The sequence below is a fragment of the Pandoraea pneumonica genome (genome assembly GCF_049918595.1).
Lineage (GTDB): Bacteria > Pseudomonadota > Gammaproteobacteria > Burkholderiales > Burkholderiaceae > Pandoraea > Pandoraea pneumonica_A.
Genome location: NZ_JBNCRZ010000005.1, coordinates 57,672 through 113,477, shown reverse-complemented (window position 1 = coordinate 113,477; position 55,806 = coordinate 57,672). Strand labels below are relative to the sequence as shown.

The following is a 55,806-nucleotide window of genomic DNA, read 5'->3' as shown; positions in this document are numbered from 1 at the left end:
TCGACGATCACCACACGACGTGGCAATTTGAAGCGCGCGATGCGGGTGCCGAGAAAATCGAGCACGGCCTGCGCTGTCACTTCCGCCGACGGCACCGCGACGATCGCGGCGACCGGCACCTCGCCCCAACGCTCATCGGCCACCCCGACCACCGACGCTTCGAGCACGCCCGGGCAATCCACTAGCGCATTCTCGATTTCTGCCGGATAGATGTTCTCGCCACCCGAGATGATCATGTCCTTGCTGCGGCCGACCACCTCGAAATAGCCGTCGTCGCGCTGCCGCGCAAGATCGCCGGAGCGGAACCAGCCGTCGACGAATGCCACATGCTGCGGCGCACGCCAGTACTCGCGCATGACGTTCGGCGCGCGTACGAGGATTTCACCCACCTCGCCGGGCGCGACGTCGATGCCCGAAGCATCCGCCAAACGCACGTCGACTGCGGGGCAGGCGCGGCCTACCGTACCGGGGTGTTCTCTCGCCTCACCAAAGCGGAGCGCAATCGACACCGGTCCCGTTTCGGTCGCGCCGTACACCTGACCCAGCGGAATGCCGCGCGAGTGAAACGCCTCGATGGCCGATAGCGGCACCACGGACGAACCCGCCATCACGCCGCGCAGCGACGACAGATCGGTGCCCGCCCATGACGGGTGCAATTGCACCGCACGCATGGTGGCCGGAACCATCAGCGAGAGTGTCGGGCGACGCGAGGCAACATCAGCCAGCCAGGCTGCCGGGTCGAAACGCGGATGCAAGGTGACGCTCGCTCCACATAGCAACGCAGGCAACGTCTGAATGCACAGGCCACCGACGTGGAACATCGGCAGCGTCGAGAGCACGTGATCCTCGGCACGCATGTCGTGCGCCCACCAGCTAGCCTCGGCATTGGCGAGCAATCCGGACTGCGTATGCAACGCGCCCTTCGGTTCGCCTGTCGTGCCCGATGTGTAGGCGAGCAACACGGGCGCATCGGGTTGGACGTCGGGGTACTCGACCGGCTTGATCGACGGCACGGCAATCAGCCCTTCGATGGGCGCGATGGCCGGTGGTGGGAGATCGGTGATGGCGTCTTGTTCAAGCGCGTCGCGAATCTCGCGTGCGGCGTCGCGGTGCGCCGCGTCGAACCAAAGAACGCGCACACCCGCGTGACGCACGATGGCGGCAAGCTCCGGTACGGCCAGTCGGAAGTTCAAGGGCAGGAAAATGGCCCCGGCGCGTGCACACGCGAACAGCAACGCAATCTGCAACTCGTCGTTCAGGCCGAGACACGCGATACGGTCGCCCGGTGCGATGCGCCATGTCTCGCGCAGATGGCCGCCCACACGTTCGATACGTCGCCACAACGCGGCGTAGTCAGTCTCTTCAGCTTGCTGGCCGACGCCGCAACGCAGCGCCAGCCGCTTGGGCGTGGCACGTGCGTGACGGGCGAGGGCTTCTACGAAAGGCGTCAACTTGTCCTCCGCGACAAGAGGGGTTTCAGCGGGCGCGGCTCACTCGTCGCGTTCGCCCGGTTCGTACAACGCCTCGCGGCCGATACGATCGAGACACAGCTCAGCCGTCCACGGCAGCATCAGTGCGCCGCAACGCGAGTCGCGATACATCCGCTCAAGCGGCAGCGTCTTGAGCATCGACTGGCCGCCGCAAGTGCGAATCGCCAGACGGCACATCTCGTTGGCGTTCTCCATGATCGTGTACTGCGCGGCGTATGCCCGCAGACGCGCTTCCTTGCCCGGATCGGCTCGGCCGTCCTGCAAGGCGCGCAGGAACAGCGCCCGCGTTTGTTCGAGCATGATGTGCATCTGCGCCACGGCGATCTGCTTGGTCGGATACATACGGCGCTTGACCGGCGCGCCCATGCCTTCGGCTTCGCCGCGCAGATACTTCACCGTGAAGTCGTACGCCGCCTGCGCGATCCCCATATACGTGGGCGCGAGCGTCATGAACATATGTGGCCAGCGGCTCGCTGCCTGATAGTAGACGCCGCGCGGCATCAATTGCAGTTCGTCCGGCACGAACACGTCTTTGAACAGCAGCGTACGCGAGACGGTGCCGCGCATGCCCAACGGATCCCAATCACCGGTGACTGTCACACCCGGCGCGTCGCCGGGCACGGCGATGTACATCGTGTCCTTCATCGACAGCTCGGGTTTGTCTTCGGTGCAAAGCACGCCGTAGTAATTGGCCGCGCCCGAAAGCGAGGCGAAGATTTTCCGGCCATTGATCATCCAGCCGCCATCGACCTTCGTGGCCGTCGTGCCGAACGGGGCTTTGCCTGCCGCGGCCGCGCTGCCTTCGGAGAACGGCTGCGCATACACCGCGCCGTCTTGCGTCACGCGTGCGAAATGATGTTCACGATAGCGGGCGTGTTCAGCGCGCTGCTCGTCGGTCATGTCGAGATCGTCGGCAAGAATGCCCGTCCACATCATCGAACACGTATGCATGTTGAACGTGAGCGCCGTGGCGCCGCAGTGCCGCCCCAGTTCCGCCGACACCATCATGTAGGTCGCGAAGTCCGCGCCCAAACCGCCATGCGCCTCGGGAATGCAGAGCTTGAGCAGCCCGGCGGCGCGCATGTCGTCGTAGTTCTCGAACGGGAACGTGGCTTCGCGATCCCAGCGTGCGGCACGCGGGGCAAGCGACTCGCGGCCGACCTGTTCGGCCAGCGCCAACAGACGACGTTGCTTGTCGGTGAGCGGATAGTGTTCGCCGACGATCGAAGGGGGCTGATAGGCCACGGTAGTCTCCTGGATCCTAAAGTGTTGCGAGGAAAGCGCGCACTTCGGCGTCGAACGACGTCGCATGCGTCAGATTCATCAGATGGCCCGCGCCGGGCAGGCAGACATAACGCGCAGCGCTAGGGATGGCTTCCGCCATGCGCGCCATGACCTTCGGCGGGGCATTCGTGTCGTGTTCACCGGCGATGAGCAGCACCGGCACCGCGAGCCGTGCAAGCGCTGCGCGTTGCTCGAAGCCGACAAGGGCCTGCAACGCTGCGCGATAGGCGTCGGGGGTTAGAGCCCCCATCGCGTCGACGGCGATGGCGTGAGCTTTCGCCCGCGTCGCATCGTCCGGTTCGCCGAGCATGCCGGGCACGATGGCTTCGGCCATCTCGCGCAACGTCTTACCTGCGTCGAGCGGCGCGGTGCGCTGACGTACGAATTCGCGTTGAAAGTCGCCATCCGGTTTGCCGAACGCAGGCGACGTGCCGCACAACACCAGCGCTGCGACAGCGCGCGTGAACGGTTCACCGCGTGCCATCAGTTCCTGCACCACCATGCCGCCCATGCTGTGGCCAACGAGCACGAAGCGCGAGGCGCCGGATGCGGCTAATGCGTCGAGCAAGGCGCGCAAGCTGTCGGCCAGCGCCGCCATCGTCGGCGCCGCGGGCATGGCGCTCTCGCCGTAGCCGGGCATGTCCCATGCAACGACGCGGTGGCCTTCGCGAGTGAACGTGTCGAACTGCTGCGGCCATACGTTGCGATTGCCGCCGATGCCGTGCAGCAGCACAAGCGTTAGGGGTCCCTCGCCTTCGGATCGGAAGGCAGGCACCAGCGTAGGAATGGATGTCATGCGAATTCGCCTTGCAGCAGGCCGTCGCGCACGACGACGTCGCCGTCGAGCGCAATCGTGCAGCGGCGCAGCGGCAAGTCGAAGTGCCCCAGCGTATGCCGCCCGGCCACTTCGTTCGCCCCAGTCGAATAGAGGAAGTTGCCTGCGAACGCGCGCTGCTCGGTGCCGTTGCAGTCGCGCTTGTCGTAGCAAGCGAGCGCGTCCCAGCGGGCCCGCTGGTTCAGACCGAAGCCGACATGTGACACCGCGTACGCATCGCGATCGCCCCACGCTGCGAAGTACTCGCGCATCAGATCCACATCGACGCCCTCGCCTTCGATCTCGACGACGTAATCGTCTTCCACCGTGAGCGCGATTCGGTCGCGCAGGTATTGTTTGAACGTGAGATTGATGTCGCCCGGTGCCAGCACCAGTTGGCCGTTCACGCTGTGTGCCGCCGGAAACGCTAGCGCCAAGCCACCCGGCCAATGCGCCACTTGTCCCGGTTTTGCGCACCAGCCCCAGACGCCGCCCACACGGGCGTCGCGCAAACTGATTCGCAAATCGGTACCGGCGTGCGAGGTGACGTGCATTTCTGCTGCACTGCGCAAGCGCTTGATCGCAGCACGCACTTTCGGCTCCAACGCCGGGTCGGTCGCGCAACGTTCAAGAATTTCGGGGTGTTCGTTGGAGACCATCAACACGCGCGCGCCGCCGCCCAGAATCTCGGGCAGTTCGGGGGCATGCAAGAGCCCTTCCACGGTGCAATCGACGACCAGTGTCGCCCCCTTGAGGGCCGCCACGACTGGGGCGAGTTGCCCCAGCGCGTCGCTCGCACCAGTGGAGCGCACGGGCACCGGCGCACTCACGCGCGGACTCGGTATGACCAGCCGGAAAGGCCGCGCGCCGAGTGCCTGCACGGCGAGTTCGGCTAATTCCACATTGACAGGCCGGGATTGCGTTTCGGCTACAATCGCCACCACATCACCGGGTTGTATGTCGCAGCGCCGCAAGGTCTCGGCAAATACGTCGATCCACTTATGCTCGATTCGCTCGATCAGCATATCGTCTCCTGAGCGTCTGACCCTCCCGCCCGCCAGGGGCTTTGCCCCGCGGCACGTCGTTGGCCGTCACGCGTCTTGTCGATCTGTTGTTCGTGCCATAGTATATGAATATTCATACAAATCAACCCGATCAAATTAGCCCGACGGGAGTGCAGGGACAGTGAACGCCAAACGCGCCACGGCGCCAGATTTCGACAGTGCTGCTTTTCGCCAGGCGCTCGGGCAATTTGCCACGGGCGTGACGGTCATTACTACACGCGCCGACGACGGCTCGCTCATCGGCATTACCGCCAGTTCGTTCAATTCGGTGTCGCTCACGCCGCCGCTCATCTTGTGGAGCTTGGCCACGCGTGCGGGCAGCATGCCGGTGTTTCGCGAGAATTCGCACTATGCAGTGAATGTGCTGGCCGCCGATCAACTCGATATTTGTCAGCGCTTTGCCACGATGAAGGGCGACCGTTTTGCCGGTGTGCCTTACACGCTGTCGGCGTCGGGCACGCCGGTGCTCGATGGCGCGCTCGCGTGGTTCGAGTGTCATAACCGCAGCCGTTACGACGAGGGCGACCACGTCATCTTCGTCGGGGAAGTGGAGCGCTGCGGTGTGCACGCCGATGTGGCCAATCGTATGCCGCTCGTGTTTCACGCTGGCGGCTTCCACAAGCCGCAATCGCTCGGGTAAGCGCGGCATATGAGCGCCGGGGCACCGTTCGTCGACGACTATCTGGCGTATCTGCTCGCGCGGGCGAGCACGCTGGTGTCCGACGAGTTTCATCGTGAAGTCGCGGCCGCGGGCCTTGGCGTGTCGGAGTGGCGCGTACTTGCCACGCTCTCCGACGGGCGGGCGCGCACCATCAATCAGTTGGCGGACATCGTGCTCGCCAAACAACCGACGGTGACCAAGGTCATCGACCGGCTGGAAGCGGCAGGCGACGTGGTGCGCGGTGAAAGCGCGACCGACCGGCGTCAGTCGCTCGTGACGCTCACCGATGCGGGACGCGCGCTAGTGACGCCGCTGCTCGCGAGCGCGCGACGCCACGAAGCCGGTGTGCTTGCACGCTTCGGCAGCGAACAATCCGCGCAACTCAAAGACACGCTGCGTCGTCTCATCGACGAGATGGCGCGCAACGACGCCGAGTGAGCCCGGCACGTTGAGGTTTCGCCCCGCGTTCCCAACGCCCTGGGCCGATTCCAGATCGCGCACAGCGACGTCCTAAACATCTCAGCGCAAATCGTACGAAATTCGACCTTATTCACATATCGTCGAATTTTATGCCGCCAAATTGGCAAAAATGTTTGTGCGGCCGCAAATCCGGCCACCGCCCCCTGCGAATACGCAAGCACTTGCAACGCGAATTCTTCTAAGATGCCCTGTATCGAATCTTGTATTTGAGCAAGGCCATGACCGCACCCCACAACCGCCCCACCGACGAGCGTCGCGTGTGGGACATCAGCGCCCCACTCTCGACCGACACACCTGTCTGGCCGGGCGACACCGCATTCTCGGAAGAGGCGGTGTGGCAGATCGGTCCCGGGTGCCCGGTCAACGTCGGACGGATCACCCTCTCGCCACACACCGGCGCCCACGCCGATGCCCCGCGTCACTACGACGAGGACGGTGCTTGCATCGGCGAAGTGGCGCTCGAAACGTATCTCGGGCCATGCCGCGTGATTCACTGCCTCGGCGCGTCGCCCGTGGTAACGCCGGAGATGGTTGCCACCCAGTTGAAAGATGTGCCGCCACGCGTCCTGCTGCGGACTTATGAACGCGCCCCGACCTCGCACTGGGACAGCGCGTTCTGCGCTGTCGCCCCCGAGACGATCGATTTGCTGGCATCGCATGGCGTGAAGCTCGTGGGCATCGATACCCCGTCGCTTGATCCGCAGGAAAGCAAGACGATGGATGCGCACCACCGGATTCGCGCCCATCGCATGGCCATCCTCGAAGGGCTGGTACTCGACGCGATTGCGCCCGCCGACTACGAGCTGATCGCGCTGCCGCTCAAGTTCATGCGACTTGACGCAAGCCCAGTGCGTGCGGTGTTGCGCTCGCTTTGAACGCGTCGTCTTACGTCTTTCGCACACAGCGCCTTCGGCCAACTAAGACTCGATAAGTTAACAAACACACAGAGCCGCGCGCAGCCACATCGGACTGATTTGGACTGACGCGGGCCGCACAAGAGGCATCGCCGTATCGCGGGAATACGCGGCAAACGCGCCGGTGGTGGCGACGATGACCTTGCACTTCACCAACCTTTTTTGATTTTTAACGCATTGTCTTTACTCAAGAACCGACACCATGACGTCTTCTCGCAATGACTGTTTGGCCCTCGACGCGGCCGATCCGCTTGCCCCGCTGCGCGCACAGTTCGACCTGCCGCAAGGCGTGATTTATCTCGATGGCAACTCGCTGGGGGCGCGTCCCATCGCCGCCGCCAAGCGCGCACAAGAAGTGATCACCGGCGAATGGGGCAATGGCCTGATTCGCAGCTGGAACGATGCCAACTGGTTCGCGCTGCCGCGCACGCTGGGCGATGCGATGGCGCCGATCGTCGGCGCCGGCAAGGGCGAAGTCGTGGTGACCGACACCACGTCGAGCAACCTGTTCAAGGTGATGGCCGCCGCACTTGACGCACAACGCACGCGTTCGCCGCAACGCAAGGTGGTGGTCTCCGAACGCAGCAATTTCCCGACCGATCTGTACATCGTGCAAGGCCTCACGCGCCTGCTCGACGACGGCTACTCGCTGCGTCTGATCGACTCGCCGGACGAACTGGTGGGGGCATTGGGCGATGACGTGGCCGTCGTGTTGCTCACGCACGTGAACTACCGCACCGGCGCGATGTACGACATGGCTGCGCGCACTGCCGAAATTCACGCTGCCGGTGCGCTTGCCGTGTGGGATCTGTGCCATTCGGCCGGTGCAGTGCCTGTCGATCTGAACGGTGCGAACGCCGACTACGCGGTCGGTTGCACGTACAAGTATTTGAACGGCGGCCCGGGCTCGCCTGCATTCGTGTGGGTGAACAAGCGTCATCAAGACACGTTCTGGCAACCGCTGTCGGGCTGGTGGGGTCACCGCACGCCGTTCGCCATGACGCCGGAATACACGCCGGACGACGGCATCGGCCGTTATTTGTGCGGCACGCAGCCGATCGTTTCGCTGGCGCTCGTGCAGTGCGGGCTGGACATCTTCGCGCAAACGTCGATGGACGCCCTGCGTCGCAAGTCGCTCGCGCTGACCGATCTGTTTATCAAGCTGGTGGAAGAGCGTTGCAGCGAGTTCCCGCTCAACCTCGTGACGCCGCGCAATCACGCCGACCGTGGTTCGCAGGTGAGCTTCGAGCATCCGGAAGGTTTCGCGGTGATTCAGGCGCTGATCGCCCGTGGCGTGATTGGCGACTATCGTGAGCCGCGCATCATGCGCTTCGGTATGACGCCGCTGTACACGAGCTTTGCCGACGTGTGGGATTCGGTCGAGATTCTTCGCGACGTGCTCACCACCGGTTCGTGGGACAAGCCCGAATTCCATCGCCGTGGCACGGTGACCTAAGCAGGAGCAGTAGGCATGACAAAGACATCTTCCCCCGCAAGCAACGTGCATGATCTCCCGGGCCAGGCGTCAAAAGCGCCTGATACGCCGCAGGGCGGTTGTCCGTTCGGGCATGGCGCATCCGCCGACGCACCGGCGGCGGGTAGTGCTGCTGCGACTTCGGCTGCTGCTGCCGCAGCGGCAGGCGACACCCAGTGGCATGACGCTCAGCTCGATTTCTCGAAGAGCATGAGCTACGGCGACTACTTGTCGCTCGATCCGATTCTCAATGCGCAACACCCGCGCTCGACCGATCACAACGAGATGCTGTTCATCATCCAGCATCAGACGAGCGAGCTGTGGATGAAGCTGGCGTTGTATGAGTTGCAGGCGGCGCGTACGGCCGTGCATAACGACGCGTTGCCGCCAGCATTCAAGATGCTCGCCCGTGTGTCGCGCATTCTCGAGCAACTGGTGCAGGCGTGGAGTGTGCTCGCGACGATGACGCCGTCGGAGTATTCGTCCATGCGGCCGTCGCTGGGGAGCTCATCGGGCTTCCAGTCGTATCAGTACCGCATTCTCGAGTTCATGCTGGGCAACAAGAACGCAGCGATGCTCAAGCCTCACGAGCATCGTCCGGACTTGTTCAAGCAAGTGGAAGCGGCACTGCATGCCCCGTCGTTCTACGACGAGGTGGTGCGACTGCTGGCGCGTCGGGGGTTTGCGATTGCACCAGAGCGGCTCGATCGCGATTGGACGTTGCCCACGCCGCACGACAAGAGCGTCGAGGCGGCATGGCTCGAGGTGTATCGCAATCCGTCGCAGCACTGGGAGCTGTACGAGATGGCCGAGGAACTGGTCGATCTCGAAGATGCGTTCCGTCAATGGCGCTTCCGCCACGTGACGACCGTCGAGCGCATCATCGGCTTCAAGCAGGGAACGGGCGGCACGAACGGCGCCCCTTACCTGCGCAAGATGCTAGACGTGGTGCTGTTCCCCGAGCTTTGGCACGTGCGCACGTTGCTGTAATGGGGTGGATGTTGTGATGTCGTGATGTTCGGATGCCGGTGGCTTGCCCACCGGCATTGTGTTTTCTACGGCCCGGATCGTACCGCTGTACTTCCGCACGGCGGGGACCGCTCCAGCACAGATCCGTTCGTGCGTGGTCGCCGTCAAGCCTGCCCGATCAGTCGCGCCGCCAATTGCTTCAACCGCGGGCCAATTTCATCCCGAAACACGGCGTCGGGAATCGACGACGACGGCCCGCTGCAACTGATCGCCAGCCAACGATTCTGACGCACGTCACGCAGCGGCACCGCAACGGCGTTCACGCCCTCGTGCCATTCTCGAAACGAATAACAGCAGCCTTCGCGTTTGTAGGTCTCTAGCCCCCGATCCACGCTTTTCTCCAGTGCATCCCAGCCGATATTGCGCAGGGCCGCCGGGTTGGCGTCGTAAGCGTCGTGCAGATCGGCGAGCATCATCTCGCGCTCGGTGGGTGTCATCACCGCCAGGTAGACGCGCCCCATCGAACTCGTCAGCATGGAAAGACGCGACCCGGCCGTGAGTCCAAGCGTGAGGTGCGCGGCGTCGCTGCGGATGGTTTCGAGGTACATCATGTCGAGCCCTTCACGGCAGCCGAGCGAAATCGAACATCCCATTTCCTTCGCCAGTGCGCGCATGTGCGGGCGGGCAAGCGTGAGCATATCGGTACCGTTCAAGAACGCGTAACCCAGCGCCAGTACACCGGCATCGAGCGCATATTTGCCGAGATCCACGTCGTAGCGCAGATAGCCCAACTCAGTGAGCGTGTACGCCAAACGGCTCACGGTCGCCTTGGGTAGACCGGTGCGTGCGGCGAAGTCACGGTTACCGAGCAAGGCGTCGTCGGGACCGAAGGCGCGCAGCAATTCGAGGCCCCGCGCGAGCGCCGTCACGAACTTGCGCTCATCGTGCGAGGGCGGCACCCCGTGCGCCGGTGCACCGGCAAAGGCAGACAGAGAAGTTTTGACCACAGCCATCGCGCACCCCGCGTCAAGAAATGAAGGACGGCCAGTGCACGCACTGGCCGTTGCCGAACAAAAAACTTTAGTGCTAAACTAACTTCGATTTCAGAACATTGTTCCGCATTGCGGAACTTTCGTCAAGACGTCGATTTCGCTATTCCGCAGAATCGACACAGGTCGCAAGACTGTTTTACGAGGACATCGGAGGAGATAGGTCATGGCAGGCAACGCACAGTTTCATTGGGAAGATCCGCTGCTGCTCGACGCACAGCTCACTAGCGACGAGCGCATGATTCGCGATGCCGCCGCTGCTTACTCGAACGACAAGCTCATGCCGCGTGTGCTCGAGGCATTCCGCCACGAACGCACCGACGCCGCGATCTTCCGCGAGATGGGTGAGATCGGCCTGCTCGGCCCAACCATCCCCGAGGAATACGGCGGCCCTGGCCTGAGCTATGTGGCCTACGGCCTGATCGCGCGCGAAGTGGAACGTGTCGATTCGGGTTACCGCTCGATGATGTCGGTGCAGTCGTCGCTCGTGATGGTGCCGATCTATGAATTCGGCAGCGAAGCGCAGAAGCAGAAATATCTGCCGAAGCTGGCAAGTGGCGAATGGATCGGCTGCTTCGGCCTGACCGAACCGAACCATGGCTCCGACCCCGCCGGCATGATTACGCGTGCCAAGAAGGTTGCAGGCGGCTTCGAACTGAGCGGCAGCAAGATGTGGATCACCAACTCGCCGATCGCCGACGTCTTCGTCGTGTGGGCCAAGCTCGCCGACGAGAACGGCGAAGAGAAGATTCGCGGCTTCATTCTGGAAAAGGGCTGGAAGGGTCTGTCGGCCCCCGCGATCCACGGCAAGGTGGGGCTGCGAGCGTCGATTACCGGTGAAATCGTGCTGGACCAGGTGTTCGTGCCGGAAGAAAACCTGATGCCGGGTGCTTCGGGCCTGAAGGGTCCGTTCACGTGCCTGAACTCGGCGCGTTACGGCATCGCCTGGGGTGCGCTCGGTGCTGCCGAATACTGCTGGCACACGGCGCGTCAGTACGTGCTCGATCGTCAGCAGTTCGGCCGTCCGCTCGCCGCCAATCAGCTGATTCAGAAGAAGCTCGCCGACATGCAGACGGAAATCACGTTGGGTCTGCAAGGTTGCCTGCGCCTCGGCCGCATGAAGGACGAAGGCACTGCCGCCGTCGAGATCACGTCGATCATGAAGCGCAATTCGTGCGGCAAGGCACTCGACGTGGCCCGCCTCGCTCGCGACATGCTCGGTGGCAACGGCATTTCGGATGAGTTCGGTATCGCACGCCACCTCGTGAACCTCGAAGTGGTCAACACGTACGAAGGCACGCACGATATCCACGCCTTGATTCTTGGGCGCGCGCAGACCGGCATTCAGGCGTTCTTCTGATCCGGTAGCACTACCGACAGCGCGAACCGAGCAGCATCGATCATCGCTGCGATCTCGGTTTGCGCTTGCCCCGACTTGTCGGGTACGCGTCGTTCTCAGGCCGCGTGTTGCGGGCCGTCAATCCCCCGAGCAACGGCGCGTACCCGACAAGCCTGCAATAGCCAACGCCCAAACAAAAAGCCAGCTCTCGCGAGCTGGCTTTTTTGTGTCCTCCGGCAACCAAGTCACCGGGTCCGCCTGGCCGATTACTTGTTCGGCTGCGGCGTCAGACGCAGGTACGGACGCACGGCCTTGTAGCCCTTCGGGAATTTTTCCTTGAGCACGGCTTCGTCCTTGAGCGACGGCACGATCACCACGTCTTCGCCATCTTTCCAGTTGCCCGGGGTGGCGACCGAGTAGTTGTCGGTCAGTTGCAGCGAGTCGATAACGCGCAGAATTTCGTCGAAGTTACGGCCCGTGCTCGCCGGGTACGTGATGATCAGGCGCACCTTCTTCTTCGGATCGATCACGAACAGCGAGCGCACCGTCACGGTTTCGCTAGCGTTCGGGTGGATCATGTCGTACAGCTGCGAAACCTTGCGGTCGCCGTCGGCCAGAATCGGGAAATTGACCGAGGTGTTTTGCGTTTCGTTGATGTCGCTGATCCAGCCCTTGTGCGATTCGGCGTCGTCCACCGACAAGGCGATCGCCTTGACGTTGCGCTTTTCGAACTCGCCCTTCAGTTTGGCGGTCAGACCCAGCTCAGTCGTGCACACCGGCGTGTAGTCGGCCGGATGCGAGAACAACACGCCCCAGCCATCGCCGAGGAATTCGTGAAACTTGATAGTGCCAACCGACGAATCCTGCTCGAAGTCGGGAGCGATGTCACCCAAACGCAAAGTCATTTACGGTCTCCTTGAGATCCTTCAACTGAGTGGGGTAAAGACTAAAGGATGCTAAGCTTTGCAAGAACGAATAAAAAATTGGTTGCAAATAAGTATTGGAAATATAGCGATGTAACGGCTGTTGTTTTCTGGCAACGACACGTTGAAAGCGTTACGATAAGCCCCATATCCAACCTTACCCCCTCGCATTTCCTCCCAGGGCAACGGGGTGACGACCATGTCGCAAATGCAAACCAACAAGGAGAAGTTTATGACGGATATCAAAACCGTATTGGCTGACGCCGAAGACCTGCTCAAGCAAGCCGCGAACACGACCGGCGAACGGGCCTCCGAGCTGAGCGACAAGGCACTGGCATTGCTCAAGCAAGCCAAGGAAAAGGCTTCCGACGTGCAAGTCGTCGTGGTCGAAAAGAGCAAGCAAGCCGCCCGCGTGACCGACGACTATGTACACGATCATCCGTGGCAAGCCGTGGGCATCGCCGCCGGTATCGGCGTGGTGGTCGGCCTGTTGCTCAACCGCAAGTAAGCTGTTGTCAGTTGGCATGGCGCCGGTGTTTGCCGGCGCAATTTGCACACACTGATGCTTCGCCCACTCAGCCTGAAGCGGAGCCCGCCTGACCCGCGCCTAGGCACGAAGGTTCAGGCGGCCCGCTGAGTCCAGCCCATGACCGACAATGATCGCACGACCCCGCCGCGGCCTTCGCTGCGGCGCATCGCCGGCGCGTTGCTCGAGATCGTCCAGTCGCGCATCGAACTGATCGGCATCGAACTCACCGAGGAAAAAGAGCGCCTGATGGGTGTGGCCTTCCTCGGCCTTGCCGCAATGCTCTTCGGCGTTCTCTCCCTCGTCTCGCTTACCGCTTTGGTGATCGTGGTGTTCTGGGACACGTATCGTCTCCAGGCGATGAGCGGCATTTTCATCGTGTATCTGCTGCTGGCAGCGTGGTGCGCCATTCGCGCCCGCAATATCCTGCGCGATGCCCCGATGCCGTTCGAGGCGACGCTGGCCGAGTTCGAAAAGGACCGCGACGCGCTGCGTCCGGACTGAAGGAGACCTCACGTGCCGCTAGAACCTAATCGCACCCGTCGCCAACGTCCCTCGCGGCGTTCGCGTCACGACTTGCTGGCGATTCGCAAGGAATTGGTGCTCACGCGCATCGCCGTCGAGCGCGCCGAGTTGATTCAGGTGACGCACAACACGCGCGAGCGCCTGCGTAATTTCCGCTGGGTGCGTTATCTGCTACCCGGCGGCCTATCGAAACTCACCGGCCTCGGTGGCCTTGGCGGGCTCGCTGGTTCGGGGCTCAAGCTCGGCGGACTGCTCGAACGCTATCCGCTCGTCAGTTCTGTCGCATCGATCGCGCTCACCGGCTTGTCGCATACGCCGGTCGGCCGCGTGGTGCGCCGTGGCCTCAAGTGGGGCGGCCTCGGTGTCCTGGCCTATCAAGGCCTCAAGATGTGGCAGCAATCGACGAAGGCACCGGGCGATACAACGCCTACTGCCAGCACTGCCGATAGAGGCGCCAACGCACGCGCCGACAAATCGAGCACCACCGATGGCGGCCCGCCACCGCTCATTTAGCACACACCTTCTCCACGCGCGGCCGTCCATACGCATTGACCGTGATGCAGATGCGTCGGCCGTGTCCCTCGATGGCTACGTTGCCCGATAGCCAGCCGCGCTTCTTGGTACGTAAGAAACCATTTTCAGCGAATGCCATCACCGGCCGCTCGTAGAGCCCCCAGTTCGTTTTCACCTTCACTCCCGCGGGCAATGGCGCGTAACTAGCGAGGCGGATTTCTCCCGCGTCATAGATGTCGCTGAGATTGTCGTCCACGAACGTGACCCACCCGCTATTCCAGTTGGCACCGTCGTAAGGCGCGATAGCCACCCTACGATGCCGCCCAAGGGCTTCAGCCCGCGCTGTGTTCATCGCAGCAAGAAGTGCCCTCGCCGTCATCTCGACCGACACCCGGTTGCGCACCGCCTGTATCGATGGCGCGGCCGCCACCGCAGCCATCGCCAGCACGGCCATCACGACAAGGCATTCCAGCATCGTGACGCCACGCGCCCCCATTGGGCGCTCAGTTTTCTTGCGCATCGCTGTGCCAGATCACCACTTCACGCCAATTTAATCGTCGCGATACCAATACCGGTGTCCGACTGCCGAGCGCGCCGTCGGGCACCGGCAGCGGCTTGACCTCGTAGATCGCCTGCAAGTACACATTCGTGCCCGGCAGATCCGCATACCCCACTGCACTAACACGGTACAGACGCGTCGAAGGATCGCGTTTCGCGGGGCCTGCCGAACCGTCAAATGCCTCCACGCTATAGGCGATCCGCTCAATGAAGTACTGACCACGCGAAGTCGTACGTCGCGCGTCGCGGCTGCCCCAGCGCATCGTCTGCCACCGTCGCGTGCGAGTCAGCGGCCAATCGACACGATTCTCCGGTGCCAATACGCCGTACGGACCTGCCATGTCTTCATGCGCCGTTGCGATGTCTGCCGCCTGTGCCCCCTCGGTGAGCCAGTGCTGCGCATCCGAGAGTGCATTTTCTGCGGCCGAAAACGCTCGCGCCCGATCGTTCGTAAAGGCCACGAAGCGAACCGCCAACTGGCGATGGTGCGAGCCAGATGCCGCCAACGTCATTAGCGCCGCCAGCCACATCACCATGAAGACGCCAACCACGTCGCCTCCTTACCGAAGCCACCGTCGTTACGGCGATGGGCGACGGCAGTCATCACATGGAGATGGAATTGACCGGCATTGGTCAGGCGCTTGTACGTCCTGCCGCCCGACGCCACGTCGAACACCTCGACCACACGCGGCATACTCTGCTTTCCGCCCGCTCGGGGTGCGCCGCGCAGTACAAGTGAGAAGGCCACCGCCGCCACGTTTTCCCAATCTCGTATCGCTGCTGGGATAACCGGAAGCTTCCCGCGACCACTCTTGATCGGGTCAATCCAGCGCAACGTGTCGCCGCTGCCCGTGCGAACGCCCAGCCGCACATACATGGCCTCCACGCCAGACACCAACACTTGCCCCTGCTGCAACACCGGTTGCGCCTTCGGCGCTACCTTCCCCGGTTTGCTATAGGCGCAGAACAATGAAGGAATCCCATCCTCCCCTTTCGCGACGTAGAAAACACTCCGATGGCGATCTTCCGTGTAGTAGGTCGCCCCCTCGCGTCGTCCGCCGCAGTTCTGCACCGCCCCGTTACCCTCGCCCACACCCGCACCGTGGTACTGCACTTCGATCAAGGCGCTGCCCTGCCAGCCCCGGCTGGGGCATCTATCGACGTTGCTCGCACACTCGGCACTGGCACGCAGCGACGTCCAGTCGCGCTTGCCCTGCGGCGGCGCCTTGGCCACGCCCTCCATCGGGTCCCAGTTTCGATACCCCGCCATGTGGACTGCCCGCGTGAGTTGCGTCAGGGCAAAGACGGCACGCTCCTGCACATCGAAGCGCGCCGCTTGCACTCGCCAGAGCCGCAGACCCGCGAGATAAATCGCGATAGCGGCCATCACCACCAACAGGCCCAGCGGCATCGCAAGGGTCATTTCAAGCAAAGTGAATCCGTGCGCACGCCGAGCACCGCGCCACCGTCCATCGCTGCCGACAAGTCGCCTCATGTCAGCCGCCCGTCGGATTGCACATCGTTGGCGATCAGCGGCCGCGTGAGCGACACCCCGTCGAACGACTGCCAGTACGCAAAACCCTGCGCGCCCGTCGCCAACGCCGCCACAGTCAGCACAATCTCCAGCAACGCGGCACCGCGTATTCGCGCGCGGCCGCCGGCCGCACGTCGCGACCTGGTTGCCTGCGCCAATCGCCGCAACGCACTCCTCGATGCCTCTAACAATGTCGTTGCGACCACCCTGCGAGCGTTTCCGCGAGCGCTATCGCGTTGCGTCTTGCGGTCGGAACGCCGTTTTTGATGTCTGCGATCTTGTTGCATGCTTCGATCCCTCGTCTCAAAGATAACGAGGTCATCGTCGCTTGGCGCACGCTTCGCGCCAATCGGACATCACCGCAAAACCCACCGCCCGATACGCGCCCGCACTCCTTAAACACAGCAAAAAAAACGGCGACCTAGGTCGCCGTTTCTTCACGATCGAAAACTCGATCAGCCTTGCTTGAGCGTCTCGATCAGCTCGACGTACGCCTGTTGCACGTCGTCTTTCGACTTGCCCTTGAGCATTTCCCACGCGTCGTACTTAGCGCGGCCGACGAAATCCATCGCGCCCGGGCGTGCGCCCGACACGTCGCCTTCCGTGCCTTGCTTGTACAGCGCGTAAATGCGCAGCAGCGTGAGATTGTCGGGACGTTCGGGCAGCGTCTTGGACTGGGCCACTGCCTCGTCGAAACGGGCTTGAAGATCGCTCATGGTGTCTCTCCCTGGAAAAACGGTCAGCTTATAAGTGAACCGCGCGGCGATCGGCAAAGCGAATTGGCCTTTGCGTCGACGCTCGGAGTGTTGCGAATACAACTGGGGCAAGGATAACGACGAAGCCTCGCGCAAGGTAGAGGCCAGCGTAGAACCCTGCGTCTAAACCTCTCGGGAACTACGAGCATTTTCTCGCGCGAAGTTGCAACACGCGGCAATGGCATCCACCACCGCGCGACACGAAAACCCCTCGATATCGGGCACTTTTCGAGCGCATCGTGCACGCGCCAATGAAAAACGCCCGGCAAGTTGCCGGGCGTTTCACACTACAAATCTTGCAAGCTCGCGAGACATTCGCGCGCCGAATTTACATCGGCGTTCGGTCTCGCGAAGCCATCACAACATCACGACGACGACGCCGTGGGTGCCGATGCAGCGTTCGCATTCGCCGGCACGGTACGCTCTTCCCAACCACCGCCGAGCGCCTTGTACAGCGTCACGAGGTTGGTCCAGCGTGCCAGACGCGTCGCGATCAGCGACTGCTGTGCCGTGTACAACGAGCGCTGCGAGACGAGCGCGTTCAGATAGCTGTCCACGCCGTTGCGGTAGCGCAGATCCGAGAGCTTGTAGCTCTCGTCGCTCGCCTTGACGAGCGACTCTTGCGCAGCCACCTGATCGTCGAGCGTGCCGCGTGCTGCCAGCCCGTCCGACACTTCGCGGAATGCCGTCTGAATCGACTTCTCGTACTGCGCGACGTCGATACGCTTTTGCACCTTGGCCAATTCGAGGTTGGCGATGTTTTGCCCGCCCGCGAAGATCGGCAGTGTGATGGTCGGTGCGAACGACCAGGCACCCTGCCCGCCCTTGAACAAGTTGCTCAGCGATGCGCTTGCCGTCCCCGCACTCGCGGTGAGCGAGATCGACGGGAAGAACGCCGCACGTGCTGCGCCAATATTGGCGTTGGCACCCTTGAGCGTGTGCTCGGCCGCCGTGATATCCGGACGGCGCAGCAGCAGGTCGGACGGCAACCCAGCGGGCAGATCGGCCAACAAGCCCTGCCCGTCGAGCGGACGCCCGGCCGGCAAATCGGTCGGCAACGGCTGGCCGATGAGCAGCGCCAGCGCGTTCTCGTCCTGTGCGACCTGACGCGTGTACTGCGCATAGTTCGCACGCGCCGTATCGACCGGCGTTTGCGCCTGACGCAGATCCAGCCCGGAGGCCGTACCCACATCGAAGCTGCGCTTGGTCAGGTCGTACGACGATTGCTGGCTCTTGAGCGTGTCTTGCGTCAGCTTGAGCAGTTCCTGATCGGCCAGCCACGTCAGATACGCCGAAGCGACTTCCGAGACCAGCGTGATTTGGGCTGCCTTCGCGTTGTCTTCGGTCGCGAAGTACGATTCCAACGCCTGATCCCTCAGGCTCTGGATACGACCGAACAGATCGAGTTCATACGACGTGAATCCCACGCCCACTTGATAGCTGCGGCTAATGCCCGCGCGCCCACTCGACGACAAGTCGGCCGGCGAACGCTGCACCGAGCCCTGACCTGCGACGCCGATGTTCGGCAGCAATGCCGAACGCTGGATCTGATACTGCGCACGCGCAGCATCGACGTTGAGCATCGAGACGCGCAAATCGCGGTTGTTCTCCAACGCGATCTCGATCAGCTTCTGCAAGCGCGGGTCGGTGAAGAAATCGCGCCAGCCCAGTTCGGCGGCGATGACCGCATTGCGGTCAGCCGTGCCGTTCTGGTTGGCCGCACCAGGCGTTTTGTAAGCCGGGCCCGTGGGGAACGAATTGGCAACCGGTGCCTCGGGCCGCTCATAGTGCGGCGCGAGGGTACAGCCTGCCAGGAACGCTGCCGCCAAGGCAATCGGCAATGCTTTGTGCTTCATAGGTCAGTTTCCTTCCTTGGCGGGGCCTTCGGGCGCGCCCGGTGCCTCATGACGGGCTTCCGGATGTTCCACGGTGTCCAGGTTCTCGTGTGCGAAGCGCTTGCGCACCAGCACGAAGAACACCGGCACGTAGTAGATCGCGAGGAACGTCGCCGCCAGCATACCGCCGATCACGCCGGTACCGATAGCGTGCTGCGAAGCCGAGCCAGCACCGTTCGAAATCGCGAGCGGCAGCACCCCGAGAATGAACGCCATCGACGTCATCAGAATCGGGCGCAGACGCAGTCGCACCGCTTCCATCGTCGCTTCCATCAAGGTACGGCCCTGCATTTGCAGATCCTTGGCGAATTCCACGATCAGAATCGCGTTCTTCGCCGACAGACCCACGGTCGTCAACAGACCCACCTGGAAGTACACGTCGTTCGACAAACCGCGCAGCGTCGCAGCCAGCAGTGCACCCAACACACCCAACGGCACCACCAGAATCACTGAGAACGGAATCGACCAGCTCTCATACAACGCGGCCAAGCACAAGAACACGATCAAGATCGAGATCGCATACAGCGCCGGTGCCTGCGAGCCGGAAATGCGCTCTTCGAACGACAGCCCCGTCCATTCCAGACCGATACCCGTCGGGAGATCCTTCGCGATTTCCTCAACCGCCTTCATTGCGTCACCGCTCGACTTGCCCGGCGCAGGCATGCCCTGAATTTCCACTGCCGGCACACCGTTATAGCGCTCCAGACGCGGCGAGCCGTACGTCCACTTGCCGGTGGCGAAGGCCGAGAACGGCACCATCGTCCCGCTGGCATTACGCACGAAGAGCTTGTTGATGTCCTGCGGCAGCATGCGGTCCTTCGCTTCCGCCATCACGTAGACCTTCTTCACACGACCACGGTCGATGAAGTCGTTCACGTAGGACGAACCCCACGACGCCGAGAGCGTGCCGTACACGTCGGCAATCGACAAGCCCAGCGCAGACGCCTTTTCTTCGTCGACGTCCACCTTGTACTGCGGCGTATCGTCGAGACCGTTCGGGCGCATGTTCGCGAGGTTCGGGTTCTTCGCCGCGGCAGCCAGCAACTGGTTCCGTGCCGCAATCAGCGCGTCGTGGCCGAGGCCTGCGCGATCCTGCAACTCGAAGTCGATACCGCCCGCGTTACCCAGTTCAGGCACCGACGGCGGGTTGATGGCGAAGATCATGGCGTCTTTCACGCTCGCGAAAGCCTGATACGAACGCGCAATCACTGCCTGCACCTTGAGATCCGACGCTTGACGGTCTTCCCACGGACGCAGCATCGTGAACGCCAGACCCACGTTCTGACCGCGACCGTTAAAGCCAAAGCCCGTCACCGTGAAGATCGAACGCACCGCGTCCTTCTCCTTCTCGAGGTAGTGCTTCTCGACCTGCTTCATGACTTCGAGCGTGCGCTCTTGCGTCGCACCCGGCGGCAACTGCACCAGGTTGAAGAAGTAGCCCTGATCTTCATCCGGCAAGAAGGCCGTCGGCATGCGCACGAACAGGAAGCCCACGGCAGCCACGATCACCACGTAGACGATCAGCAGCGGCGCGCTGCGCTTGAGAATGCGCTCGACCTGGCCTTGATACTTCTTCGAGCCCTTGTCGAACGTGCGGTTGAACCAGCCGAAGAAGCCGCGCTTCTCGTGCACTTCGCCCTTCTTGATCGGCTTGAGAATCGTCGCGCACATGGCCGGCGTCAGCACGATAGCCACAAGCACCGACAACGCCATGGCCGCCACGATCGTCAGCGAGAACTGGCGATAAATAGCACCGGTCGAGCCACCGAAGAACGCCATCGGCACGAACACCGCCGAAAGCACGAGCGCCACACCGACCAGCGCGCCGACGATCTGATCCATCGCCTTCTTGGTCGCTTCCTTCGGACTCAGCCCCTCTTCGGCCATCACCCGCTCGACGTTTTCCACCACCACGATGGCATCGTCAACGAGCAAACCAATCGCGAGCACCAACCCGAACATCGATAGCGTGTTGATCGAGAAGCCTGCCGCACCCATGATGCCGAACGTACCGAGCAACACGACCGGCACGGCAATCGTCGGGATGATCGTTGCCCGCAGGTTTTGCAGGAACAGATACATCACCAAGAACACGAGCACGATACCTTCGATGAGGGTCTTGATCACTTCCTCGATCGAGATCTTCACGAACGGCGTGGTGTCGTACGGATAGTCGACCTTCATGCCTGCCGGGAAGTACGGCTCCAGCTCGGTCACGGCCTGCTTGACGGCGGTCGCCGTTTGCAGCGCGTTCGCGCCGGTGGCCAGCGTAATGGCCAGACCGGCAGCGGGCTTGCCGTTGTAGCGTGCTACCACCTGATACGATTCGCCGCCGAGTTCAACCCGTGCGACATCACCCAGACGAACTTGCGAGCCGTCCTTGTTGACCTTGAGCAGAATCTTGCGGAACTGCTCCGGCGTTTGCAGACGGCTTTGCGCCGTCACCGTGGCATTGAGCTGCTGGCCCTTCACCGCCGGTGCGCCGCCCAATTCACCCGCCGAGATCTGCACGTTCTGCGCCTGAATGGCGTTCGAGACGTCGAGGACCGTCAGGTTATAACCATTGAGCTTCTGCGGATCGACCCAGACCCGCATGGCGTACTGCGAACCGAAGAGCTGCACCTGACCGACACCGTTCACACGGCTGATCGGGTCCTGCACGTTGGCGGCGATGTAGTTCGACAAGTCGATGTCGGTCAACGTGCCGTCGTCGGAATACGCACCGATCACCAGCAAGAAGTTCTTGGTCGCCTTGGCCACCTTGATACCTTGCTGTTGCACCTGCTGCGGCAGCAGCGGCGTGGCGAGTTGCAGCTTGTTCTGCACCTGCACCTGCGCGATGTCCGGGTTCGTGCCCTGCGAGAAGGTCAGCGTGATCTGTGCCGTACCCGAGCCGTCAGACGTCGACGACATGTACTCGAGGTTGTCGATACCGTTCATCTGCTGCTCGATCACCTGCGTAACCGTATCCTGCACGGTCTGCGCCGAAGCGCCCGGGTAGGTCGCGGTGATCTGCACCGAAGGCGGTGCGATGGGCGGATATTGCGAGACCGGCAGCTTCAGAATCGAAAGCGCACCGGCCAGCATGATGACAATCGCGATCACCCACGCAAAAATTGGGCGATCGATAAAAAACTTTGCCATGAATAAGGCTCCGCGTTATTGAGCGTTGGCGGCCGAAGCAGCACTTGCCTGCGAGGCAGGTGCGGCGGCGGCCGGTGCGCTGGCGCCCGCCGGTGCCGCAGCGGCACCCGGTTGTTGTGCCGGCACAGCCTTCACCGGTGCGCCCGGACGAATCTTTTGCAGACCCGACACGATCACCTGGTCGCCTGCGGCCAGACCCGACGTCACCAGCCACTTGTCGCCGATGGCACGATCGGTCACCAACTGACGCAGTTCGACCTTGCCTTCCTTGTTCACGACGAGCGAGGTCGGCTGGCCCTTCTGGTCACGCGTGACGCCCTGTTGCGGCACCAGCAACCCGCCTTCCTTCACACCCTCGGCCAGCTTGGCGTGCACGAACATGCCCGGCAGCAACTCGCGGTTGGGGTTCGGGAAGATCGCGCGCACGGTCACCGAGCCGGTCGTCTGGTCGACGGTGATGTCCGAGAACTGGAGCTTGCCGTCGAGCGGATACTGCGTGCCGTCTTCCAGCGTCAGTTGCACCTTCGCCGCATTCGGGCCGGCGCTTTGCAGCTTGCCGTCGGCCAGTGCACGGCGCAGACGCAGGCCATCGGCGGCCGATTGCGTCACGTCCACGTACATCGGATCGATCTGCTGGACCGTAGTCATCAGCGTGGCGGCACCGGCTTGCACGTACGCGCCTTCGGTCACTTGCGACAGACCCGTGCGGCCCGTAATCGGCGCCGGCACATCGGTGTAGCCCAAGTTGATGCGCGCGGTGTCGACGGCAGCCTTACCGGCAGCGACGTCGGCGTCGGCTTGCAGTGCGGCAGCCACGGCGTTGTCGTAGTCCTGCTTCGACACCGCTTCCACGGCCACGAGCGACTTGTAACGGTCGGCCAGCAGCTTGGTGGATGCCTGATTCGCGACGGCCTTGGCGAGGGTCGCCTTGGCGTTCTCGAAGGCCGCCTGATAGGTGGCCGGATCGATCTTGTACAGACGCTGACCTGCCTTGACCTCGCCGCCTTCAGTGAAATCGCGCTTGAGCACGATGCCGTCGACGCGCGCACGCACGTCGGCGACGCGGTAGGGCGAAGTGCGTCCAGGCAGGTCGGTCGTCAGTGTTACGTTCTGGGGTTGCAGCGTCACGACGCCGACTTCCGGCACCATGCCCTGCGGCTGCTGCGGCTTCTTGCCGCACGCGGCCAGGGTCAATACCGCGAGTGCGACGGCAGTGACCATCCCCAGTGAACTTCTCTTGACGTGCATATACGCCCCCGATAAATGGAATGCGGTCAAACAAAATGACAAGTACGTTGCGACGATTGCGACGGCGAAGGCCGGTCAACAATCCCATCGCACATAAGCGGGCAAGCGAGTGTCAGGCAACGGGTCACCGGAAGGCCGGCTACCGATAAGGCGGAAATACGGGTTGCAGGGTTGCAGCCCGGATGGCCTTCGGCAGCGCACCCCAGCACGGCCTTCACCGCCGATGCTGGCACTCGTGTGGATCGTCGAACAGGCTCCGGGACACCGGGTGACAGATAACAACCGCGAGCGGCTCTCCTCCGTCGGATCGCCCCTCGGGCCCCTTCAGGTGTTTCCCGTAGTCGAAGGAGCTTAAATGGTCCCTGTGCAATAGAGCAAGCGGCTGCTATTATAGATACATTCATGAATGTATGTAAATCGCATTGCGTCGCACCATATGGCAACGCGGTTTACATGACATTTCACATTTTTCGCTGTTCCCGTGACACGACGATGGCCCGCAGAACCAAAGAGGAAGCGATTGAGACGCGCAATCTGTTGCTCGACACCGCAGAGACGGTGTTCGCACAGAAGGGCGTGTCGCGCACGTCGCTGGCCGACATCGCCGAAGCCGCCGGCCTCACGCGCGGCGCGATTTATTGGCACTTCAAGAACAAGATCGATCTCTTCAACGCGATGACGGATCGTATCCGTCTGCCGATGGAGCGCATGATCGACGAAGAGTGTGCCGAGCCCGAAGACGGCGATCCGATGGTGCGCATGCACGACATCTGCAAGCTGGTGCTCAAGGAAACGGCGCGCAACGAGCGACGCCGCCGCGTGCTGGACATTCTTTTCCACAAGTGCGAATACACCAACGAGATGCTCTCGGTGCTCGAGCGTCAGCGCGAAGCCTGCGCGGACGGCAAGCAGCGAATCATGCGTGATATGGAACGGGCCATTGAGCGCGGTCAATTGCCCGAGCGGCTCGACACGCGGCGCGCCGCCATCATGCTTCACGCGCTGGTCGTCGGCATGATGTCCGACTGGTTGTTCCTGCCCGACTACGATCTCGGCGCCGAATGCGACGCCATCGTCGACGGCTTTTTCGACATGCTGCGCACCAGCCCCGCGATGCTCCGGCCCAGCGCAACGGCCGCAGCCGCTGCGACCGCGTGACGAGACGGCGGCGTCGCTGCCGCAAAAATCGCGCAGCGCCAGAATTACTGCATATATTAATTAGCAGGCACCGGTAACGGTGCCTGTTTTTTTGCCGGTTGCGCGCGTCGAATCATCCACCGTCCCGAATATTCGCGATCCGCATGCGGAGTTCCCGCGTCGAAATTCATTCGGACGCCGTGATACTTCGTATACCTGTACAGCGTCGCACCGTTATATATAATCCTACACAACGCGACGCACCATCATCACGCCGGCTTCGTTGCTCTTCCCTGCAATGTCGCTGTCATGCCGCCGCAATTTCACGGCACGATCACCGCCCCTTGCCGACCGACCGTTGCAATTCTGCGACACGGGGAGGTGCCCGCAGCGACGTACGCGAGTGATGGCGCCTGAGCACCGCGTGGATTTCGCACGACTTCGCACGACTATCAAGCCACTACATGCTGGAGACCACCCTGTGAAAGCTGTCGTTACTGCTACGCCCAATTCCCAAGCCACCCGCTCGCGCGTGACCCTGCGCAGCGTTCTCGGCGCTGCCGCCATCGGCACGAGCCTGCTGTTTGCGGGTCAGGCTGCCGCTCAGCAAGTGTTTGCCGCCGCGAGCATGAAAGACGCGCTCGACGACCTCTCGGCCGCCTACACCAAGGAAACCGGCAAGAAGCCGGTGCTCGTGTACGGTGCGAGCTCCACGCTCGCCCGCCAGATCGAGAAGGGTGCGCCCGCCGATGTCTTCATCTCCGCCGATCAGGACTGGATGGACTACGCGCAGAAGCACGATCTGATCGACACGGCATCGCGCCGCAACCTGCTCGGCAACCAACTCGTGCTGATCGCTCCGGCAACCACCTCGGGTGATGTCGACTTGAAGCCGGGCGTCGATCTCGACGGCAAGCTGGGCGGCGGCAAGCTTGCCATGGGCGACCCGGCCCACGTGCCAGCAGGCCTCTACGGCAAGGCAGCGCTGGAAAAGCTCGGCGTCTGGTCGAAGGTGCAAGGCAAGGTCGCGGCGGCCGACAACGTGCGTAACGCGCTCTTGCTGGTGGCCCGTGGCGAAGCGCCGTACGGCATCGTGTACAAGACCGATGCGAACGCCGAGAAGCGCGTGCGTATCGCTGGCACGTTCCCCGCCGACAGCCACGCCCCGATCGTCTATCCGGTCGCCGTGACCAAGCAGGCCGATCGCGCCGCTGCCGATCCGTTCTACAAATTCATCACGACGCCCGCCGCACTCGCCACGTTCGAGCGCTACGGCTTCACGCGCCCGTAATTGCGAATAGCATGACGGGTTGAAGCAGCACCCCCGGGCCGGGACTGTCGTCGACAGTCCCGGCTTTGCCATGGGCGCCCGGCATGGGGCGCGATGGCCCATCGATCCTTTCAAGGTTTTCTCGCCGTATGTCCATGAGTCTTACCCCGGAAGAATGGGGCATCGTCGAACTCAGCCTGCGCGTTGGCCTGTGGGGCACGCTGTGCAGCCTGCCCTTCGCCTACGCGGCGGCGTGGCTGCTCGCGCGTCGGCACTTCCCCGGCAAGGCGCTGCTCGATGCCATCCTCCACTTGCCGCTCGTGCTGCCGCCCGTGGTCGTCGGTTTTGCACTGCTGGTGCTGTTCGGCACGCAAGGTGCCATCGGCAAGCTGCTCAAGGAGTGGTTCAACATCACCCTCGCATTTCGCTGGACGGGCGCAGCGCTCGCCGCCGGGGTGATGGGTTTCCCGCTGCTCGTGCGCGCCATCCGACAAGCGCTGGAAGCGTCGGACACGAAGCTCGAACAAGCCGCACAAACGCTCGGCGCAGGGCCTTGGCTCACGTTCCTGACCGTCACCCTGCCGCTCACTGCCACCGGTGTGTTGCATGGTTTTGTGCTCGCCTTCGCCCGGGCGCTCGGCGAGTTCGGTGCCACGATCACCTTCGTCTCGAATATTCCGGGTCAGACACAAACGCTGCCGTTGGCGATCTACACCGCCACACAGGTGCCCAATGGCGACGCGATGGTCTGGCGCATGTGCGCGATTTCGGTCGTGCTGGCAGTCGCCACGCTCATCTTCTCTGAAATTCTGATTCGCTTCGGCAATCGCAAGGCACTTGGCTATGACGGTTGAAGTTCGGCTCCAACATCGCTTCGGTGCGTTCGAACTCGACGCCGAATTCGCCGCCGGCATGGGCGTGACCGCCCTCTTCGGCCCGTCCGGCAGTGGCAAGAGCACGGTCGTGAATGCCGTCTCCGGCCTGCTCAAGCCCGAGGCTGGGCGCATCGTCGTCGGCGACGACGTGCTCTTCGACAGCGCCGCGGGTATCGCGCTTCCAACATGGCGACGCCGCATCGGCTACGTGTTTCAGGACGCGCGTCTGCTGCCGCACCTGACCGTTCGCCAAAATCTTCTCTTCGGCCGCTGGTTGCGTCGGCGAGATGTCAGCGCGGCAGGCACTGGCGCCATCGCCTTCGATCACGTGGTGGAAGTGCTGAACCTTGGGCATCTGCTCAACCGTCGTCCCGGCGCCCTTTCCGGCGGGGAGAAGCAGCGCGTGGGGATTGGCCGGGCCTTGTTGTCATGCCCGCGTTTGCTGCTCATGGACGAGCCACTTGCCTCGCTCGATCATTCGCGCCGCATGGAAGTGCTCGATTATCTGAACCGCATTCGGCACGAACTGAAGTTGCCGGTGCTATACGTCACGCATTCGCTCGACGAAGTGATGCGCTTGGCCGATCAGGTGGTGTTATTCCGCGAAGGCCGCACGATCTCGCAGGGCAATCCGGCCGATGTCCTCAACGTGCATCGCGACGCGCTCGATGGCACTTCCGAAGCCCCTGGCACGGTGCTGGAGACGAAGGTGGTCGCGCACGACACCGCCTACGGGCTGACCGAACTCGCGGTGAATGGCAGCGAAGCGATTCGCCTGCGCGTGCCGCGTGTGAGCGGCGAGACGGGTGACGCCTGCCGGATTCTGGTGCGCGCCCGCGACGTGGCTGTTGCTACCGCGCCGCCGACGGAAACCAGCGTGTTGAACGTGTTGCCCGCCCGCGTCACTGGGCTACGCGATCTAGGCGATTCGGTGGAAGTGCAGGCTGCACTGCAAGACGGCACAGCGATGCACGCACGCATCACCCGCTTCTCTGCCGATCAACTGCAACTCGCGCCCGAGCGCAATGTGTACCTGCTGATCAAATCGGTGGCGCTCACGCGCTGATGCGCAACGGCGCTCACGCGACAGCGCCTCAGTCCACTGACGCGCTGACGTGACGCAAAAACACCGAGTGTGGCGGCATAGGCTACGCCGCCACACTCGGCAACATCTCACTGCCCCTGCGGCTTGCTCATTGCATCGCCCTTGCCCATCGCGTCGCCTTTGCCCATGGCGTCGCCCTTGGACATCGCGCCGCCCTTGCTCATGGCATCGCCCTTGGACATGGCACCGCCCTTGCTCATGGCGTCGCCCTTGCCCATCGCGTCGTGCTTGGCCATGCCGTCCTTGGACATCGAACCGCTCTTGTCCATTTGCTTGCCCATGGCGTCGCCCTTGCTCATGGCGTCGCCTTTGCTCATGGCGTCCTGCGCAAACGCCGCGCCGGTGCCGAGTGCCAGACCCATCGCCATCACTGCCAGATATCGCATTTTCATTGTCGTTGCTCCATGAAGTGAGTGAAAAAATCAACTGCCGCCAAACCAGTTGTAGCCCTGGTCTTCCCAGTACCCGCCCGGGTAGGTATTCGTCACGAAAATCGCGCGGATATGTTTGGGATTCTTGTAGCCGAGCTTCGTCGGGATACGCAGCTTCATCGGGAAGCCGTACTCCCTCGGCAGCGTCTGGCCGTCGTAAGTCAGCGCGAGCAGCGTCTGCGGATGCAACGCCGTCGGCATATCGATGCTCGTGTAGTAGTCGTCGGCGCACTTGAAGCCGACGTAGCGCGCCGTGGTGTCGGCACCCACGCGCTTGAGAAAGTCGGCGAACGTCACGCCGCCCCAGCGCCCGATCGCACTCCACCCTTCCACGCACACGTGACGCGTAATCTGCTCGGCAGCCCGGGCCTGCGCAAACGTGGTGAGCGTGTCGAGCCGCCACGGGGCTTTGTCGGCGATCAGACCGGACAATTCCAACTGATAGTCCGCCGGGTCGACCACCGGGGCCTCGTCCATCGAATAGAACGCGTTGAACGGGAATGGCCGCGTAATCTGCGCTTCCGTAAAGGTGGGCGCCAGCACGTCGCCGCGAAACAGCGCCGCTTGTACGCGGTCGTTCCAGCGCGACATCTTGTCGAGCGCCGATTCCACGCTCGGATTGTCGTCAAGCGAGCACCCTGAGAGCAGTGCCACGCCACCGAGCGTCAACGTGCGTGACAAAAAAGCGCGGCGCGACGGCTCGCTGACCCGGCGCGTCACCAGCGCGCGCGCCTCTTTGAGAATCGCGTCGCCGTCGCGCACGATCAGCGACGACTGACCATCGTCATTGCCGCTACGTTTGAAGAGAGCCATGGCAGTGTCTCGTCGTGAGTCTGTGTGATGTCGAGGGGATGGCGGTAGCGCGCTCAGCGGCCGGTAATCATCGTGCGCAGCGTGCGGGGCACGAGTGCCACCATGACCACGTGCACGACGATGAAGGCGACCAACCCTGACATCGCGAGAAAGTGCACCCAGCGCGCGCCCTGAAAGCCGCCGAAGAGCGCGCACAACCAACCGAGTTGCACGGGCTTCCAGATCGCCAGCCCCGAGGCGACGAGCAACACCAGGTCGAGCACCGCGAACAGGTACGCGGCCCGTTGCACATGGTTGTAATGGCGCGGATCGTCGTGTGCGAGGCGGCCGCGCAATGCGGCAAACGCGTCGTGCAGCACACCCTTGATGGACAGCGGGAAGAAACGGCGGCCCATACGGCCGCTCGCCAGATTCACCAACAGGTAGACGAGTCCGTTGGCCACGAGCAGCCACATCGCGGCGAAGTGCCAGCGCAGGGCGCCGCCCAGCCAACCGCCCAGCGTTATTCCGTTAGGAAAGCGGAAATCGAACAGCGGCGAGGCGTTGTAGATGCGCCAACCGCTCGTCACCATTACGACGACGGCCACCACGTTCACCCAGTGCGTGATGCGCAGCCAGCCCGGTTGGACGACCGGCTTGGCGCTAGGCGCGGGAGACGGCGTCCCCGACGGACCCGGGCCAGTCGGGCGCTCGGCGCGCGGGTCGGCCGTGGTGGTCGTAGCGCCCGCAGCGGCCATGGCCGCCGGGGTGACCATGGCGACGGCGGCGGATGAGGCCGGTGCAGCTAATACGGCGGATTTTTGGGGGGCTCGCATGACGTCTCCATCGCTTGTTGTTGGCGTCGATGGAGACAGTGTTGTGCACTTTCAGTCACAAAGTCCTGACGAAAAGATAAGCATTTTGTGAGATTTGGTCAGGACTTACGGAATTACACCTCGTCGGGCCCGGGTTCGGGGCTGCCTTTGAGGTAGGCATCGAACGTGGGCACGTGGGCGTCGAGCATCGATCGGATCTCGCGCAGAAGGGCATCGTAATGCGCCGTCAGGTTCTGGGCGAACGGCGTGAGCTGTGCCCCGCCGCCCGACACGCCGCCGATGTGGCGGGTCACCAGCGGCTCGCGGAACTCATGATTCATCGCCTCGACGAGCAGCCACGCCCGCCGGTACGACATGCCCATTTGCCGGGCTGCCGCCGAGATCGAACCTGTGGCGTCGATGGCACGTAAAAGCGACAGGCGCCCGGGACCGAACACAGGCGTCTCGCCATCGCGAATGCGCACCCGCACGTCATAGCCGGCGACGCCGCCCTGCACGGGCGCTATTTCAGCGATTTGCACGGACGAGTCCTCAACTGGCATGGTTGCCCCACATCACGATAAGAATGAGGATGACGGCGGCCACGGCCCACGGCCACCAGCGCGCTATCGGGCTACGGGCGGGCGTGCCGGACATATCTCCCGTGGCAGCCCCCGCCGCCATGGCCGCGGCCACCTCCCCGTCGGCGGCCACTGGCTCGCCTACGGCGTGGTGCGGTGCGACAACCGCAATAAAGCGCGTGAGAAATTCATCGGCAAAACGGCGTGCCGCGTCGTCGATCAGCGCATTGTCGAGATGCGCGAGTTCGCCGCCGATCTGGGCGTTCGCGTGGTAGGTCAATACGGTATGCATCGGTCCTTGCGGTTGGAGCGTGATGGCGGCTGTGCCGCGTCCGAACCCGGCGGACGGGCCCAGCCCGTCGAAATGGAGTGTGTAAGACGTGGGTGCAATCACGTCAGTGAGCGTCATTCGCCCGGTAAAGCGGCCCTTGACGGGCCCGGCCGAGGCGGCCATCACAATCGACCAGGTGGTGTCGTCGAGGCGATCGAGCGATTCGCACCCGGGAATGCACTGGCGCAGCACGCCGGGGTCGTTCAGCGCGATCCATGCGATGTCTCGCGCCATCGGCAATTGCCGGCGATTCTGAAGTTCCATTGCCCTTTCCCCTTTGCCGTCAGGCCACACGAAAAACGTGCCGGTGTTGCGGGTCTACGGATCTGTCTGATGCGGCTGCTTTCCGGTTCGTCTCGAACATCGAAGTATTGTGACACGAGTTACCGCTCGGGGCGTCTCCTGCGACATTGGGTCCGCGGCCGCCGCCATGCCGAATATCCGTTCGAATACAGCGCAAGGCAAGCCGGGCGCAGGCGCGATATACTCGCCGCATCACATCGAGCGGTTTCTCTTCGGCAACAGCCGGTCCCTCGGCTGCCTGCATCGGCACTGTCCCCGCGTCCAGCGCGAGACATGCCGCTAGCGTGCGTGCATTGCCGCGTGACCGCGTCTTCGGTGCCTTGGCCCATCCGGGCCGCCGCTCGCGTAATGGCGAAGGAACCGTGCAATGGACAGTGTCGATCTGGAAGTGCTGAAGTCCGCCGTACAGTGGACCCGAGCGGGCTTTTTCGTCACGCTGGGCACTGTCGTGCGTACGTGGGGCTCGGCCCCACGCCCCGTGGGCTCGATGCTCGCAATTCGTGAAGACGGCCATCTGGTCGGCTCCGTCTCCGGCGGCTGCGTCGAAGACGACCTCATCGCGCGCATTCGCGCCGGCGACTGGCCGCAAGACCGCCCGCAGCTCACGAGCTATGGCGTGACGGCGGAAGAAGCCCATCGTTTTGGTTTGCCGTGTGGCGGCACGTTGCAATTGGTGCTCGAGCCCGTGCGCGCATCGTCGCGCATTCCCGATCTGCTCGACGCCATCTCGCAGTTCCGGCTCGTCGTGCGCGAACTCGATATGACCACGGGTGCGGTGCAGATTGCCCCGGGTCATCGCACGCCGTCGGTCGAATTCGATGGCGAACACCTCATCACGTCGCATGGCCCGCGCCACCGGCTGGTGGTGATCGGTGCGGGGCAGTTGTCGAAGTACGTGGCAAGCATGGCAAACGCGCTCGACTATCACGTGATCGTTTGCGACCCGCGTACGGAATATGCCGACGAGTGGCAGGTGCCGGGCACCGAGCTCTCGCGCGAAATGCCCGACGATCTGATCGTGCGGCTGCAACTCGATTCGCACAGCGCGGTGCTTACCCTCACGCATGACCCGAAGCTCGACGACATGGCGTTGCTCGAAGCGCTCAAGTCGCCTGCGTTCTATATCGGCGCCATCGGTTCGCGTGTGAATAATGCGCGGCGGCGCGAGCGGCTCTCGCTGTTCGATCTGAGTCAGGAAGAAATCGAACGGCTGCACGGCCCGGTCGGCATGCACCTTGGGGCGCGTACGCCCGCTGAGATTGCGGTGGCGATTCTCGCCGAGATGACGGCCATCAAGAACGGCATCACGGTGACGCAGACATTCGCGGTGCGCTCGCCGGACGATCTCGACGATGCATCGCCCGCCTCGGAGTGCCGCACAGCGGCGTAAGCGAAGCGATCGCGCAGCCATAAAAAAAGCGCCGCCTTTCGGCGGCGCAACTCGCTCACTCGTTGCTACGGGTACTACAGGTACTGCGGGTACTGCCTGGGTGACGCCCTCATCCGTGGCTGCGGATCGTTCGGCACATCAATCGTGCGGCCACAAGAAGGTTGCCGTGGCATGCCCCTTCGCAGGCACCTTCACTTCCCGCGTCATGGGTTTGCCGTTGTAGGTCGCCTTCACGGTGTAGTCGCCCGCAGGCAACTTCACCAGCATGAACGGACCCCGTGAATGTGCGTCGAGCACCGTGGTGCCACCGCGCGTGATCTGCACTTGCGCATCGGCCACGTACTCGTTCGCGCCGTCGCCGCGTGCCGCCATCTCGATCGACAGCGGCCAGCCGCCTGCGGCGCGCTTGAACGCGCCAGATTCGTCGCTATCGATGCCGCCGGACACATACGTCACGTTGCCCTGCTGCATCTCTTGCGGCAGATTGCCACCCTGCGCGTGCGCCAGCCCGATACCGCCCAGACTGCTCGCCAGCACTGCGGCTGTGGCACCTGCCACTGACCAGCGTTGCCATTGTTGCCACATGTTCGACCTCCCGTTTCATGACTTCACGATGCCGGATCGTGCCGGCACGGTTGCGGTATCTCTGCGATGACACCGCCGCCGCGCCGGCACACAAGGTAGTGCGTGGCATCCCGCGAGTGCCGCCCTCGGCGGCGGGTACTCGCCTTAGCCGAGATCGACCGGGATGAAAATCTGTTGCCCGTCGCGCTGCACAAGCAACGCGACATTATTGCCCGCCTTCTTGAGCTTGTCGCTCAACTGCGCGGCGCTCGTTACCGGCGTCCCATTGAGCGACAAGATGATGTCGCCCGCCTGCACACCCGCCTGTTCCGCCGGGCCGCCCGCACGGGCAACCAGCAGCCCGTTCGTCACCTGCGCAGCACGCTTTTCGTCCGGCGAGAGTTCGCGCACCGCAAGCCCCAACCGTCCGTGCGTGGCCGAATCGTCGGCACTGGCAACGTCCTTCTTCTCGCTGAGCGCGGCGACCTTCACCGACACCGTTTGCTGCGCCCCATTACGCCAGACCGTCAACGTTGCCGTCTGTCCCGGGCGCATATCGGCGATCTTCTCGGGCAGTTGCACCGAATCGTCGATGGTCGCGCCATTGACCGCCAGAATCACGTCGCCCGCCTTGAGATCGGACTTCGCCGCCGGGCCGTTCTTGTCGATCGACGACACGAGCGCCCCTGTCGGCTTCGGCAAACCGAACGACTTCGCCAGCGATTGATTCACTTCCTGAATCGTCACACCGATGCGGCCCCGGCTCACCTTGCCGTACTGCTGGAGCTGCGACTTGACCTTCATCGCCATGTCGATCGGAATGGCGAACGACAAGCCTTGGAAGCCGCCGGTACGCGAGTAGATCATCGAGTTGATCCCAATGACCTCGCCGTTCAGATTGAACAGCGGCCCGCCCGAATTGCCCGGGTTGACCGGCACGTCCGTCTGAATGAACGGCGTGTAATTCTCGTCGGGCAGCGCACGCGCCTTCGCCGACACAATGCCCGCCGTTACTGTGTTGTCGAAACCGTACGGCGACCCAATGGCCACCACCCATTCACCGGCTTTCGACTTCGACGGATCGCCAATCTTTACCGTCGGCAAGTTCGTGGCGGCGATCTTGAGCAACGCCACGTCGCTCGCCTTGTCGCTGCCCACGACCTTTGCCTTGTATTCACGCTTGTCGGTGAGTTTCACCGTCACCTGACTCGCATCGTCGACGACGTGCGCGTTGGTCAGGATGTAGCCGTCCGGGCTCACGATGAAGCCCGAGCCGAGGCTGCGCGTCGGTCCGCTATCGGCACTGCCGCCATCGTCGTTGCCGTCGCCGCCGTCGTTACCTGGCGCGCCGTAGAAGTGGCGGAAGAACTGGAACAACGGATCGTTCTGATCCATGCCCGGCGGCATCGGCATGGCCGAGGCGCCACGGCTCGCAGAAGGTTTCCCATCGTGCGTCACACTGATGTTGACTACGGCCGGTCCGTATTGTTCCGCGAGTTGCGAGAAGTCCGGCACGAGCATACGGGGCGCGGTATTCGCCGTATTTACCACGGCCGGCGCACTAGCGGCCGCAGGGAGCGCGGCGTTGGCGTCGGAGACCACGTCCGACGCGAGCGGTGCCTGCCAGTGCTGACGACCCGCGACATAACCGCCCGTCAATGCGACGAGCACAGCGCCAGCAACCAACGTACGAGTGAGCTTTGAGGTCTGCATGAGTCTCTCCTTCCAGACGACCACGTTTGACATGACTGTGATCGTAGAGAGGCTCCCTTAAGTCAACCTTAAGGCGGACAACCTGAAGACGCGAAAACCTTGAACCGGTCATCTAATCGCACTGGATTCGATCTCTCGCGAATCTTAGGGAATGTCACACATTGAGTGCATTGCGACGCGATTCTGATCGCTATGCGTCACGATGGCAGCCGTTTGATAGAGACGCTCGTGCGGTTCGTCTTGCCTCTGGCGTGTCCCGCTGACTACGGTGGCAAGGTGGTGCGATTCCGCGCCGCACGTTCCGTAAGTTCACGCACTCAGGAGGCATTACGATGCAAACCACTGACTCGACGCTTCGCCGCGCCACGCGCGTTATCGGCACCGCAGGCTTCGTCCTTGGTATGGCGCTGGCATTTTCTGCGCAAGCCGCACCGGGCAATGGCACGCATGGCAACGGCATGGGCACGCAAGGTCCGGCCGATTCGACGCAAGCGCAAGGTATGCAAGGCTCGCAAGGCATGCAGCAAGCCCAAGGCAACTGCACCTCGGAGACACCCGCAGACAACGCCATTGTCGGCAAGTCGCTGCCTGAAGCGAAGTCGATGCTCAAGGGCTGCCCGTGGCGCATTGGCGAACAAGACGGCAAGCCGATGCCCCTCACGCGCGATCACCGGCCCGAGCGCCGCACGCTCACTATCGAGAACGACAAGGTCACCAACGTGACGCGTGGGTAATTGCGAATCCGAATATGGGTAAGCGCGGATAAGGTTTGACATTCCGCGGCAGCGCGGCGCGGTGTGGCGCCGCGCCCGCTTTACGAGCGTTCACGCCTCACAGCGCAGGCGGTACGCCGGACGCCGCTCCATCGAAGCTCACTCGCACGCGCAAGCCATGACCGCTGTGGGCATCGAGCAACTCGACGCGTGCGCCGTGAGCTTGCGCAATATTGCGCACGATCGCGAGACCGAGTCCGCTGCCCTCTGCACGCGCATCGCCCGCCTTTGCCGACTCGCCTTCGCCACCTCGGAAAAAGCGATCGAACACGCGCTCTCGCTCGGCAGGTGCGATGCCCGGGCCAGTGTCTTCGATCTCCACCACAGCAGGGCTGGCGCCCGCGAGACGCACATCGATGCGTCCACCGTTCGGCGTGTACTTCAGCGCGTTATCGACGAGATTGCCGAAGAGCGTTTGCAGCGCATTGACGTCACCGTGCACACGAGCGTGTGTGGCAATAGCATCCGGCGCGTCCAGCCCCAGATCGATGCCCCGCGCGACGGCCAACGCTGCATGATGCGCGACCACGTCCTGCAACAACGGCGTGAGCGGCAGATCGACAAACGCGCCCGCGGCACGCGCCGCATCCGGCTCCTGACGCGCCAACGTCAACAACTGCGCGACCAGATGCGACGCACGACGCACCCCTTCGCGCAGATCGCGCATCGCTTCAGCACGTTCCCCATCGGTATGCGCGCGCTCCAGCAACTGCACTTGTAGTTGCAAAGCCGCGAGCGGCGTACGCAATTCATGTGCCGCATCGGCAACGAATGCCTTCTGCTGCACAAGCGCCTCATCAAGTCTCCCCAACAAACTATTGAGCGCACGCACGAGCGGGCGAACCTCATCCGGCAACCCAGCTTCGGGCAACGCGGAAAGCGCGCCGGGGGCACGCGCATCGAGGGCTCGCGTCACACGTCGCAGCGGTTGTAGCCCGCGTCCGACAACGATCCACACAAGCAGCGCGAGAATCGGCATCGCGATCACCAACGGCAACAACGTGCGCAATGCCATCGAGACCGCGAGCGAATCACGAATCACCATCGGCTGCGCCAATTGCACGACGTTATCCCCCACGAGCGCGGCGTACACACGCCAATCGCCTTCGGGTGTCTGCACCGTGGTGAAACCCAGTTCAGCGCGCGGCGGCAGCGGCGTACGCGGGTGCGAGTAGTAAAGCTCGACGCCGTTTCGGCTCCATATCTGAATGACCAGGCCACCGGCGTCGTTATGGTCGCCCGGCACGCTGGAGAACGGCTCGGCGGGCAACGACAACGCCATTTGCTGCAACTGGAAATCGAAGAGCGCGTTGGCTTCAGTACGCGCCTGACGGAAGATGGCGATGCCTGCGAGCACCAGCGCAGCGACCAGCGTGAGCAGCAGACCAACGAGGAGACGGCGACGGATCGAGCGCATCACTTGCCCTCCGGCGTTGCCGCGTGGGCTGCCCCGCTTCCTGCCGGGTTTCCTGCCTCATTTCCCGCCGCAGCACTTTGCGTCCCCTGTACCGGCATCATGTACCCCACGCCACGCACGGTGCGGATGGCGTCGGCCCCCAACTTCTTGCGCAGCCCGTGGATATGCACTTCCACGGTGTTACTCGCAATTTCTTCGCCCCAGCCGTAAATGCGTTCTTCGAGCTGCGACTTGGAAAGTACCGCGCCGGGCCGGTTAAGCAACGCTTCGAGCACCGCATATTCGCGCGCAGACAGCACCACTGGCGTGCCGTCGCAACTCACTTGCCGCGTGGCCGGATCGAGCACAATGCCGCCGTGGCGCAGCAACGGCTCGCTGCGTCCAGCCTGACGCCGCACTAGCGCCCGCAAGCGCGCAGCCAGTTCATCCAGATCGAAAGGTTTCACGAGGTAATCGTCGGCGCCCGCGTCGAGCCCCTTGACGCGATCAGCCACCGCATCGCGCGCGGTGGCGATGAGCACCGGCAACGTTTGCCCACGTGCTCGTAACGTACGTAACACGTCGATGCCGTCGCGGCGCGGCAGTCCAAGATCGAGCAACAGCGCGTCGTAGCGCTCGAGCGACAACGCATCGAGCGCACGTTGTCCGTCGTCGACGTGATCGACCGTCCAGCCGTCCTGCCGCAGCCCTTTTATCACTGCTGCGGCAATCATCGCGTCGTCTTCCACCAATAAAATTCGCATGTGTCTGGCCCCGATGTCGCGGCGTTGTTGCCTGTGAGTGACATCTCGTCGATTTTCGACCCATTGTAGCGACAGTTCGTTGCATGCCCGACTTACAATGGCGGACATTGCACGGTGCGCGTCAGACGCTCGCCACCGCGCGCCGAACACATTACCGCTTCGCCCGCCGCCACCGTATTGCCCCGCATCTGTCTCGCATTGAACACGATGCCTCGCACGGTTTCGCTGCGCGTAACACTGGAGAACACCGCCCGTCATGCGCGTCTTCCGCCGCTCTCGCCTCGCCCGCTCGCCGCTTGCCTCCACGTCAGGTTTCGCTTCACGATCTGCTTCACCATCCGCCTTACACACCGATTTGCGCACCGCGAAGCTCCCGTCTGCGCTCGCCATGCGATGCGTGGCAGGTTGCGCAGCACTTGCCGTAGCCGCCGCGATGAGCGCTCCTGCGTACGCCAAACCGGCCAAGCACAAGACCCCGAAGGTGCCTGCCGCCGCGCCGAGCCATGCGCCGCTGCCCGCTCCGCTGGCGCGCTTGCTCGCTGCGAGCAAAGTGCCCGCAGGTCACGTTAGCGTGCTCGTGGCGAAGGTCGACAATCCGTTGCAAACGCGCGGTCGTCTGGCAGCACCGCTGATTTCGATGAACGAGAAGGTGCCGCGCAACCCGGCATCGACGATGAAGCTCGTCACGACCATCGCGGCACTCGACACGCTCGGCCCCGACTATCGGTGGCGCACACAAGCGTTCACCGACGGCCAATTCGACGGGCGCACGCTCAACGGCAATCTGTATTTCAAGGGCACGGGAGATCCGAAGCTCGTGCCCGAAGAGATGGAGAAGTTCGTCGCGGAGTTGCATAACGCCGGTGTGAACAACATCAACGGTGACATCGTTCTCGATCGTTCGGCCTACAGCTCGGACATCGGCGCCACCGACGCCATCGACGGTGGCGACGACCGGCCGTACAACGTGGCACCCGACGCGCTGCTGTATTCGTTCAAAGCCATGTCGTTCAACTTCTCGGCGGGGCCGAACGGCGCCGTCAACGTGAACGTGCTGCCGCCGCTGGCGAATCTGCAAGTCGCGAACGAAATCGCTTACACCGACGCTGGCAACTGCGGCGACTGGCTCACGCGTCTCCACCCGACCATCAATCAAAGCCCCGACGGCGGCTATGTGGCGCGCTTCGCCGGGACGTATCCGGCCGCTTGCGACGAGAAAGACTGGAGCGTGGCCGCCCCCGATCGCGACCGCTTCTTCCTCGGCGGTTTCCGCGCACTGTGGCAAGCCTCGGGCGGCCAGTTCAACGGTAATGTGCGTTCTGGCGTCGTGCCGCAGGGTGCGAAGTTGCTCGTCACGCATCGCGGCCAAACGCTTGCCGAAGTCGTGCACGACATGAACAAGTTCAGCAACAACGTGATGGCGCGCCAGTTGTTCCTGACGTTGGGCCTGCCGCCCGATGGCCGCACGCCCGCCAGCGTGACGCGCTCGCGCGAAGCGCTGAGTCGCTGGCTCGACAAGAACGATCTGTCGATGCCAGGGCTGGTGGTGGAAAACGGTTCGGGGTTATCGCGCCGTGAACGCATCAGCGCCGCCGAGTTGTCTGGTCTCTTGCAGCACGCGATCAACAGTCCGACCGCGCAGGTGCTGGTCGAATCGATGCCGACCGTCGGCGTGGACGGCACGATGCGTAACCGCCTGACCAACAGCCCGGTGGCAGGCAATGCCCACATCAAGACGGGCACGCTCGACGACGTGCGCGCGGTCGCCGGTTACGTCGGTACGCGCAACGGCGACATCTACGTAGTGGTCTCGCTGGTGAACGACGCGAAAGCAAACAACGCGCGTGCGTTCAACGATGCACTCATCTCGTGGGTGTACGAGAACGCCCCCTAAGGGAACAATGCCCGGCACAACGGCTGCCGGGCACGTACGACACGTTCTGCCGTGTTGTTGAACGCCACCGGCCGCCTTTCGAGGATTCACTCTAGCCGGTGCGCCACGACGTGACATTGGCCTCATAATAGACGCTTCATCGGCGTCATTTCCGCTCAGACGGAAAGACGCCGGTCAGATGACCCAATCGTGAGGAGACGCGAGGTCATGAACGTCGAGTTGATTCTGCTGGCGCTCGCGCCCGTGTTCGTCCTGTGCATCGGCATCGAAGCGTGGTATTGGCGACGTCGCCGGCCGGGCATGTACAGCCTCAAAGACACCGTGAGCAACGCCACGCTCGCGCTCATGCATCAGGGCGCGGACAAACTGGCGTGGCTGCTCATCGTGCCGTTCTACGCGTGGCTCTACGATCACCACCGCATCTACACGATGCCCTCGGGCTGGATCGGCTTCCTGCTGCTCTTCGTCGTGCAGGACTTTCTCTACTACATCTTTCACCGCGCGAGCCATCGCATTCGCTGGCTGTGGGCGGCGCACGTCGTGCATCACTCGTCGGAGCGGCTCAACCTGTCCACGGCCTTCCGCCAGAGCCTGATGTATCCCGTGGCGGGTATGTGGCTGTTCTGGACGCCGATGGCGCTCATCGGCTTCACGCCGATCCAGATCGTCGGCGTGGTGCTGCTCAATCTCGCGTTCCAATTCTTCGTGCATACGCAGGCCATTCCGAAACTCGGCTGGCTGGAGTACGTGCTGAACACGCCGTCGATCCATCGTGCGCATCACGCACGCAACCCGCGTTACATCGACCGCAACTATGCGGGCGTGCTGGTCATTTGGGATCGTCTGTTCGGCTCGTATGTGGAAGAAAGCGAGGCGGAGCCGTGCGAGTACGGCATCGTGAATCAGATTCACACCCACAATCCGATCACGCTGACGTTTCACGAATGGGGCGCGATGGCGCGCGACGCGCTCACGCTGCCGGGATGGCGTAACAAGTGGATGGCCCTGTTCGGGCCGCCGGAATGGTCGTCAGGCTTGCTCGAACGCCGCCGCGGCGCGGCCGAGACGGTCGTTGACGGCAGCCCAGGCGGGCGTGTCGGGTAAGCGTTCGAAGAGAATGCGCGTGACGTTCGCACGATCCAGACGGCGCAGCAGCGCGTAAAGATCGGTAGCCAGCGCGTCGGGCGTGGGCGGCAACGTGAACGTCACCACGCCATCGCCGAGCGCAGCCAGTGCCTCGGCGCCAGCCGATGACGGCAGCGCCGCCAGCGTGCCTGCAAAGGCCACCACGGCCACGCGCTCGCCCTTCGGATGCACGGCCAAGGCGGGCGCAAACTGCGCTGCGTTGCAGAGATACAGCGGCGTGCGCGGCGCGTAATGCGCCTTGAGCGTGCCGGAAGCACGCGGGGCATTCGCATCCTGCCCCGGCAAACGCGGCATCTCGCCCAGCACTTCGGCGATCTGTTCCGGCGTGATGTGCCCCGGGCGCAGCAACGCCGGGAAGCCACGCGACAAATCCACGATGGTCGATTCGATACCGACGGCCGCTTCGCCGCCGTCGAGCACATGCACGGTCACACCGGGCAGACCGGCAAACTCGTCGCGAACGTGTTGTGCAGCGGTCGGGCTGACCTGACCAAATCGATTGGCCGACGGGCCCGCAACACCACCCTGCCCGCTTGCGCCGCCTTTCACGCGCGCGAACTCACGCAACAGCGCTTGCGCGACCGGATGCGACGGAACCCGCAGCCCGACCGAATCCTGACCGCCCGACACCGCCGCCGGAATATGCGGCGCGCGTTTGACGATCAACGTGAGGGGGCCGGGCCAGAACGCGTCCATGAGCTTGCGCGCGGCAGGCGTCACGTCGTCGCTCCAGTAACCGGGGTCGCCCTCGGGCGAGAAATGCACGATGACGGGATGATTCGCAGGCCGCCCCTTGGCCGCATAGATGGCCGCGACCGCGTGCGGGTTCTCGGCATCGCCGCCAAGGCCGTAGACGGTCTCCGTCGGAAACGCGACCAGTTCGCCGGCTGCCAGTTGTTCGGCAGCCAGTGTGATGGCTTCATCGGACGGCATGACGATACGAGGGGCCTGCAACGACGTCATCGCTCAGTCTTCCAGCGCGATGTTGAGGCTGGCAGCGGCTGCGACGCAGGCCTTGCGCGCCTCGTCGAGCGAAGCGCCCGCGAACGTGATGTGGCCCATCTTGCGGCCAACACGCGCCTCTTCCTTGCCATACAAATGCAGACGTGCCGACGGCAGTGCCGCGACCTCGTCCCACGCCGGGGCGCGGGGTTGATCCTTCGCGTCGCCGTCGAACCACACGTCGCCCAACAGGTTGAGCATGACAGCGGGCGAATGCTGACGCGTTTCGCCCAACGGCAGGCGGGCCATCGCACGCACCTGCTGTTCGAACTGGCTCGCAGCACACGCATCGATCGTGTAGTGACCGCTGTTATGCGGACGTGGTGCCATTTCGTTGGCGATCAACGAGCCATCCTTGAGGATGAAGAACTCGACGCACAACACGCCGACGTAATCCATTTGCGACGCGATGCTCGCAGCGGCCGCACGCGCGGCATCGGCCAGCGCCGGTGCGGCATCGGGCGCCGGGACCGTGGTCGTCGCCAGAATGCCGTCGATATGGACGTTTTGAGCGAGCGGGTAAGTCGCGACAGCGCCGTTCGCGCCACGCGCGCTCAGCACCGAGACTTCGTACGCCAGCGCCAGGCGCTTCTCCAGCACGCACGCCACGCCACCCATTTCCGCATAAGCGGCACGCGCTTCGGCGGGCGTGTTCACCCGCACCTGGCCCTTGCCGTCGTACCCCATGCGGGCGGTTTTCAGAATGCCCGGCAGCACGGTCTCGATGGCAGCATCGCCAATGGCGTGCAGCGCATCGGTCGACTCGATCACCAGATGCGGAGCGACGGGCACGCCGCAGCTTTCGATGAAGCGCTTCTCCGCCACCCGATCCTGCGCAATGGCAACGCAGCGGCCCGCCGGGCTCACCGTGGTGCTTTGTGCGAGGAAGTCGAGCGACTGGGCGGGCACGTTCTCGAACTCGGTCGAGACGGCCGGACACAGCGCGGCCAGTTCAGCCAGTGCAGTCTCATCGCGGTAATCGGCCACGATCAGGCGGTCGGCCACGGCACCGGCCGGGCAACGCGGATCGGGGTCGAGCACGCAGACCTTGTAACCCATCGACTGGGCGGCGAAACAGAACATGCGGCCGAGTTGGCCGCCGCCCAGCATACCCAGCCATTGACCGGGGAGGATGGGCGCAGCGGAGGCAGGATTCATCAGCGTTTAGGCGCGAAAGCGTGCGGGGACAGTCTTGTTGTTACAGCGCCGGCAGCGTCATGCCGCGCGCCGCTTCGGTCTGCTTGGCACGGAAGGCGTCGAGCTTGTCGGCCAGCGCCTTGTCGTCGGCGGCGAGCATCGACACGGCGAACAGCGCCGCATTGGCGGCACCCGCTTCGCCGATGGCGAACGTCGCGACCGGCACGCCCTTGGGCATCTGCACGATCGAGAGCAGCGAGTCTTCGCCACGCAAGTACTTGCTCGGCACCGGCACACCCAGCACCGGCACGGTCGTCTTGGCGGCGATCATGCCCGGCAGGTGGGCGGCACCACCGGCGCCGGCGATGATGGCAACCAGCCCGCGCTCGCGAGCGGCTTCGGCGTAACGGAACATGTCGTCCGGCATGCGGTGCGCCGAGACGACTTGCGCCTCGTACGGCACGCCGAACTCGGCCAGAATGGCGGCCGCGTTCTTCATCACTTCCCAGTCCGAGTTGGACCCCATCACCACGCCTACGCGCGGCGCCACGGCTTGTTTCTCAGTCATTGTGTCTGTCCCGCTCAGGCCAGTTGCTGGCCGGTCAGGCGCTCGAGCGCCTCGCGGTACTTGGCGGCCGTCTTCTCGACGACGTCGTCCGGCAGCTTCGGCGCGGGCGGGGTCTTGCCCCAGTCTTGCGTCTCGAGCCAGTCGCGCACGAATTGCTTGTCGAACGACGGCGGGTTGCTGCCCACGGCGTACGAATCGGCCGGCCAGAAACGCGACGAATCGGCGGTCAGGGCTTCGTCCATCAGGTGCAGCTTGCCGTCGTCATCGAGACCGAATTCGAACTTCGTGTCGGCGATGATGATGCCGCGCGTGGCGGCGTAAGCAGCGGCTTCCTTGTACAGGCGAATCGAGATCTCGCGGATCTGTTCGGCCAACTCGCGGCCGATGCGGCTCACCATGTCGTCGAAGCTGATGTTCTCGTCGTGCTCGCCCAGCTCGGCCTTGGCAGCCGGCGTGAAAATCGGCTCGGGCAGTTGCTGCGCGTTTTGCAGACCTGCAGGCAGCTTCACGCCGCACACGGCGCCAGTGGCTTGATAGTCTTTCCAGCCGCTACCGGCCAGATAACCGCGCACCACGGCTTCGACCAGAATCGGCTTCAGGCGCTTGACCACGACGGCGCGGCCGGCCACTTGCGCGGCTTCGTCGGCCGAGACGACCGACTCCGGCGTCACGCCCGTCAGGTGATTCGGCACCACGTGCGCGAGCTTGTCGAACCAGAAGTTGGCCATCTGGTTGAGCACACGGCCCTTGCCCGGAATCGGCTCGCCCATGATGACGTCGAACGCCGAGAGGCGGTCCGTCGTCACGATCAGCAGCTTGTCGTCGCCGACGGCATAGTTATCGCGCACTTTGCCGCGCGAGAGCAGCGGCAGGCTCTTGAGGGAGGATTCGTACAGGGCGTTCAAGGCGGGGGTAGTCACGGCGGGACCCGATGTCAGAAGGGCAAAGGCGTAATTATACGCGCCTTGCGCGCCCCTCGGCGGCGTTCGCGGACTTAGGCTGTTGACTCGTGAATTCCGCGCCTTCGGCAATTTGATCGAAGCTCGCCCGCGCCTGGTTGATGTGATGCGAACTCTGCCGCGCCCGTTGTACCTCAACCTGCCTGACGATGTCGTCGACGGTGAGCCGCATCCGGTCGGTCGGTTGCAATTGCAGCAGTGCGCTGGCAATTACGGCGCAAGGCCTTGATATTCCCTGCTCAGAGCACACCAGCGCGATCTTGCCCGGGTTCTCGCGCAGGTAATCGGCCACGCCCTTGCCAGCTTGCCAGAGCGTCGCGCCTGAAATCTCCGCGCCGCCGTCCTCCATGCCGGTGAACTCCATGAATTTCACATGGGCCAGACTTCCCTCCACTTTCGAGATATCGCGCAACGGCGTGTCGATATTGCCTGCGCCGCGCGCCGTTCGATCGTCTTCGCCGAAGCGCTTGAGATAGTGCCCCACCGGGCGCGCAAGATAGCGCTGGGTCTCGCCGGGATGCTGCATTGCACCCGGTTCGACGCAAAAAATGGCGCCGATCTCGGGGTGGGTCATGAGGATTCGGGTAAGGGCCACGCCCTCGGTTGGCGTTGCCGTCGGCCCCACGACGAACTGAAATTCCCCGAACGCCAGCAAACCGTAACGCGTGCATTGCCCGTCCACGCAAATCAGCGTTTTCGGATTGACGCCGTATGCGTCGATCCAAGCGGTCTTATCCATCGCGGACAACCTGGCGTCCTGCTGGAACGCGTCGAGTCGGCCCAGCGTAAGCACGGGCAGGCTGATCGGCTGTGCAGCCTCGCGAGGAGGGTCGTGGGGAACGTTGGGTGCGACAGGGGGACGGTGACGAAAAAGGGACGAAAAAATGCGCGGCATCGAAAGCTCCAAAGGGGCCCCATCAGGATCGGGCCAAGTCATCGAGGTTCGAGAGCCTTTCATGCCCGTCAGATCGCGACTTTGGTTTTCGAATGCCACCTGCGGCATTTCGGCTCGTCAGGGAGAAACGCACGCAGGACCATCGCCAGCCATGGGTCGGGTTTGCGTTGCTTGGCGGGGCGGTTACGCCGCCTACAATGGAAAACGTCCACCCGGGAGAGGGGCTGCCATGTCAACCACGTCGAACGTCACCGTTGTGATCGCAGCCGTCATCGCACTCGTCAGCCCGGTCGTCGAGGCGCAGACGTCGCCCGCGCCGCATCTCCACGCCCCGGTACATCGCCCTGCCCCGGCCCATGCCGCATCGGGTGCTGCGGCGGCGAATGCGGCCACTACGGCCAATGCCGACGACCGCCCGGTGCTGCCGCGCCTGATCGCCATCGCCACACCGGAACCTGACGACGCGATCCCGCGCTTCGCGCTGTACGCGGCACGGGATATCGAAACCATGGGGCTCCAATTTCCGATGCAGGCCGAGGGGGTGGCGCCCGATGGCGACGTGGTCATCACACTAAGCCTGCGCGAGGGGGCCACCACCCGGATGCGCGACTTCTCGCGGCAGCACATGAACGAGCCGATGACACTGATCGTCGACGGCGTGGAGATGCTCACGGCCACCATCCGCTCGGAGTTGGGAGGCAAATTCCAGTTGCAGATGCCAAAAGAAAAGGCCCGGCTTCTGTTCCAGCGTGTGCTGGCGAAGGCCGGGCCTGCAACTTGAGATCCGAAGACCCCAAGTCTGATGCTCACTTCATTTACTTCACGATTTGCGAGAGATCGCCGCTCTTGTACTTCTCGGCCATCTTATCGAGCGCCACCGGCTTGATCTTGCCGGCTTGGCCTTCGCAACCGAACGACAGATAGCGCGCCTTGCACACCAGCTTGGCGGCTTCGCGAGCCGGCTTCAGGTAGTCGCGCGGGTCGAACTTGCTCGGGTTTTCGAACAGATAACGACGGATCGCGCCGGTCATGGCCAGACGGATGTCGGTATCGATGTTGATCTTGCGCACGCCGTGCTTGATGCCTTCGACGATCTCTTCGACCGGCACGCCGTACGTTTCCTTCATGTCGCCACCGAATTCACGGATTTCGGCGAGCAGCTCTTGCGGCACCGACGACGAACCGTGCATCACCAAGTGGGTGTTCGGAATGCGGCGGTGAATTTCCTTGATGCGGTCGATGGCGAGAATGTCGCCCGTCGGCTTGCGGCTGAACTTGTAGGCACCGTGCGAGGTACCGATGGCAATCGCCAGCGCGTCGCACTGCGTTTGGTTCACGAAGTCGGCAGCCTGATCCGGGTCGGTCAGCAGTTGCTCGCGCGTCATCGTACCGTCGGCACCGTGACCGTCTTCCTTGTCGCCCTTCATCGTTTCGAGCGAACCCAGCACGCCCAGCTCGGCTTCCACCGTCACGCCGATGTAGTGCGAGAACTCCACGACCTTCTTCGAGACTTCGACGTTGTACTCGTAGCTGGCAACCGACTTGCCGTCGGCTTCGAGCGAGCCGTCCATCATCACGCTGGAGAAGCCGCTCTTGATCGCGGCCATACACACAGCGGGCGATTGGCCGTGATCCTGGTGCATCACCACCGGAATGTGCGGATATGCTTCCACGGCGGCGGAAATCAGGTGACGCAGGAACGCCTCACCGGCGTACTTACGTGCACCTGCCGACGCCTGCATGATCACCGGCGCGCCGACTTCGTCGGCAGCGGCCATGATCGCGGACACCTGTTCCAGATTGTTGACGTTGAAGGCCGGCAGACCATAGCCGTTTTCGGCGGCATGATCGAGCAGCTGTCGCATAGAGACTAGGGGCATGATGTTCTCCTTGGAATCACAAATTAAGCAAATCTTCGTCGACCCAGGGGTGCCCTTCATAACGACGGCTCGCGCGGCGCGAAAACGCTTGCGCGTCTCGCCGCTCGCGCGCGGCCCTCATCGTCATGCGTGCCCCACCTGGACGATTTTCAACGTATTGGTGCCACCGGGTTGTCCCATCGGCTCGCCCACCGTCAACACGATCGTGTCGCCGCGCTTGACCAACCCGCGCGCGAGCAACAACTGCTCGGCCTGCTTCAGCGCGTGATCGCGGTCATTCGTGGATTCGACACGCATGGCGGCAACGTTGCGATAAAGCGACATTTTACGCAGGCTCGAGAGCTGCGACGTCAGCGCAAAAATCGGCACGTGAATCTTGTGACGGGACAGCCACAGTGCCGTTGCGCCCGATTCGGTCAACGCCACGATAGCTTTCGCGCCAAGATGATACGCGGTAAACAAGGCGCCGGCGGCAATCGTTTGGTCGATGCGCGTAAAAGTTTGGTCGAGCCAGTCGCGGTCGAGTTCCACCGTCTCGAAGCGCTCGGCTTCGACACAGATGGTCGCCATCGTCGCGATGGTTTCCACCGGATACTTGCCCGCAGCGCTCTCGGCCGACAGCATCACGGCGTCGGTGCCATCCAGCACGGCATTGGCGACGTCGGACACCTCGGCACGCGTGGGCACCGGGTTGTGGATCATCGACTCCATCATCTGCGTGGCCGTGATGGTGAGCTTATTCATCTCGCGTGCCAGGCGGATCATGCGCTTTTGCAGCGCCGGCACGGCGGCATTGCCTACTTCGATGGCCAGGTCGCCACGCGCGACCATGATGGCGTCCGATGCGGCCAGAATCTCTTCCAGCGCCGGAATGGCCTCGGCGCGCTCGATCTTGGCGATCATGCGCGGCTTGATGCCGTACGGCTCGCCGGCCACGTTGGCCAGACGGCGCGCCATTTCCATATCGGTGGCGTTCTTCGGGAACGAGACCGCGACGTAATCGGCGCCCAGCGCCATCGCGGTCTTGATGTCTTCCATGTCCTTCGCGGTCAGCGCCGGTGCCGTCAGCCCGCCGCCCTGGCGGTTGATGCCCTTGTTGTTCGAGAGATCGCCGCCGACCTTCACGGTCGTATGGATCTCGTTACCGAACACGCGATCGACGGTCAGCACGATCAGGCCGTCGTTGAGCAGCAGCACGTCGCCCGTGCGCACGTCGCGGGGCAGTTCCTTGTAGTCCAGGCCCACGCGCTCGTCGTTACCGACTTCGCAATCGGCGTCCAGAATGAACGATGCGCCGGTTTCGAGCGTGGTCTTGCCGTTCTCGAACTTGCCGACACGGATCTTCGGACCTTGCAGGTCGGCCATGATGGCCACTTCGCGCCCAGCTGCCTTGGCGGCGTCGCGCACCATCTGCGCGCGCTCGATGTGATCCTGCGCCTTGCCGTGCGAGAAGTTCAGCCGCACGACGTCCACGCCGGCAGCGATCATGCGCGAGAGCACTTCCGGCGTGCTCGATGCCGGGCCGATGGTGGCGACGATCTTGGTGGAGCGGTTCATTACATCCATCTCTTCATCCTCTTTTGGTAGCAGCGCGTTCGACAATGCTGGCGCTTCGATGGTTGTACTTTATTTACGCGGCCAGAGGTTAACCAAAAAGTTCGTATTGTCCGTACGAAATCGTTCGATTCGAACTCAAACGTTCGCAATAAAGCGTGCAAAACGGCCCCGCACGCCCCATTTTCCGGACCGACGAACCGGCTCTCCGGCCCCGCCCCACTTAGATCACAGGCAATCCAATTAGTTGGCTTGGGCTGCGCGTTGTTGCAACACGTCCACGGCGGGCAGGGTCTTGCCTTCCAGGAATTCCAGGAAAGCGCCGCCGCCCGTCGAGATGTAGCTCACCTGGTCGGCAATGCCGTACTTGGCGATCGCGGCCAGCGTGTCGCCGCCACCGGCGATCGAGAAGCCCTTGGCGGCGGCAATCGCGCGCGCCAGGGTCTCGGTGCCATGACCGAACTGGTCGAATTCGAACACGCCGACCGGGCCGTTCCACACGATGGTGCCAGCACTACCCAATTGCTCGGCCAGCTTGGCAGCCGTTTGCGGGCCGATGTCGAGAATCATGTCGTCGGCGGCCACGTCGGCGGCGGCCTTCACAGTCGCTTCAGCCGTCGGGCTGAATTCCTTGGCGCAGACCACGTCGGTCGGAATCGGCACCGACGCGCCACGCGCGGCCATGGCGTCGATGATCGCCTTGGCTTCTTCCACCAGATCGGCTTCGGCCAGCGACTTACCGATCGGCAGGCCAGCGGCCAGCATGAACGTGTTGGCGATGCCGCCGCCCACGATCAGTTGGTCGACCTTGTCGGCCAGCGTCTTGAGAATGGTGAGTTTGGTCGAGACCTTCGAGCCAGCGACGATCGCCACGAGCGGGCGGGCCGGGGCGTTCAGGGCCTTGCCCAGCGCTTCGAGTTCGGCGGCCAGCAGCGGGCCGGCGCAGGCGGCCGGGGCGTACTTGGCGATACCGTGCGTGGTGGCTTCGGCGCGGTGGGCCGTGCCGAATGCGTCGTTCACGTAGACATCGCACAGCTTGGCCATCTTCTGGGCCAGTTCGTCGTTGTCTTTCTTCTCGCCCTTGTTGACGCGGCAGTTTTCCAGCAGCACGACCGTGCCCGGTGCGACTTCGAAACCGCCGTCGACCCAGTTCGCGATGAGCTTCACGTCACGGCCGAGCAGTTCCGACAGACGTTGCGCGACGGGGGCGAGCGAGTCGGCCGGCTTGAATTCGCCTTCCGTCGGACGGCCCAGGTGCGACGTGACCATCACAGCGGCACCGGCGTCGAGCGCCATTTGAATCGCCGGCACCGAGGCGCGGATACGCGTGTCTTCCGTGATACGGCCCTCATCGTCCTGCGGCACATTCAGGTCGGCGCGGATGAAAACACGTTTGCCGGCAAGGCGGCCCTGAGCGATCAAATCGGAAAGACGTACGACGGAAGCCATGAGAATCCGGAATAAATAGTGGGAAAAACATGCATTTTAACTTATCCCACTCCCCGAATGACCATTTTGGGTGTCTGAGGGTTTTGCCTACAGGAACAGTCTTCCGAGCGTGTAGACGACCATTCCGATGACGATCATCTCGATCATGTTCCGGCGCCACACAAACCAGCCAGTGGCCGCCACCGCCGCCGCCAGCTTGTGATTGCCGAGATGCAGCGCGAACTGATGATCGAGCAGCAGCACCTCGGGCACCACGATCACGGCCAGCGCCGCCGCCGGGGCGTAGCGCAACGCACGTTGCAGCCGCTGAGGCAGCGTGACGCGCTCGCCCGCGAGCAGGAAGAACGTGCGCGTGAGGATAGTCACTGCGGTCATCGCCACGAAGGCGAACCAGATTTCCCAGGTGCTCATCCGCGGCGCTCCTCGGTCAGTTCGTCGACCTTGCTGGCATCGTTGGACTCGTTGCGTCGGTCGAGCTTGTTGACCTTATTGAGTTTATGGGCGCGGCGCGCGACGAGCTCGTCGCAAACCATGCCCGCCGCGAGCGCGCCGACCACGCCAAGCACGAGATTGAGCCGGTACGGCAAGTCGAAGGCAAGCAACCCGATGACCGACGCCAGCGCCACGGCCAGAAACATCGAGCGGGTGGAAATCGTGTGCACCATCATCGGAATGAGCGCGAGCGTGCCCGCGAAACCCAGGCCCCAGCTATCGGGCACAAGCGCGCCGAGCATGATGCCGATGATCGACGACACGTGCCACACCGCCCAATTGCTGATCGTGATGCCGAAATACGTGCCCTCCTTGCCCGGCACGTAACCGTTCGCGAAGTTCTGGTTCATGAACATCACGAAACCCAGATCGCCGTTGACGTAGCCGAGCACGATGCGACGGGGCAGCGACAGGTAGGAGAAATGGGGTTGCAGCGCTGCGCTGAAGATCACAAAACGCAGATTGACGATGGCGACCGTGAGGAGAATCGTCCAGAGCGGCATGCCTGCTGCGAAGAGCGGTAGCGTGGCGAGTTGCGCCGAGCCGGCGTAGAGCATCAGGCTCATGCCGATGGCTTGGGGCACGGTGAGGACCGATTTGCTCATGGCCACCCCAGTCACGAGGCCCCACGAGAAGATGGCAGGCAACAGCGGCGAAATAATGCGAAAACCGGCCGCGAACCCGTCACGTTCAGCGGCTGGCAAACGAAGCGTTGGCATGGTCTTGGGGGCGAGCGCCGTAGCGAGCGGCGCACTGGATGGCATTGCGGGGCAAAGCGGTCCCGACGGCGCCCGGCACGCCCGTTCGCCCGCCTGGCGTTGCCGGATTGTCTCCTGAATATATTCATCATCGATGGCGGACGACAGGCCATTATAGTCACGGTAAGTATTTGCTTAGTACGCCACGGGGCATGGACTGCCGGTTTTTGCAGGTACAACGCGCGAGGTGTCGCTTATGCGCCACTAATGCGCCACGTTGGGACGTGCGCCGCCCGTGCGACGTGGTCTCGCGCGTGGCGCAAGCCGTCCGCAAAGGGAGCGGCTGCTTTACAATAGCGACTTTTGGCGAGCACGCAGCCCCGTACGGTGCGCCGTGCCAACCCCGAAATCCCGAATACCCATCACGGTCTGAACCCCATGAGCGAAGTCAAACAAATGCCGATCGTCGAAGTCGGCGCAGAAGATCTGCCGGTGCATTGCCCGAATCCGAAGATGGAAGCCTGGAGCGCCCATCCGCGCGTGTTCATCGATGTGACCCACGGCGAAGCCGCTTGCCCGTACTGCGGCACGCGTTATCGCCTGAAGGCCGGCGTGGTCCTCAAGGGTCACCACTGAGCCACCTGAGCGCTCACGCAAGCCCTGACCGTGCGCCAGTCTTCGCGGCGCCGGTCATCGGTGAGTTTCATCGCTACGCTTAACGTTTAGAGTCTCCGCCACGATGCATAAAGCCTTGGTGATCGCCCCCAACTGGATTGGGGACGCGCTGATGGCGCAGCCGTTGTTTACCCTGCTCAAGCGTCTGCATCCGCGTCTGACCATCGACGCGATCGCGCCGAGCTGGGTCGCCCCGGTTCTGGAGCGCATGCCGGAGATTTCGCGCGTGGTCTCGACCGACCTCGCGCACGGCAAGTTGCAGCCGCTCGCGCGCTATCAGCTCGCGAGCGTGCTCGCCGACGAGGGATACGACGCCGCCTACGTGCTGCCGAATTCCTTCAAATCGGCGCTGATTCCGTGGCTGGCGCGCATTCCGTTGCGCATCGGCTACAAGGGCGAGCAGCGCTACGGCCTGCTCAACGTGCGCCACGCCAACCCGCGCAAGGACGAGCGCCCGCCGATGGTGCGGCATTACGCTGCGCTCGCGTTCGCCCCTGGCGCCAAACTGCCCGAGACGCTGCCCACGCCGCGCATCGAAGCTGATTTGAACGAATCGGCACGCGTGTTTGCGCGCTTCAATCTCGATTTGCGCGTGCCGCTCGTCGTGTTCTGCCCGGGTGCCGAGTTCGGACCGGCCAAGCGCTGGCCGCCGGGTCATTTCGCACAGCTCGCGCAATTGGTGCGCCGCTCGTTCCCGTACGCGCAAATCATCGCGCTTGGGTCGGGCAAAGATGGTGCGTTGGCCCAGCAAATTGCCGCCGAGGCACCGTTCGTGCGCAACCTGTGCGGTCAGACGTCGCTGGCCGAGGCTTGCGCCCTGCTGGCCCGTGCGAACGCCGTGGTCAGCAACGATTCGGGGCTGATGCACGTGAGCGCCGCGTTGCGCCGCCCGCAGATCGCGCTTTTCGGATCGTCCGATCCGCGCCACACGCCGCCGCTGTCCGATCAAGCCCACATCCTGTGGCTACAATTGGAATGCAGCCCGTGCTTCGCGCGCGAATGCCCGCTGGGCCATACGCGCTGCCTGAACGAGCTGATGCCCGAACATGTGTTCGCCAACGTGCGCAACATTCTGCTCACGCAGCGGTAAGTTCGCCTCCGGTTAAACCCAACGGTAGATCCTCATGCCACGTTTTGTCCGCCTGTTCGATGCCGCCAGTGAAACCATCACGGCCTTTTATGACGCGTTGCGCCGCGGCCAGACGGATCGCGCGATGTCGCTGTGGGCCAACGAGGACTTCGTGAGCTACATCCGCGCCGACGGTACGCGCTGGGACGGTCTGGAGCAGATTCGCAGCGGTCTGGTCGCCCAGTTCGCACAGAGCGTGGTGCTGATCGATTCGCTCGATACGACCGAGTACGACACTGTCGGCACTGTGGTGCACACCGCCACGGAAGCCATGCGCGTGGGTAAGGAAGATGCCGGGCAGACGACCGCTCAGCTCATCCACACGACTTATGTGCTGGTGCACGAGCAAGGGGATTGGCGCTTTGCGCACATCCATTCGAGCCCGCTGCCGCCGCACGCTGTCGAGCAATTCAGCTTGATGATGCACGCCCGTCCGGACGGGCTGCACTGAACAGTACGAGGTCAGGTTAAGCGAGGCGCACCATGACGGCCCGGCCAGCGGCATTTTTCCCACCCGATTACCGGTCGCCGCGGTGGCTGCCCGATGGGCACAGCCAGACGATATATCCGGCGTTGCTAGGCCGTCGCCCTCATGTCGAATTCCGGCGCGAGACGTGGGACACCCCCGACGGCGATTTCGTTGATGTCGACTGGCTGGTCGCCCCACCCGCCTCAGAAAAAGCGCCGCCCGCGCCGGATGGCCTTGTCGAGACGCCGCTTGTCGTGCTGTTCCATGGTCTGGAGGGTAGCTCCGACAGTCACTATGCGCGCACGCTGATGCGCGAAGTCGAGGCGCTCGGCTGGCGCGGCGTCATCCCCCACTTTCGCAGTTGCAGCGGCCGCATGAATCGTGCGCCGCGCTTTTACCATTCCGGCGACAGTACCGAGATCGACTGGATCTTGCGCCGCTTGCGCGCGCATGTGTCGGGGCCGATGTTTGCGGCGGGTGTGTCGCTAGGCGGTAACGTGTTGCTGCGCTGGCTTGGTGAACGTGAGGCCGACGCGACGCAAATCGTGACGGCCGCGAGTGCGGTGTCGGCACCACTCGATTTGCGTGCGGGCGGGCTAGCGCTCTCGCACGGGTTCAACATGGTGTACACGCGCAATTTTCTGGGCACGCTCAAGAAGAAGGCGCTTGCCAAACTTGAGCAGTATCCGGGGCTATACGACCGCGATTTGATGATGTCCGCGCGCGACCTCGGCGAATTCGATCACGTGGTGACGGCACCGCTGCATGGCTATCACAGCGCATTCGACTACTACACGCGCGCGTCGAGCAAACCGATTCTTCCGGCCATCGAAGTCCCGACGCTGGTGCTCAACGCGCGCAACGATCCGTTCCAGCCAGCGAGCGCGTTACCTAGTGAAGCTGACGTGGGTCGCTACGTGCATTTGCTGCAACCGGCGAACGGTGGGCATGTGGGCTTCATGAGCGGCCCGTTTCCGGGCGGCATGACGTGGATGCCGCGCACCGTGGTCGATTATTTCCGTCAATTCTTGCCTCACGCACCGGCGACGCCTCATGGATGAACTCGTTCGACAGGCCATGGCCAAATGGCCCAATGTGCCGCATTGCTACGGCTGGCTCTCACTGGATCGTCGTGGGCAGTGGCGTATGCGCGACGAGGCTGCGCAGGCGGCAGGCGAGCCGGGCGACCCGATTCGTCATGCGGCGTTGCTCGCGTTTATCGCGCGCAATTACGAAAGTGACGAGGGTGGGCGTTGGTATTTCCAGAACGGTCCGCAGCGCGTGTATGTCGGGCTGGCGTATGCGCCGTTCGTCGTGCGGTTGTCGTGGGATAGCGCGGCGAACGATGGCAAGGGTGCGCCCGTACTGACGGATCAGTTGGGGCATGCGTTCGCGCCGCAAGCGTGCTTGCTCGATGAGGATGGCAACGTTGCGTTTGTCGGGGCAACGCCATCCGGCAACGGTGACGAGAACGGTCGGCGCAATGCCCCGCTCGCCCTGCTGCACGATCACGACATTGATCTACTTACGCGCGTGTCCGATTTGGCGCAGGCCGCCGAGATCGCACAAACGTCCGACGATACGGCCGACGCCGAAGCCGCCGTCAAGCTGCATTGGCAAAACGGCGATTCGCTGCCGTTTGCGACGGTCCATGCGGGTACGTTGCCGGAAACGTATGGGTTTGAGCGGGATCCGCGGGCCGACTGATTCGTCGATAGCTGCCGCAAAGCTGGTGATAGGTAAGCGAGCGCCGAACCTATTCACCTCGCGCGTCAACGGGGCGCGTATGCGCCGAGAATGCACCCGGATATCGGCAAACATAGAAGCCTTCAACACAATCATCCGTTGTCTGCTCGCTCAACATCATCCACGGCTCATTTGTGCTACTGGCGAGCACGACAACGACGACTGCCAAGCCCGCGTATAGCGTCCAAAGTGCGTTTGGTACGACGCTAGAAAGGGCCAACCCATACACAGCGAAAGACAGGCTACTGGCGAGCTGCCCCGCCAGGAGGCTCGCGCCTGCGACGCGAACACGCACATTGCGCGGCATTGCGAGTGTGCGCCGATCGATGCCGACCATCGCGAGACAGGCGCCCAAGGCCCCAGATATTGTCAGACTCACGAAATAAACGATTGCGTTATCGGCAATCGCACTCGCCGTGAGACTGACCGCGGTGCCCAGCCACATCAGCACAAATCCCCATCGACGGTGTAACTGCTTCGTCAACAGTGGATGAAGCCATCCAACGCCGAGCATCGAACCGATCGTAAACGCGGCGACCAGCCACCCCACACTCGAATTCTGCAACGCGGCGTCGCGCACCATCCGGGGGATCAGTAACGGAACGACACCCGCCATAGCGACACCGAGCAATACATCGTTTAGCGAAAAGAATCGTTCCGCTGGCAGACGGCACTTTAGGACGAGACCATCCACAGCACTGCGCAGTCGTGCCA

At 63.2% G+C, this 55,806-nt stretch carries 57 protein-coding genes (2 of these 57 running past the window's edge); 23 read left to right on the top strand and 34 right to left on the bottom strand.

The genetic code is table 11. The features are described 5' to 3' along the window. The 4 genes in view from ACPWR9_RS20620 to ACPWR9_RS20605 are tightly spaced (at most 39 nt apart) and all read right to left on the bottom strand, a layout consistent with a single transcriptional unit that may run on beyond the window. Positions 1-1,451, bottom strand: the 5' portion of a protein-coding gene (locus tag ACPWR9_RS20620; RefSeq protein ID WP_426300139.1) for a class I adenylate-forming enzyme family protein. It extends 100 nt beyond the left edge of the window; only the first 1,451 of its 1,551 coding nucleotides appear in the window; its start codon is at positions 1,449-1,451; its stop codon lies beyond the left edge, outside the window. Between the two features lie 39 nt (positions 1,452-1,490). Then, the gene (locus ACPWR9_RS20615; RefSeq protein ID WP_426300137.1) at positions 1,491-2,735 is read right to left on the bottom strand and encodes an acyl-CoA dehydrogenase family protein; all 1,245 of its coding nucleotides are present in this window, start codon (positions 2,733-2,735) and stop codon (positions 1,491-1,493) included. Between the two features lie 16 nt (positions 2,736-2,751). Next, the gene (locus ACPWR9_RS20610; RefSeq protein WP_426300135.1) at positions 2,752-3,570 is read right to left on the bottom strand and encodes an alpha/beta fold hydrolase; all 819 of its coding nucleotides are present in this window, start codon (positions 3,568-3,570) and stop codon (positions 2,752-2,754) included. Beyond that, positions 3,567-4,613: a peptidase M29 gene (locus tag ACPWR9_RS20605; RefSeq protein WP_426300133.1), complete on the bottom strand. Its 1,047-nt coding sequence runs from the start codon at positions 4,611-4,613 to the stop codon at positions 3,567-3,569. The genes ACPWR9_RS20610 and ACPWR9_RS20605 overlap by 4 nt, the downstream gene beginning before the upstream one ends. Positions 4,614-4,773: 160 nt before the next feature. On the opposite strand from ACPWR9_RS20605, the gene ACPWR9_RS20600 reads away from it, so the two are divergent. The 5 genes from ACPWR9_RS20600 (at position 4,774) to kynA (ending at position 9,171) form a co-directional block, all read left to right on the top strand. Then, complete coding sequence (locus tag ACPWR9_RS20600) at positions 4,774-5,292, top strand: flavin reductase family protein (protein WP_150681632.1); 519 nt, start codon at positions 4,774-4,776, stop codon at positions 5,290-5,292. A gap of 9 nt (positions 5,293-5,301) precedes the next feature. After that, positions 5,302-5,751, top strand: coding sequence for a MarR family winged helix-turn-helix transcriptional regulator (locus ACPWR9_RS20595; protein ID WP_426300131.1), 450 nt, complete (start codon positions 5,302-5,304; stop codon positions 5,749-5,751). Between the two features lie 260 nt (positions 5,752-6,011). Then, the gene (gene kynB / locus ACPWR9_RS20590; protein ID WP_426300129.1) at positions 6,012-6,668 is read left to right on the top strand and encodes an arylformamidase; all 657 of its coding nucleotides are present in this window, start codon (positions 6,012-6,014) and stop codon (positions 6,666-6,668) included. Positions 6,669-6,909: 241 nt separating this feature from the next. Continuing rightward, positions 6,910-8,163 carry a kynureninase gene (gene kynU / locus ACPWR9_RS20585; protein ID WP_426300127.1) on the top strand — a complete coding sequence of 418 codons (1,254 nt, stop codon included), beginning with the start codon at positions 6,910-6,912 and terminating at the stop codon, positions 8,161-8,163. A gap of 15 nt (positions 8,164-8,178) precedes the next feature. Continuing rightward, positions 8,179-9,171: a tryptophan 2,3-dioxygenase gene (gene kynA, locus ACPWR9_RS20580; protein ID WP_426300125.1), complete on the top strand. Its 993-nt coding sequence runs from the start codon at positions 8,179-8,181 to the stop codon at positions 9,169-9,171. A 143-nt stretch (positions 9,172-9,314) separates the two neighbouring features. On the opposite strand, the gene ACPWR9_RS20575 is transcribed toward kynA, so the two are convergent. Then, positions 9,315-10,163 (bottom strand): IclR family transcriptional regulator, encoded by an 849-nt coding sequence (locus ACPWR9_RS20575; protein WP_426300123.1) that lies wholly within the window; start codon positions 10,161-10,163, stop codon positions 9,315-9,317. Between the two features lie 202 nt (positions 10,164-10,365). On the opposite strand from ACPWR9_RS20575, the gene ACPWR9_RS20570 reads away from it, so the two are divergent. Continuing rightward, positions 10,366-11,559 carry an acyl-CoA dehydrogenase gene (locus ACPWR9_RS20570; protein ID WP_426300121.1) on the top strand — a complete coding sequence of 398 codons (1,194 nt, stop codon included), beginning with the start codon at positions 10,366-10,368 and terminating at the stop codon, positions 11,557-11,559. A 245-nt stretch (positions 11,560-11,804) separates the two neighbouring features. On the opposite strand, the gene ACPWR9_RS20565 is transcribed toward ACPWR9_RS20570, so the two are convergent. Beyond that, positions 11,805-12,443, bottom strand: a complete 639-nt coding sequence (locus ACPWR9_RS20565; RefSeq protein ID WP_150681639.1) for a peroxiredoxin — start codon at positions 12,441-12,443, stop codon at positions 11,805-11,807. Positions 12,444-12,669: 226 nt separating this feature from the next. On the opposite strand from ACPWR9_RS20565, the gene ACPWR9_RS20560 reads away from it, so the two are divergent. From ACPWR9_RS20560 to ACPWR9_RS20550, 3 genes are all read left to right on the top strand, one after another. Further along, positions 12,670-12,969, top strand: coding sequence for a DUF883 family protein (locus ACPWR9_RS20560; protein WP_150681763.1), 300 nt, complete (start codon positions 12,670-12,672; stop codon positions 12,967-12,969). Positions 12,970-13,107: 138 nt separating this feature from the next. After that, positions 13,108-13,491 (top strand): phage holin family protein, encoded by a 384-nt coding sequence (locus ACPWR9_RS20555; protein ID WP_426300119.1) that lies wholly within the window; start codon positions 13,108-13,110, stop codon positions 13,489-13,491. 12 nt (positions 13,492-13,503) lie between these two features. Continuing rightward, positions 13,504-14,025 (top strand): hypothetical protein, encoded by a 522-nt coding sequence (locus tag ACPWR9_RS20550; protein ID WP_426300117.1) that lies wholly within the window; start codon positions 13,504-13,506, stop codon positions 14,023-14,025. Here the strand turns inward: ACPWR9_RS20550 and ACPWR9_RS20545 are convergent. The 8 genes from ACPWR9_RS20545 to ACPWR9_RS20510 form a co-directional block, all read right to left on the bottom strand. Continuing rightward, positions 14,018-14,521 (bottom strand): GspH/FimT family protein, encoded by a 504-nt coding sequence (locus ACPWR9_RS20545; RefSeq protein WP_426300632.1) that lies wholly within the window; start codon positions 14,519-14,521, stop codon positions 14,018-14,020. The two genes, ACPWR9_RS20550 and ACPWR9_RS20545, sit on opposite strands and share 8 nt — an antisense overlap. Before the next feature lie 7 nt (positions 14,522-14,528). Continuing rightward, positions 14,529-15,134, bottom strand: coding sequence for a pilus assembly PilX family protein (locus ACPWR9_RS20540; RefSeq protein ID WP_426300115.1), 606 nt, complete (start codon positions 15,132-15,134; stop codon positions 14,529-14,531). Next, positions 15,113-16,006, bottom strand: coding sequence for a PilW family protein (locus ACPWR9_RS20535; protein WP_426300113.1), 894 nt, complete (start codon positions 16,004-16,006; stop codon positions 15,113-15,115). The genes ACPWR9_RS20540 and ACPWR9_RS20535 overlap by 22 nt, the downstream gene beginning before the upstream one ends. A gap of 68 nt (positions 16,007-16,074) precedes the next feature. After that, positions 16,075-16,404 carry a hypothetical protein gene (locus tag ACPWR9_RS20530; RefSeq protein ID WP_426300111.1) on the bottom strand — a complete coding sequence of 110 codons (330 nt, stop codon included), beginning with the start codon at positions 16,402-16,404 and terminating at the stop codon, positions 16,075-16,077. Between the two features lie 168 nt (positions 16,405-16,572). Continuing rightward, the gene (locus ACPWR9_RS20525) at positions 16,573-16,833 is read right to left on the bottom strand and encodes an acyl-CoA-binding protein (RefSeq protein WP_150684986.1); all 261 of its coding nucleotides are present in this window, start codon (positions 16,831-16,833) and stop codon (positions 16,573-16,575) included. Positions 16,834-17,237: 404 nt separating this feature from the next. Further along, positions 17,238-18,728 carry an AdeC/AdeK/OprM family multidrug efflux complex outer membrane factor gene (adeC, locus tag ACPWR9_RS20520; protein WP_426300109.1) on the bottom strand — a complete coding sequence of 497 codons (1,491 nt, stop codon included), beginning with the start codon at positions 18,726-18,728 and terminating at the stop codon, positions 17,238-17,240. A 3-nt stretch (positions 18,729-18,731) separates the two neighbouring features. Then, on the bottom strand, positions 18,732-21,911 hold the full coding sequence (locus ACPWR9_RS20515; RefSeq protein WP_426300107.1) for an efflux RND transporter permease subunit: 3,180 nt from the start codon (positions 21,909-21,911) through the stop codon (positions 18,732-18,734). A 15-nt stretch (positions 21,912-21,926) separates the two neighbouring features. Further along, positions 21,927-23,159, bottom strand: a complete 1,233-nt coding sequence (locus tag ACPWR9_RS20510) for an efflux RND transporter periplasmic adaptor subunit (RefSeq protein WP_426300105.1) — start codon at positions 23,157-23,159, stop codon at positions 21,927-21,929. A gap of 492 nt (positions 23,160-23,651) precedes the next feature. Between ACPWR9_RS20510 and ACPWR9_RS20505 the strand changes: the two genes are divergently transcribed. From ACPWR9_RS20505 to modC, 4 genes are all read left to right on the top strand, one after another. Next, entirely contained in the window at positions 23,652-24,317 is a 666-nt protein-coding gene (locus ACPWR9_RS20505; protein ID WP_426300103.1) for a TetR family transcriptional regulator, read from the top strand. Between the two features lie 460 nt (positions 24,318-24,777). Then, complete coding sequence (modA, locus tag ACPWR9_RS20500; RefSeq protein WP_426300101.1) at positions 24,778-25,587, top strand: molybdate ABC transporter substrate-binding protein; 810 nt, start codon at positions 24,778-24,780, stop codon at positions 25,585-25,587. 128 nt (positions 25,588-25,715) lie between these two features. Then, entirely contained in the window at positions 25,716-26,420 is a 705-nt protein-coding gene (modB, locus tag ACPWR9_RS20495; RefSeq protein WP_426312890.1) for a molybdate ABC transporter permease subunit, read from the top strand. Then, entirely contained in the window at positions 26,410-27,507 is a 1,098-nt protein-coding gene (gene modC, locus ACPWR9_RS20490) for a molybdenum ABC transporter ATP-binding protein (protein WP_426300099.1), read from the top strand. The genes modB and modC overlap by 11 nt, the downstream gene beginning before the upstream one ends. Before the next feature lie 107 nt (positions 27,508-27,614). On the opposite strand, the gene ACPWR9_RS20485 is transcribed toward modC, so the two are convergent. The 5 genes from ACPWR9_RS20485 to ACPWR9_RS20465 form a co-directional block, all read right to left on the bottom strand. After that, positions 27,615-27,938 carry a pentapeptide MXKDX repeat protein gene (locus ACPWR9_RS20485; RefSeq protein WP_426300097.1) on the bottom strand — a complete coding sequence of 108 codons (324 nt, stop codon included), beginning with the start codon at positions 27,936-27,938 and terminating at the stop codon, positions 27,615-27,617. Between the two features lie 30 nt (positions 27,939-27,968). Next, positions 27,969-28,790, bottom strand: coding sequence for a molybdopterin-dependent oxidoreductase (locus ACPWR9_RS20480; RefSeq protein WP_426300095.1), 822 nt, complete (start codon positions 28,788-28,790; stop codon positions 27,969-27,971). 53 nt (positions 28,791-28,843) lie between these two features. Continuing rightward, complete coding sequence (locus ACPWR9_RS20475; RefSeq protein WP_426300093.1) at positions 28,844-29,605, bottom strand: cytochrome b/b6 domain-containing protein; 762 nt, start codon at positions 29,603-29,605, stop codon at positions 28,844-28,846. Positions 29,606-29,718: 113 nt separating this feature from the next. After that, positions 29,719-30,126, bottom strand: a complete 408-nt coding sequence (locus tag ACPWR9_RS20470; RefSeq protein WP_426300091.1) for a winged helix-turn-helix domain-containing protein — start codon at positions 30,124-30,126, stop codon at positions 29,719-29,721. 10 nt (positions 30,127-30,136) lie between these two features. Beyond that, the gene (locus tag ACPWR9_RS20465; RefSeq protein ID WP_426300089.1) at positions 30,137-30,760 is read right to left on the bottom strand and encodes a CoxG family protein; all 624 of its coding nucleotides are present in this window, start codon (positions 30,758-30,760) and stop codon (positions 30,137-30,139) included. A 406-nt stretch (positions 30,761-31,166) separates the two neighbouring features. Between ACPWR9_RS20465 and ACPWR9_RS20460 the strand changes: the two genes are divergently transcribed. Then, the gene (locus tag ACPWR9_RS20460; protein WP_426300087.1) at positions 31,167-32,189 is read left to right on the top strand and encodes an XdhC family protein; all 1,023 of its coding nucleotides are present in this window, start codon (positions 31,167-31,169) and stop codon (positions 32,187-32,189) included. A 138-nt stretch (positions 32,190-32,327) separates the two neighbouring features. Here ACPWR9_RS20460 and ACPWR9_RS20455 read toward each other — a convergent pair whose 3' ends face one another. Together ACPWR9_RS20455 and ACPWR9_RS20450 are read right to left on the bottom strand one after the other, a co-directional pair. Continuing rightward, positions 32,328-32,774, bottom strand: coding sequence for a carboxypeptidase regulatory-like domain-containing protein (locus ACPWR9_RS20455; protein ID WP_426300085.1), 447 nt, complete (start codon positions 32,772-32,774; stop codon positions 32,328-32,330). A 144-nt stretch (positions 32,775-32,918) separates the two neighbouring features. After that, entirely contained in the window at positions 32,919-34,466 is a 1,548-nt protein-coding gene (locus tag ACPWR9_RS20450; RefSeq protein ID WP_426300083.1) for a DegQ family serine endoprotease, read from the bottom strand. Positions 34,467-34,798: 332 nt separating this feature from the next. Here ACPWR9_RS20450 and ACPWR9_RS20445 point away from each other — a divergent pair, with 332 nt between their 5' ends. Continuing rightward, positions 34,799-35,200 (top strand): hypothetical protein, encoded by a 402-nt coding sequence (locus ACPWR9_RS20445; RefSeq protein WP_426300081.1) that lies wholly within the window; start codon positions 34,799-34,801, stop codon positions 35,198-35,200. Between the two features lie 97 nt (positions 35,201-35,297). On the opposite strand, the gene ACPWR9_RS20440 is transcribed toward ACPWR9_RS20445, so the two are convergent. Together ACPWR9_RS20440 and ACPWR9_RS20435 are read right to left on the bottom strand one after the other, a co-directional pair. After that, a complete protein-coding gene (locus ACPWR9_RS20440) occupies positions 35,298-36,656 on the bottom strand; it encodes an ATP-binding protein (protein WP_426300079.1) in 1,359 nt (452 codons plus the stop codon). Continuing rightward, positions 36,656-37,399 carry a response regulator gene (locus tag ACPWR9_RS20435; protein WP_426300077.1) on the bottom strand — a complete coding sequence of 248 codons (744 nt, stop codon included), beginning with the start codon at positions 37,397-37,399 and terminating at the stop codon, positions 36,656-36,658. Before ACPWR9_RS20435 ends, ACPWR9_RS20440 begins: the two co-directional genes overlap by 1 nt. Positions 37,400-37,832: 433 nt before the next feature. On the opposite strand from ACPWR9_RS20435, the gene dacB reads away from it, so the two are divergent. Then, complete coding sequence (dacB, locus tag ACPWR9_RS20430) at positions 37,833-39,293, top strand: D-alanyl-D-alanine carboxypeptidase/D-alanyl-D-alanine endopeptidase (RefSeq protein ID WP_426300075.1); 1,461 nt, start codon at positions 37,833-37,835, stop codon at positions 39,291-39,293. Positions 39,294-39,500: 207 nt separating this feature from the next. Continuing rightward, positions 39,501-40,397, top strand: coding sequence for a sterol desaturase family protein (locus tag ACPWR9_RS20425; RefSeq protein ID WP_426300073.1), 897 nt, complete (start codon positions 39,501-39,503; stop codon positions 40,395-40,397). On the opposite strand, the gene ACPWR9_RS20420 is transcribed toward ACPWR9_RS20425, so the two are convergent. Genes ACPWR9_RS20420 through ACPWR9_RS20400 form a run of 5 tightly spaced genes read right to left on the bottom strand, consistent with a single transcriptional unit; the run spans position 40,323 to position 45,108 of the window. Then, entirely contained in the window at positions 40,323-41,402 is a 1,080-nt protein-coding gene (locus tag ACPWR9_RS20420; protein ID WP_426300071.1) for an L-threonylcarbamoyladenylate synthase, read from the bottom strand. The two genes, ACPWR9_RS20425 and ACPWR9_RS20420, sit on opposite strands and share 75 nt — an antisense overlap. Positions 41,403-41,405: 3 nt before the next feature. Then, a complete protein-coding gene (locus ACPWR9_RS20415) occupies positions 41,406-42,599 on the bottom strand; it encodes a 5-(carboxyamino)imidazole ribonucleotide synthase (protein ID WP_426300069.1) in 1,194 nt (397 codons plus the stop codon). A 40-nt stretch (positions 42,600-42,639) separates the two neighbouring features. Then, positions 42,640-43,146 (bottom strand): 5-(carboxyamino)imidazole ribonucleotide mutase, encoded by a 507-nt coding sequence (purE, locus tag ACPWR9_RS20410; protein ID WP_426300067.1) that lies wholly within the window; start codon positions 43,144-43,146, stop codon positions 42,640-42,642. A 14-nt stretch (positions 43,147-43,160) separates the two neighbouring features. After that, on the bottom strand, positions 43,161-44,051 hold the full coding sequence (locus ACPWR9_RS20405) for a phosphoribosylaminoimidazolesuccinocarboxamide synthase (RefSeq protein ID WP_426300630.1): 891 nt from the start codon (positions 44,049-44,051) through the stop codon (positions 43,161-43,163). Between the two features lie 49 nt (positions 44,052-44,100). Continuing rightward, positions 44,101-45,108: a hypothetical protein gene (locus tag ACPWR9_RS20400; RefSeq protein ID WP_426300065.1), complete on the bottom strand. Its 1,008-nt coding sequence runs from the start codon at positions 45,106-45,108 to the stop codon at positions 44,101-44,103. 121 nt (positions 45,109-45,229) lie between these two features. Between ACPWR9_RS20400 and ACPWR9_RS20395 the strand changes: the two genes are divergently transcribed. Then, entirely contained in the window at positions 45,230-45,781 is a 552-nt protein-coding gene (locus ACPWR9_RS20395) for a hypothetical protein (RefSeq protein WP_426300063.1), read from the top strand. A gap of 34 nt (positions 45,782-45,815) precedes the next feature. Here ACPWR9_RS20395 and fba read toward each other — a convergent pair whose 3' ends face one another. From fba to ACPWR9_RS20370, 5 genes are all read right to left on the bottom strand, one after another. After that, positions 45,816-46,880, bottom strand: a complete 1,065-nt coding sequence (gene fba / locus ACPWR9_RS20390) for a class II fructose-bisphosphate aldolase (protein ID WP_426300061.1) — start codon at positions 46,878-46,880, stop codon at positions 45,816-45,818. A 123-nt stretch (positions 46,881-47,003) separates the two neighbouring features. Next, positions 47,004-48,437 (bottom strand): pyruvate kinase, encoded by a 1,434-nt coding sequence (gene pyk, locus ACPWR9_RS20385; RefSeq protein WP_150681667.1) that lies wholly within the window; start codon positions 48,435-48,437, stop codon positions 47,004-47,006. Positions 48,438-48,677: 240 nt separating this feature from the next. Further along, positions 48,678-49,883 carry a phosphoglycerate kinase gene (locus ACPWR9_RS20380; protein WP_426300059.1) on the bottom strand — a complete coding sequence of 402 codons (1,206 nt, stop codon included), beginning with the start codon at positions 49,881-49,883 and terminating at the stop codon, positions 48,678-48,680. Between the two features lie 87 nt (positions 49,884-49,970). Continuing rightward, the gene (locus tag ACPWR9_RS20375; protein WP_426300057.1) at positions 49,971-50,294 is read right to left on the bottom strand and encodes an AzlD domain-containing protein; all 324 of its coding nucleotides are present in this window, start codon (positions 50,292-50,294) and stop codon (positions 49,971-49,973) included. Continuing rightward, complete coding sequence (locus ACPWR9_RS20370) at positions 50,291-51,139, bottom strand: AzlC family ABC transporter permease (protein ID WP_426300055.1); 849 nt, start codon at positions 51,137-51,139, stop codon at positions 50,291-50,293. The genes ACPWR9_RS20375 and ACPWR9_RS20370 overlap by 4 nt, the downstream gene beginning before the upstream one ends. Before the next feature lie 372 nt (positions 51,140-51,511). Here ACPWR9_RS20370 and ACPWR9_RS20365 point away from each other — a divergent pair, with 372 nt between their 5' ends. The 5 genes from ACPWR9_RS20365 (at position 51,512) to ACPWR9_RS20345 (ending at position 55,053) form a co-directional block, all read left to right on the top strand. Continuing rightward, positions 51,512-51,709 carry a zinc-finger domain-containing protein gene (locus ACPWR9_RS20365; RefSeq protein WP_058377636.1) on the top strand — a complete coding sequence of 66 codons (198 nt, stop codon included), beginning with the start codon at positions 51,512-51,514 and terminating at the stop codon, positions 51,707-51,709. A gap of 103 nt (positions 51,710-51,812) precedes the next feature. After that, the gene (waaF, locus tag ACPWR9_RS20360) at positions 51,813-52,838 is read left to right on the top strand and encodes a lipopolysaccharide heptosyltransferase II (protein ID WP_150681670.1); all 1,026 of its coding nucleotides are present in this window, start codon (positions 51,813-51,815) and stop codon (positions 52,836-52,838) included. Positions 52,839-52,872: 34 nt separating this feature from the next. Further along, positions 52,873-53,328, top strand: a complete 456-nt coding sequence (locus ACPWR9_RS20355; protein ID WP_150681671.1) for a nuclear transport factor 2 family protein — start codon at positions 52,873-52,875, stop codon at positions 53,326-53,328. Positions 53,329-53,360: 32 nt separating this feature from the next. Then, positions 53,361-54,407, top strand: a complete 1,047-nt coding sequence (locus tag ACPWR9_RS20350) for a YheT family hydrolase (RefSeq protein WP_426300053.1) — start codon at positions 53,361-53,363, stop codon at positions 54,405-54,407. After that, positions 54,400-55,053 carry a DUF2946 family protein gene (locus tag ACPWR9_RS20345; RefSeq protein WP_426300051.1) on the top strand — a complete coding sequence of 218 codons (654 nt, stop codon included), beginning with the start codon at positions 54,400-54,402 and terminating at the stop codon, positions 55,051-55,053. The genes ACPWR9_RS20350 and ACPWR9_RS20345 overlap by 8 nt, the downstream gene beginning before the upstream one ends. Positions 55,054-55,102: 49 nt before the next feature. Here the strand turns inward: ACPWR9_RS20345 and ACPWR9_RS20340 are convergent, their stop codons facing one another. Continuing rightward, a protein-coding gene (locus ACPWR9_RS20340) for a hypothetical protein (RefSeq protein WP_426300049.1) crosses the window boundary here: on the bottom strand, positions 55,103-55,806 show its 3' portion. The gene runs 607 nt beyond the window's last position; the window shows 704 of its 1,311 coding nt (coding positions 608-1,311); the start codon falls outside the window, past its right edge; the stop codon is at positions 55,103-55,105.

Excerpts from the sequence above, each read along its gene's own strand:
- modB (WP_426312890.1), top strand. The coding sequence starts at position 25,716 with ATGTCCATGAGTCTTACCCCGGAAGAATGGGGCATCGTCGAACTCAGC.
- ACPWR9_RS20425 (WP_426300073.1), top strand. The coding sequence starts at position 39,501 with ATGAACGTCGAGTTGATTCTGCTGGCGCTCGCGCCCGTGTTCGTCCTG.
- ACPWR9_RS20355 (WP_150681671.1), top strand. The coding sequence starts at position 52,873 with ATGCCACGTTTTGTCCGCCTGTTCGATGCCGCCAGTGAAACCATCACG.
- ACPWR9_RS20610 (WP_426300135.1), bottom strand. The coding sequence starts at position 3,570 with ATGACATCCATTCCTACGCTGGTGCCTGCCTTCCGATCCGAAGGCGAG.
- purE (WP_426300067.1), bottom strand. The coding sequence starts at position 43,146 with ATGACTGAGAAACAAGCCGTGGCGCCGCGCGTAGGCGTGGTGATGGGG.
- modC (WP_426300099.1), top strand. The coding sequence starts at position 26,410 with ATGACGGTTGAAGTTCGGCTCCAACATCGCTTCGGTGCGTTCGAACTC.
- ACPWR9_RS20510 (WP_426300105.1), bottom strand. The coding sequence starts at position 23,159 with ATGCACGTCAAGAGAAGTTCACTGGGGATGGTCACTGCCGTCGCACTC.
- ACPWR9_RS20560 (WP_150681763.1), top strand. The coding sequence starts at position 12,670 with ATGCAAACCAACAAGGAGAAGTTTATGACGGATATCAAAACCGTATTG.
- ACPWR9_RS20345 (WP_426300051.1), top strand. The coding sequence starts at position 54,400 with ATGGATGAACTCGTTCGACAGGCCATGGCCAAATGGCCCAATGTGCCG.
- ACPWR9_RS20530 (WP_426300111.1), bottom strand. The coding sequence starts at position 16,404 with ATGCAACAAGATCGCAGACATCAAAAACGGCGTTCCGACCGCAAGACG.
- ACPWR9_RS20450 (WP_426300083.1), bottom strand. The coding sequence starts at position 34,466 with ATGCAGACCTCAAAGCTCACTCGTACGTTGGTTGCTGGCGCTGTGCTC.
- dacB (WP_426300075.1), top strand. The coding sequence starts at position 37,833 with ATGAGCGCTCCTGCGTACGCCAAACCGGCCAAGCACAAGACCCCGAAG.
- ACPWR9_RS20525 (WP_150684986.1), bottom strand. The coding sequence starts at position 16,833 with ATGAGCGATCTTCAAGCCCGTTTCGACGAGGCAGTGGCCCAGTCCAAG.
- ACPWR9_RS20565 (WP_150681639.1), bottom strand. The coding sequence starts at position 12,443 with ATGACTTTGCGTTTGGGTGACATCGCTCCCGACTTCGAGCAGGATTCG.
- ACPWR9_RS20505 (WP_426300103.1), top strand. The coding sequence starts at position 23,652 with ATGGCCCGCAGAACCAAAGAGGAAGCGATTGAGACGCGCAATCTGTTG.
- ACPWR9_RS20555 (WP_426300119.1), top strand. The coding sequence starts at position 13,108 with ATGACCGACAATGATCGCACGACCCCGCCGCGGCCTTCGCTGCGGCGC.
- ACPWR9_RS20605 (WP_426300133.1), bottom strand. The coding sequence starts at position 4,613 with ATGCTGATCGAGCGAATCGAGCATAAGTGGATCGACGTATTTGCCGAG.
- ACPWR9_RS20475 (WP_426300093.1), bottom strand. The coding sequence starts at position 29,605 with ATGCGAGCCCCCCAAAAATCCGCCGTATTAGCTGCACCGGCCTCATCC.
- waaF (WP_150681670.1), top strand. The coding sequence starts at position 51,813 with ATGCATAAAGCCTTGGTGATCGCCCCCAACTGGATTGGGGACGCGCTG.
- ACPWR9_RS20455 (WP_426300085.1), bottom strand. The coding sequence starts at position 32,774 with ATGTGGCAACAATGGCAACGCTGGTCAGTGGCAGGTGCCACAGCCGCA.
- ACPWR9_RS20445 (WP_426300081.1), top strand. The coding sequence starts at position 34,799 with ATGCAAACCACTGACTCGACGCTTCGCCGCGCCACGCGCGTTATCGGC.
- kynU (WP_426300127.1), top strand. The coding sequence starts at position 6,910 with ATGACGTCTTCTCGCAATGACTGTTTGGCCCTCGACGCGGCCGATCCG.
- ACPWR9_RS20395 (WP_426300063.1), top strand. The coding sequence starts at position 45,230 with ATGTCAACCACGTCGAACGTCACCGTTGTGATCGCAGCCGTCATCGCA.
- ACPWR9_RS20370 (WP_426300055.1), bottom strand. The coding sequence starts at position 51,139 with ATGCCATCCAGTGCGCCGCTCGCTACGGCGCTCGCCCCCAAGACCATG.
- ACPWR9_RS20400 (WP_426300065.1), bottom strand. The coding sequence starts at position 45,108 with ATGCCGCAGGTGGCATTCGAAAACCAAAGTCGCGATCTGACGGGCATG.
- ACPWR9_RS20545 (WP_426300632.1), bottom strand. The coding sequence starts at position 14,521 with ATGGGGGCGCGTGGCGTCACGATGCTGGAATGCCTTGTCGTGATGGCC.
- kynA (WP_426300125.1), top strand. The coding sequence starts at position 8,179 with ATGACAAAGACATCTTCCCCCGCAAGCAACGTGCATGATCTCCCGGGC.
- ACPWR9_RS20515 (WP_426300107.1), bottom strand. The coding sequence starts at position 21,911 with ATGGCAAAGTTTTTTATCGATCGCCCAATTTTTGCGTGGGTGATCGCG.
- kynB (WP_426300129.1), top strand. The coding sequence starts at position 6,012 with ATGACCGCACCCCACAACCGCCCCACCGACGAGCGTCGCGTGTGGGAC.
- ACPWR9_RS20480 (WP_426300095.1), bottom strand. The coding sequence starts at position 28,790 with ATGGCTCTCTTCAAACGTAGCGGCAATGACGATGGTCAGTCGTCGCTG.
- ACPWR9_RS20435 (WP_426300077.1), bottom strand. The coding sequence starts at position 37,399 with ATGCGAATTTTATTGGTGGAAGACGACGCGATGATTGCCGCAGCAGTG.
- adeC (WP_426300109.1), bottom strand. The coding sequence starts at position 18,728 with ATGAAGCACAAAGCATTGCCGATTGCCTTGGCGGCAGCGTTCCTGGCA.
- ACPWR9_RS20420 (WP_426300071.1), bottom strand. The coding sequence starts at position 41,402 with ATGACGTCGTTGCAGGCCCCTCGTATCGTCATGCCGTCCGATGAAGCC.
- ACPWR9_RS20415 (WP_426300069.1), bottom strand. The coding sequence starts at position 42,599 with ATGAATCCTGCCTCCGCTGCGCCCATCCTCCCCGGTCAATGGCTGGGT.
- ACPWR9_RS20365 (WP_058377636.1), top strand. The coding sequence starts at position 51,512 with ATGAGCGAAGTCAAACAAATGCCGATCGTCGAAGTCGGCGCAGAAGAT.
- ACPWR9_RS20570 (WP_426300121.1), top strand. The coding sequence starts at position 10,366 with ATGGCAGGCAACGCACAGTTTCATTGGGAAGATCCGCTGCTGCTCGAC.
- fba (WP_426300061.1), bottom strand. The coding sequence starts at position 46,880 with ATGCCCCTAGTCTCTATGCGACAGCTGCTCGATCATGCCGCCGAAAAC.
- ACPWR9_RS20380 (WP_426300059.1), bottom strand. The coding sequence starts at position 49,883 with ATGGCTTCCGTCGTACGTCTTTCCGATTTGATCGCTCAGGGCCGCCTT.
- ACPWR9_RS20465 (WP_426300089.1), bottom strand. The coding sequence starts at position 30,760 with ATGGAACTTCAGAATCGCCGGCAATTGCCGATGGCGCGAGACATCGCA.
- ACPWR9_RS20595 (WP_426300131.1), top strand. The coding sequence starts at position 5,302 with ATGAGCGCCGGGGCACCGTTCGTCGACGACTATCTGGCGTATCTGCTC.
- pyk (WP_150681667.1), bottom strand. The coding sequence starts at position 48,437 with ATGAACCGCTCCACCAAGATCGTCGCCACCATCGGCCCGGCATCGAGC.
- ACPWR9_RS20375 (WP_426300057.1), bottom strand. The coding sequence starts at position 50,294 with ATGAGCACCTGGGAAATCTGGTTCGCCTTCGTGGCGATGACCGCAGTG.
- ACPWR9_RS20575 (WP_426300123.1), bottom strand. The coding sequence starts at position 10,163 with ATGGCTGTGGTCAAAACTTCTCTGTCTGCCTTTGCCGGTGCACCGGCG.
- ACPWR9_RS20350 (WP_426300053.1), top strand. The coding sequence starts at position 53,361 with ATGACGGCCCGGCCAGCGGCATTTTTCCCACCCGATTACCGGTCGCCG.
- ACPWR9_RS20440 (WP_426300079.1), bottom strand. The coding sequence starts at position 36,656 with ATGCGCTCGATCCGTCGCCGTCTCCTCGTTGGTCTGCTGCTCACGCTG.
- ACPWR9_RS20535 (WP_426300113.1), bottom strand. The coding sequence starts at position 16,006 with ATGACCCTTGCGATGCCGCTGGGCCTGTTGGTGGTGATGGCCGCTATC.
- ACPWR9_RS20485 (WP_426300097.1), bottom strand. The coding sequence starts at position 27,938 with ATGAAAATGCGATATCTGGCAGTGATGGCGATGGGTCTGGCACTCGGC.
- ACPWR9_RS20460 (WP_426300087.1), top strand. The coding sequence starts at position 31,167 with ATGGACAGTGTCGATCTGGAAGTGCTGAAGTCCGCCGTACAGTGGACC.